Source organism: Paenibacillus crassostreae (assembly GCF_001857945.1).
GTDB lineage: Bacteria > Bacillota > Bacilli > Paenibacillales > Paenibacillaceae > Paenibacillus_AQ > Paenibacillus_AQ crassostreae.
Genome location: NZ_CP017770.1, coordinates 2,422,207 through 2,479,877 on the forward strand (window position 1 = coordinate 2,422,207; position 57,671 = coordinate 2,479,877).

Annotated in this window: 52 protein-coding genes, 11 tRNA genes, 3 rRNA genes, 1 other RNA gene and 3 riboswitches (2 of these 70 only partly in view); of the genes, 14 read left to right on the forward strand and 53 right to left on the reverse strand. The window is 42.0% G+C overall.

The genetic code is table 11. The features are described 5' to 3' along the window. From hisH to rpoE, 39 genes are all read right to left on the reverse strand, one after another. Positions 1-588: the 5' portion of an imidazole glycerol phosphate synthase subunit HisH gene (gene hisH / locus LPB68_RS11230; RefSeq protein WP_068654810.1), read on the reverse strand. The gene continues 45 nt to the left of window position 1, outside the view; the window shows 588 of its 633 coding nt (coding positions 1-588); its start codon is at positions 586-588; its stop codon lies off the left edge, out of view. Positions 589-590: 2 nt separating this feature from the next. Then, positions 591-1,199: an imidazoleglycerol-phosphate dehydratase HisB gene (gene hisB, locus LPB68_RS11235; RefSeq protein WP_068654812.1), complete on the reverse strand. Its 609-nt coding sequence runs from the start codon at positions 1,197-1,199 to the stop codon at positions 591-593. Beyond that, complete coding sequence (gene hisD, locus LPB68_RS11240; protein WP_068654814.1) at positions 1,189-2,496, reverse strand: histidinol dehydrogenase; 1,308 nt, start codon at positions 2,494-2,496, stop codon at positions 1,189-1,191. The genes hisB and hisD overlap by 11 nt, the downstream gene beginning before the upstream one ends. Before the next feature lie 79 nt (positions 2,497-2,575). After that, positions 2,576-3,220 carry an ATP phosphoribosyltransferase gene (gene hisG, locus LPB68_RS11245; protein WP_068654816.1) on the reverse strand — a complete coding sequence of 215 codons (645 nt, stop codon included), beginning with the start codon at positions 3,218-3,220 and terminating at the stop codon, positions 2,576-2,578. Positions 3,221-3,254: 34 nt separating this feature from the next. After that, positions 3,255-4,433, reverse strand: a complete 1,179-nt coding sequence (locus LPB68_RS11250; RefSeq protein WP_068654818.1) for an ATP phosphoribosyltransferase regulatory subunit — start codon at positions 4,431-4,433, stop codon at positions 3,255-3,257. Positions 4,434-4,655: 222 nt separating this feature from the next. Further along, positions 4,656-5,870 carry an acyltransferase gene (locus tag LPB68_RS11255; RefSeq protein ID WP_099458642.1) on the reverse strand — a complete coding sequence of 405 codons (1,215 nt, stop codon included), beginning with the start codon at positions 5,868-5,870 and terminating at the stop codon, positions 4,656-4,658. A 204-nt stretch (positions 5,871-6,074) separates the two neighbouring features. Then, on the reverse strand, positions 6,075-6,572 hold the full coding sequence (locus LPB68_RS11260; RefSeq protein ID WP_068654820.1) for an acyltransferase: 498 nt from the start codon (positions 6,570-6,572) through the stop codon (positions 6,075-6,077). 6 nt (positions 6,573-6,578) lie between these two features. Next, positions 6,579-7,220, reverse strand: coding sequence for a pyrophosphatase PpaX (gene ppaX, locus LPB68_RS11265; RefSeq protein ID WP_068654822.1), 642 nt, complete (start codon positions 7,218-7,220; stop codon positions 6,579-6,581). Positions 7,221-7,227: 7 nt separating this feature from the next. Then, positions 7,228-8,259, reverse strand: coding sequence for a prolipoprotein diacylglyceryl transferase (gene lgt / locus LPB68_RS11270; protein ID WP_068654824.1), 1,032 nt, complete (start codon positions 8,257-8,259; stop codon positions 7,228-7,230). Positions 8,260-8,269: 10 nt separating this feature from the next. Next, positions 8,270-9,208, reverse strand: coding sequence for an HPr(Ser) kinase/phosphatase (gene hprK / locus LPB68_RS11275; protein WP_068654826.1), 939 nt, complete (start codon positions 9,206-9,208; stop codon positions 8,270-8,272). A gap of 319 nt (positions 9,209-9,527) precedes the next feature. Continuing rightward, positions 9,528-10,652 (reverse strand): ABC transporter ATP-binding protein, encoded by a 1,125-nt coding sequence (locus LPB68_RS11280; protein WP_068654828.1) that lies wholly within the window; start codon positions 10,650-10,652, stop codon positions 9,528-9,530. A gap of 101 nt (positions 10,653-10,753) precedes the next feature. Further along, positions 10,754-11,863, reverse strand: coding sequence for a PucR family transcriptional regulator (locus tag LPB68_RS11285; protein ID WP_068654829.1), 1,110 nt, complete (start codon positions 11,861-11,863; stop codon positions 10,754-10,756). A 116-nt stretch (positions 11,864-11,979) separates the two neighbouring features. Then, positions 11,980-12,052 (reverse strand) — tRNA-Lys (locus LPB68_RS11290). Between the two features lie 7 nt (positions 12,053-12,059). Continuing rightward, a tRNA-Tyr gene (locus tag LPB68_RS11295) sits at positions 12,060-12,144 on the reverse strand. A 7-nt stretch (positions 12,145-12,151) separates the two neighbouring features. Continuing rightward, positions 12,152-12,227, reverse strand: a tRNA-Phe gene (locus LPB68_RS11300). Between the two features lie 21 nt (positions 12,228-12,248). After that, positions 12,249-12,326: transfer RNA gene (locus LPB68_RS11305), tRNA-Asp, on the reverse strand. Between the two features lie 16 nt (positions 12,327-12,342). After that, positions 12,343-12,418: transfer RNA gene (locus LPB68_RS11310), tRNA-Thr, on the reverse strand. A 42-nt stretch (positions 12,419-12,460) separates the two neighbouring features. Further along, positions 12,461-12,536: transfer RNA gene (locus tag LPB68_RS11315), tRNA-Val, on the reverse strand. A gap of 10 nt (positions 12,537-12,546) precedes the next feature. After that, positions 12,547-12,623, reverse strand: a tRNA-Met gene (locus tag LPB68_RS11320). Between the two features lie 29 nt (positions 12,624-12,652). Further along, positions 12,653-12,744, reverse strand: a tRNA-Ser gene (locus tag LPB68_RS11325). Between the two features lie 136 nt (positions 12,745-12,880). Then, positions 12,881-15,809: ribosomal RNA gene (locus LPB68_RS11330) — 23S ribosomal RNA — on the reverse strand. Positions 15,810-15,950: 141 nt separating this feature from the next. Next, positions 15,951-16,026: transfer RNA gene (locus tag LPB68_RS11335), tRNA-Ala, on the reverse strand. A 24-nt stretch (positions 16,027-16,050) separates the two neighbouring features. Continuing rightward, positions 16,051-16,127, reverse strand: a tRNA-Ile gene (locus tag LPB68_RS11340). A 44-nt stretch (positions 16,128-16,171) separates the two neighbouring features. Continuing rightward, positions 16,172-16,288: ribosomal RNA gene (gene rrf / locus LPB68_RS11345) — 5S ribosomal RNA — on the reverse strand. 133 nt (positions 16,289-16,421) lie between these two features. Continuing rightward, a 16S ribosomal RNA gene (locus tag LPB68_RS11350) occupies positions 16,422-17,977 on the reverse strand. Together the 16S, 23S and 5S rRNA genes with 10 tRNA genes alongside form the textbook arrangement of a ribosomal RNA operon. Positions 17,978-18,372: 395 nt before the next feature. Beyond that, positions 18,373-18,642 carry a pro-sigmaK processing inhibitor BofA family protein gene (locus tag LPB68_RS11355; protein ID WP_068658972.1) on the reverse strand — a complete coding sequence of 90 codons (270 nt, stop codon included), beginning with the start codon at positions 18,640-18,642 and terminating at the stop codon, positions 18,373-18,375. Between the two features lie 43 nt (positions 18,643-18,685). Then, positions 18,686-18,970, reverse strand: coding sequence for a DUF2508 domain-containing protein (locus LPB68_RS11360; RefSeq protein ID WP_232510241.1), 285 nt, complete (start codon positions 18,968-18,970; stop codon positions 18,686-18,688). 123 nt (positions 18,971-19,093) lie between these two features. Continuing rightward, positions 19,094-19,693: a recombination mediator RecR gene (gene recR / locus LPB68_RS11365; RefSeq protein WP_068658971.1), complete on the reverse strand. Its 600-nt coding sequence runs from the start codon at positions 19,691-19,693 to the stop codon at positions 19,094-19,096. Positions 19,694-19,720: 27 nt separating this feature from the next. Then, a complete protein-coding gene (locus LPB68_RS11370) occupies positions 19,721-20,032 on the reverse strand; it encodes a YbaB/EbfC family nucleoid-associated protein (RefSeq protein ID WP_068646981.1) in 312 nt (103 codons plus the stop codon). Between the two features lie 35 nt (positions 20,033-20,067). Further along, positions 20,068-21,828, reverse strand: coding sequence for a DNA polymerase III subunit gamma/tau (gene dnaX / locus LPB68_RS11375; protein ID WP_068658969.1), 1,761 nt, complete (start codon positions 21,826-21,828; stop codon positions 20,068-20,070). Positions 21,829-22,130: 302 nt separating this feature from the next. Further along, an RNA gene (gene ffs / locus LPB68_RS11380) (signal recognition particle sRNA large type) lies at positions 22,131-22,398 on the reverse strand. A gap of 161 nt (positions 22,399-22,559) precedes the next feature. Next, a complete protein-coding gene (gene rpmE, locus LPB68_RS11385) occupies positions 22,560-22,757 on the reverse strand; it encodes a 50S ribosomal protein L31 (protein WP_068658967.1) in 198 nt (65 codons plus the stop codon). Positions 22,758-22,852: 95 nt separating this feature from the next. Continuing rightward, positions 22,853-24,130 (reverse strand): radical SAM family protein, encoded by a 1,278-nt coding sequence (locus LPB68_RS11390; protein WP_068658965.1) that lies wholly within the window; start codon positions 24,128-24,130, stop codon positions 22,853-22,855. 73 nt (positions 24,131-24,203) lie between these two features. Then, the gene (gene rho / locus LPB68_RS11395) at positions 24,204-25,601 is read right to left on the reverse strand and encodes a transcription termination factor Rho (RefSeq protein ID WP_068658964.1); all 1,398 of its coding nucleotides are present in this window, start codon (positions 25,599-25,601) and stop codon (positions 24,204-24,206) included. A gap of 168 nt (positions 25,602-25,769) precedes the next feature. Continuing rightward, a complete protein-coding gene (locus tag LPB68_RS11400) occupies positions 25,770-27,023 on the reverse strand; it encodes a UDP-N-acetylglucosamine 1-carboxyvinyltransferase (protein WP_068658962.1) in 1,254 nt (417 codons plus the stop codon). Between the two features lie 214 nt (positions 27,024-27,237). After that, entirely contained in the window at positions 27,238-28,092 is an 855-nt protein-coding gene (fba, locus tag LPB68_RS11405; protein WP_068658960.1) for a class II fructose-1,6-bisphosphate aldolase, read from the reverse strand. 260 nt (positions 28,093-28,352) lie between these two features. After that, entirely contained in the window at positions 28,353-28,739 is a 387-nt protein-coding gene (locus tag LPB68_RS11410; RefSeq protein ID WP_068658958.1) for a response regulator, read from the reverse strand. Positions 28,740-29,070: 331 nt separating this feature from the next. Continuing rightward, complete coding sequence (locus LPB68_RS11415; protein ID WP_068658956.1) at positions 29,071-30,672, reverse strand: CTP synthase; 1,602 nt, start codon at positions 30,670-30,672, stop codon at positions 29,071-29,073. Positions 30,673-30,941: 269 nt separating this feature from the next. Next, a complete protein-coding gene (gene rpoE, locus LPB68_RS11420; protein WP_068658954.1) occupies positions 30,942-31,487 on the reverse strand; it encodes a DNA-directed RNA polymerase subunit delta in 546 nt (181 codons plus the stop codon). A gap of 450 nt (positions 31,488-31,937) precedes the next feature. Here rpoE and LPB68_RS11425 point away from each other — a divergent pair, with 450 nt between their 5' ends. Further along, positions 31,938-33,149 (forward strand): S8 family peptidase, encoded by a 1,212-nt coding sequence (locus LPB68_RS11425; RefSeq protein WP_068658952.1) that lies wholly within the window; start codon positions 31,938-31,940, stop codon positions 33,147-33,149. 146 nt (positions 33,150-33,295) lie between these two features. Here LPB68_RS11425 and argS read toward each other — a convergent pair whose 3' ends face one another. Further along, the gene (argS, locus tag LPB68_RS11430; protein WP_068658950.1) at positions 33,296-34,975 is read right to left on the reverse strand and encodes an arginine--tRNA ligase; all 1,680 of its coding nucleotides are present in this window, start codon (positions 34,973-34,975) and stop codon (positions 33,296-33,298) included. Next, entirely contained in the window at positions 34,972-35,397 is a 426-nt protein-coding gene (locus tag LPB68_RS11435) for a YwiB family protein (protein ID WP_068658948.1), read from the reverse strand. Before LPB68_RS11435 ends, argS begins: the two co-directional genes overlap by 4 nt. A gap of 227 nt (positions 35,398-35,624) precedes the next feature. Between LPB68_RS11435 and LPB68_RS11440 the strand changes: the two genes are divergently transcribed. From LPB68_RS11440 to LPB68_RS11450, 3 genes are all read left to right on the forward strand, one after another. Next, on the forward strand, positions 35,625-37,676 hold the full coding sequence (locus LPB68_RS11440; protein ID WP_068658947.1) for a transglycosylase domain-containing protein: 2,052 nt from the start codon (positions 35,625-35,627) through the stop codon (positions 37,674-37,676). 203 nt (positions 37,677-37,879) lie between these two features. Then, complete coding sequence (locus LPB68_RS11445) at positions 37,880-38,281, forward strand: ArsR/SmtB family transcription factor (RefSeq protein WP_068658946.1); 402 nt, start codon at positions 37,880-37,882, stop codon at positions 38,279-38,281. Then, positions 38,265-40,442 (forward strand): heavy metal translocating P-type ATPase, encoded by a 2,178-nt coding sequence (locus LPB68_RS11450; RefSeq protein WP_068658945.1) that lies wholly within the window; start codon positions 38,265-38,267, stop codon positions 40,440-40,442. The genes LPB68_RS11445 and LPB68_RS11450 overlap by 17 nt, the downstream gene beginning before the upstream one ends. Here the strand turns inward: LPB68_RS11450 and thiC are convergent. Both thiC and LPB68_RS11460 read right to left on the reverse strand, forming a co-directional pair. Next, complete coding sequence (gene thiC, locus LPB68_RS11455) at positions 40,437-42,128, reverse strand: phosphomethylpyrimidine synthase ThiC (protein ID WP_068658943.1); 1,692 nt, start codon at positions 42,126-42,128, stop codon at positions 40,437-40,439. The genes LPB68_RS11450 and thiC overlap by 6 nt on opposite strands. Before the next feature lie 191 nt (positions 42,129-42,319). Next, positions 42,320-42,429, reverse strand: a riboswitch (TPP riboswitch). A gap of 53 nt (positions 42,430-42,482) precedes the next feature. Further along, positions 42,483-42,989 (reverse strand): YwhD family protein, encoded by a 507-nt coding sequence (locus LPB68_RS11460; protein ID WP_068658942.1) that lies wholly within the window; start codon positions 42,987-42,989, stop codon positions 42,483-42,485. A gap of 152 nt (positions 42,990-43,141) precedes the next feature. On the opposite strand from LPB68_RS11460, the gene LPB68_RS11465 reads away from it, so the two are divergent. The 6 genes from LPB68_RS11465 to LPB68_RS11490 all read left to right on the forward strand — a co-directional run bounded on the left by LPB68_RS11465 (position 43,142) and on the right by LPB68_RS11490 (position 48,769). Further along, positions 43,142-45,127 carry a M1 family metallopeptidase gene (locus LPB68_RS11465; protein ID WP_068658940.1) on the forward strand — a complete coding sequence of 662 codons (1,986 nt, stop codon included), beginning with the start codon at positions 43,142-43,144 and terminating at the stop codon, positions 45,125-45,127. A gap of 7 nt (positions 45,128-45,134) precedes the next feature. After that, positions 45,135-45,962, forward strand: a complete 828-nt coding sequence (locus LPB68_RS11470; RefSeq protein WP_082865745.1) for a hypothetical protein — start codon at positions 45,135-45,137, stop codon at positions 45,960-45,962. A gap of 209 nt (positions 45,963-46,171) precedes the next feature. After that, a riboswitch (cyclic di-AMP (ydaO/yuaA leader) is annotated at positions 46,172-46,312 on the forward strand. A gap of 3 nt (positions 46,313-46,315) precedes the next feature. Beyond that, entirely contained in the window at positions 46,316-46,783 is a 468-nt protein-coding gene (locus LPB68_RS11475) for a C40 family peptidase (protein ID WP_068658939.1), read from the forward strand. Positions 46,784-47,075: 292 nt separating this feature from the next. Then, positions 47,076-47,213: riboswitch (cyclic di-AMP (ydaO/yuaA leader) on the forward strand. A 4-nt stretch (positions 47,214-47,217) separates the two neighbouring features. Next, positions 47,218-47,688 carry a C40 family peptidase gene (locus LPB68_RS11480; RefSeq protein ID WP_068658938.1) on the forward strand — a complete coding sequence of 157 codons (471 nt, stop codon included), beginning with the start codon at positions 47,218-47,220 and terminating at the stop codon, positions 47,686-47,688. A gap of 90 nt (positions 47,689-47,778) precedes the next feature. Next, positions 47,779-48,285, forward strand: a complete 507-nt coding sequence (locus LPB68_RS11485) for a GNAT family N-acetyltransferase (protein WP_068658937.1) — start codon at positions 47,779-47,781, stop codon at positions 48,283-48,285. Positions 48,286-48,412: 127 nt separating this feature from the next. After that, positions 48,413-48,769, forward strand: a complete 357-nt coding sequence (locus LPB68_RS11490) for a c-type cytochrome (protein ID WP_068658935.1) — start codon at positions 48,413-48,415, stop codon at positions 48,767-48,769. 69 nt (positions 48,770-48,838) lie between these two features. Here the strand turns inward: LPB68_RS11490 and LPB68_RS11495 are convergent, their stop codons facing one another. Further along, a complete protein-coding gene (locus LPB68_RS11495; protein ID WP_068658974.1) occupies positions 48,839-49,174 on the reverse strand; it encodes a 4a-hydroxytetrahydrobiopterin dehydratase in 336 nt (111 codons plus the stop codon). A gap of 106 nt (positions 49,175-49,280) precedes the next feature. Then, a complete protein-coding gene (locus LPB68_RS11500) occupies positions 49,281-49,574 on the reverse strand; it encodes a hypothetical protein (RefSeq protein WP_068658933.1) in 294 nt (97 codons plus the stop codon). Between the two features lie 193 nt (positions 49,575-49,767). Between LPB68_RS11500 and motA the strand changes: the two genes are divergently transcribed. Together motA and LPB68_RS11510 are read left to right on the forward strand one after the other, a co-directional pair. Beyond that, positions 49,768-50,568 carry a flagellar motor stator protein MotA gene (gene motA, locus LPB68_RS11505; RefSeq protein ID WP_068658931.1) on the forward strand — a complete coding sequence of 267 codons (801 nt, stop codon included), beginning with the start codon at positions 49,768-49,770 and terminating at the stop codon, positions 50,566-50,568. Continuing rightward, on the forward strand, positions 50,552-51,358 hold the full coding sequence (locus LPB68_RS11510) for a flagellar motor protein MotB (protein ID WP_068658929.1): 807 nt from the start codon (positions 50,552-50,554) through the stop codon (positions 51,356-51,358). Before motA ends, LPB68_RS11510 begins: the two co-directional genes overlap by 17 nt. A gap of 89 nt (positions 51,359-51,447) precedes the next feature. Here LPB68_RS11510 and rluF read toward each other — a convergent pair whose 3' ends face one another. Then, positions 51,448-52,149, reverse strand: a complete 702-nt coding sequence (gene rluF / locus LPB68_RS11515; protein WP_068658973.1) for a 23S rRNA pseudouridine(2604) synthase RluF — start codon at positions 52,147-52,149, stop codon at positions 51,448-51,450. 370 nt (positions 52,150-52,519) lie between these two features. On the opposite strand from rluF, the gene tadA reads away from it, so the two are divergent. Together tadA and LPB68_RS22290 are read left to right on the forward strand one after the other, a co-directional pair. Further along, positions 52,520-53,020 (forward strand): tRNA adenosine(34) deaminase TadA, encoded by a 501-nt coding sequence (gene tadA, locus LPB68_RS11520; RefSeq protein WP_068658927.1) that lies wholly within the window; start codon positions 52,520-52,522, stop codon positions 53,018-53,020. A gap of 90 nt (positions 53,021-53,110) precedes the next feature. Beyond that, positions 53,111-53,218 (forward strand): hypothetical protein, encoded by a 108-nt coding sequence (locus LPB68_RS22290; RefSeq protein WP_232510242.1) that lies wholly within the window; start codon positions 53,111-53,113, stop codon positions 53,216-53,218. 85 nt (positions 53,219-53,303) lie between these two features. Here LPB68_RS22290 and LPB68_RS11525 read toward each other — a convergent pair whose 3' ends face one another. The 7 genes from LPB68_RS11525 to pdxS all read right to left on the reverse strand — a co-directional run. Further along, positions 53,304-54,383 carry a hypothetical protein gene (locus LPB68_RS11525; protein WP_068658925.1) on the reverse strand — a complete coding sequence of 360 codons (1,080 nt, stop codon included), beginning with the start codon at positions 54,381-54,383 and terminating at the stop codon, positions 53,304-53,306. A 206-nt stretch (positions 54,384-54,589) separates the two neighbouring features. After that, positions 54,590-54,745 carry a small acid-soluble spore protein P gene (locus tag LPB68_RS11530; RefSeq protein ID WP_068658924.1) on the reverse strand — a complete coding sequence of 52 codons (156 nt, stop codon included), beginning with the start codon at positions 54,743-54,745 and terminating at the stop codon, positions 54,590-54,592. A 31-nt stretch (positions 54,746-54,776) separates the two neighbouring features. Next, entirely contained in the window at positions 54,777-55,121 is a 345-nt protein-coding gene (locus LPB68_RS11535) for a hypothetical protein (RefSeq protein ID WP_068658923.1), read from the reverse strand. Between the two features lie 99 nt (positions 55,122-55,220). Further along, positions 55,221-55,309: transfer RNA gene (locus tag LPB68_RS11540), tRNA-Ser, on the reverse strand. Positions 55,310-55,396: 87 nt separating this feature from the next. Beyond that, the gene (gene serS, locus LPB68_RS11545) at positions 55,397-56,680 is read right to left on the reverse strand and encodes a serine--tRNA ligase (protein ID WP_068658918.1); all 1,284 of its coding nucleotides are present in this window, start codon (positions 56,678-56,680) and stop codon (positions 55,397-55,399) included. A 187-nt stretch (positions 56,681-56,867) separates the two neighbouring features. Continuing rightward, positions 56,868-57,443: a pyridoxal 5'-phosphate synthase glutaminase subunit PdxT gene (pdxT, locus tag LPB68_RS11550; RefSeq protein ID WP_068658916.1), complete on the reverse strand. Its 576-nt coding sequence runs from the start codon at positions 57,441-57,443 to the stop codon at positions 56,868-56,870. 18 nt (positions 57,444-57,461) lie between these two features. Next, positions 57,462-57,671, reverse strand: the final stretch of a protein-coding gene (pdxS, locus tag LPB68_RS11555; protein ID WP_068658914.1) for a pyridoxal 5'-phosphate synthase lyase subunit PdxS. Its footprint extends 672 nt past the window's final position; the window shows 210 of its 882 coding nt (coding positions 673-882); the start codon falls outside the window, past its right edge; the stop codon is at positions 57,462-57,464.

The window sequence follows — 57,671 nt, forward strand, 5'->3', positions numbered from 1 at the left end:
TCGTAACAGATTCATTCCAAGTTCCCCACTCTTCTCTGGATGGAACTGCATACCGAAGACTGAATTACGACCTACAATCGCTGTCACTGGCTGTCCATAATCAGTCGTCGCTAATAGATCCGACTTCACTTCTGGAAGAACATGATAGGAATGAACGAAGTATACATATCCTTCCACAAGTCCCGCTAATAGCGGATGCTCGTTATTATTGTACTGTAGCTTATTCCAACCCATATGTGGAACTTTATAATCTCCTCTTTCGAAGCGCACGACCGTTCCTGGAAGAATACCTAGCCCTTCGTGTTCCCCATGTTCTTCACTTCCGCTGAACAACAATTGCATGCCAAGACAGATACCAAGCAGGGGCTGTTTAGCTGCTGCAACCTTACGTACGGTCTCATCTAGTGAGCTATCACGAAGATGTTCCATCGCATCACCAAAAGCACCAACACCAGGCAAAATCACACCGTCTGCGGCAAGAATCTCGCTTTCATCGCCGCTAATGAGCGCCTCATAGCCAAGACGCTCAACAGCCTTGCTCACGCTGTGCAGGTTACCCATACCGTAATCCACAATCGCGATCGCCACAGCTACAGCACTCCCTTCGTAGAAGGTACACCTGTAACACGTGGGTCAATGCTCGTTGCTTCGTCTAAGGCGCGTCCTAGCGCTTTAAATATCGCCTCAATCATATGATGCGTGTTCTGTCCGTAATGAACAATAACATGTAGTGTAATTCGAGCTTCAAGCGCCAACTTCCACAAGAATTCATGTACCAATTCTGTTGAGAAGCTACCTACTTGCGCTGATGGATACTCTGCACGATATTCGAAATGGGGACGATTACTAATATCAATCACCACTTGCGCTAAAGCCTCATCCATCGGTACGAAGACACTAGCATAACGTTTAATCCCACGCTTATCACCCAGCGCTTCGCGGATACACTGACCTAAACAGATTCCAATATCCTCCACCGTATGGTGGTCATCAATCTCGATATCCCCTCTTGCCTTCACAGAAAGATCGAATTGTCCGTGCTTCGTGAATAAATCCAACATATGATTCAGGAAAGGAACATCTGTCTCTAGCTCCGAGACTCCGCTACCGTCTACTGAAAAAGATAATGCGATATCCGTCTCATTTGTTGTACGTTTAACCCCCGCTGTACGCAAACTTTCATTGTTCTTATTGTCCATTATTAACTCCTGCCTTTCCTTCCTTCTCAAGACGCACTTCAATCGCTCTTGCATGACCCTCTAGCCCTTCATGCCGTGCAAGCTCCATAATCATGGCACCATTCTTTAACAAAGCTTCCTTACTATAATAAATCATACTTGATTTCTTAATGAAATCATCTACATCAACAGGAGAAGAGAATCTAGCCGTACCATTGGTAGGAATAATATGATTAGGACCTGCAAAATAGTCACCTACTGGCTCCGAACTGTAGGGTCCAAGGAAGATAGCCCCTGCATTCTCAATGCTACCCACATAAGACATTGGGTCCTCCACAACAATCTCCAAATGCTCCGGTGCTAGCTTATTCACCACAGAAATCCCTTCTGCTATCGATTCAACCACAAGGATGGCTCCGTAGTTATCTACCGATGCACCTGCGATATCACGTCGTGGTAGTAATGCCAATTGACGCTGCACTTCCACCGAAGTGGCTTCCGCGAAGGCTAGGGATGGTGTCACAAGAATGGCTGAGGCCATCTCATCATGTTCTGCCTGCGATAGTAGATCAGCAGCAACATAGACGGGGTCAGCACTCTCATCGGCTAATACGACGATCTCACTCGGTCCAGCGATGCTGTCTATATCAACAACGCCGTATACTTCCCGTTTCGCGAGAGCAACATAGATATTTCCAGGACCACATATTTTATCGACTGGAGGGATGGATTCAGTTCCGTAAGCTAAGGCAGCAATCGCTTGTGCCCCACCTACTCGATAGATCTCATTCACACCCGCTTCTGCGGCAGCAACCAGGATATAAGGATCAATCCCTTCCTTACCATTCGTTCCCGGTGGTGTTACCATCACAATCTCTGGCACTCCTGCTACTTGGGCAGGAATAACATTCATCAGTACAGACGATGGGTAAGCTGCCTTACCACCCGGTACATAGACACCTACACGCTTGAGCGGACGAATAATTTGTCCCAATATGCTTCCATCCGGTTGAAGGTCCATCCATGAGTTTCTTTTCTCTCTCATGTGAAATGCACGGATATTCGCCGCAGCAGTCGCAATGGCTTGCACAAATGATGGCTCTACCTGCTCATATGCTGCCGTAAGTTCTGCTTCCGTCACTCGAAGCTGTTGGGCAGATAGTACTGTTCGATCATGCTTTTCTGTATACCGTAGTAACGCAGCATCTCCTTCAGCCTTAATATCGCCTACGATTTCCTTAACAGAGATATTCTGCTCCGGGGTACCATAATCCACTTCTCGCTGTAAATTGAATTCTTGTATCGGTACAATTCTCATCCTCAGTCGATCCTCCCCACCACATATACCCGATTAATATTTCAACCAAATCTATCTAATCTTTGCTTCATATAACGTATTATTTCATCTTTATTTCTGGTAAAGGAATCACCTTTTGAAGTAAATCACATAGTTCTTGAATTTGCGTATTCTTCATCCGATAACTAACACGGTTGGCGATCAGACGACTCGTAATTTCAAAAATACTCATCATTTCCACCAATCCATTATCCTTCAACGTCTGTCCCGTTTCTACCATATCTACAATTCGGTCAGCCAATCCAATTAAAGGTGCTAATTCAATGGATCCGTTCAACTTAATTACTTCAACCTGCTGTCCCTGCTCACGGAAATATTGAGATGCAACATTAGGATACTTCGTAGCCACCCGCTGCTGTATCCCTGGTTGCCAATTCGGTAGCCCAATTACGGACATCCGACAACGGGCAATACCAAGATCAAGTAGTTCAAATACATCTCTATCCTCTTCAAGCAGAACATCCTTACCTACAATACCAATATCAGCTACTCCATATTCTACATATGTAGGTACATCCACTGGTTTCGCCAGAATAAACTCCATTCCCATCTCCGGAAGTGGAACTACTAATTTACGTGATTCATCCACTTCTAGTGGTATCGCTAAGCCAGCTTGGCGAAAGAGGGCTGCTGCCTTCGTATAGATCCGACCTTTTGGCATAGCGACTTTTAACGTTTCTCCCACGTGCTCATCCCCTCCTTAATCTCTCAATTATGTATCAATGATTCGCGAGGTAAGTCTTCACTTCACGATATTCTGTCACCTTAGGGGTATTAGCAGAAGGACTGTTGGATTGTACCCACTCTGTAATCACCGTATATCCTTCGTTTCGCAACCTAATTGCTTCTTGTAGACCTTCTTGACGTCGAGCTGCATCATACTGAATCAATATCGGTTGTATCTCTTCTTCTTGAATGACATTCACACCATCCAAGATACGATTTGTTTTAAGGGCGAAGCCTGTCGCCGGAATCGGCCGTCCAAATTGTTGTAACAGATTATCATACCTTCCTCCATTACATACCGGAAATCCAAGCTCAGATGCATATCCTTCAAAAGTCATACCCGTATAATATGAGAAGTCACCTATCATGGTTAGATCAATAAGTACATGTTCAGATACACCATAGGCCTCTAGCACTTCCCACACTTTGCACAAATGATCAATCGATGCTCTAGCTTGCGGATGCCCACTTAGTTGTAACGCTTGATCACAGGTGTCTTTCCCACCGCGTAGCCGCACTAGACCACTGAGCACATTTCTTTCCGTTTCCGATAAATCTAACTCCGAAATCGTATTTCGAAATCCAACATAATCACGACGAAGTAATCCATCTTTAAGTAGCTCTTGTGCATCCGCCCGATCGGGGACAACCTCTTCTAATAATCCATGCAGGAATCCAACATGACCCATCGCAATTTTAAAAGAAGATACCCCTGCCGCCTTCAATGATTCAATCGCAAGCGCCACAACCTCAGCATCAGCCTCAGCTGAATCATCACCGAGTAATTCAACCCCGGTCTGGAAAAATTCCGCTTCACGCCCCGCTTCCTCCTCTATTGAACGAAATACATTCGCGTGATAAGACAATCGAATAGGTAATGGTTGCTCTTTCAGTAGAGAAGAAGCAACCCTCGCAATGGGTGCTGTCATATCAGAACGAAGTACCATTGTGGTACCTCGATTATTGAGCAATTTAAATAATTTCTGGTCTGAAGTGGAACTCGCTACACCTACCGTATCGTAATATTCCATCGTGGGTGTCATGATCTGCTGATATCCCCAACGATCCATACATTCCAAGACATTTCGTTCTATTTGACGTAACTTCTTAACCGCATATGGGAGATAATCTCGAACACCCGTCGGTTTTTCAAACCCTTTTGGCTTAAACATACGTTCACCTCAACTTAGACAGGACTTTGAATTATTTATTATACTTTAGTACATTAATGTTCTACCATGCTACCAAGATAAAGAATTTCTGCTATTTTAACATGAATAACTGTTGCTCGTCAATGGGTTATCCCTACTTATGAACTCAATCGTTTACTGTGTTTGACTGCAGGCTGTTTAGTTCTTTTAAAATATAAGAAAGTATAAGTTTTACGCTATACTTTATATCTTATATTTCTCGCTTAAACACTTACCGTCCTTATAAGGACGCCAAAGGTGTTTATGCTTGACTTTAGGCGATAGCGAACGCGGCACAGTTCCCAGGCACACCCAAGACCATGATATTCTTCTAAAACAAAACTGCACGATCGCCCATGTCACCAACAATGTAACCAGTAGGCCACCAATGATGAATGCAAGATACCCTAGAGAATCTGGCTCAATATGATAGCGGAATCGACGATATTGGGCGAGAACCATAGGATGAAGAAGGTATATTGCAAAGGAAAGCTCACCCATTCTAGTCAGAAAAGCCACGATTTTCCGTGAAAATTTCCGATATATTAGAAATGTAGCATGCAGTAAGACCAGTGCAGATAACATCGCATGCACATTCCATATAAGTTCATACCCCTGCGTATGGATCGTATTCCCAGTAGTTCGCGTAACGTACCATACTTGTACATGAAGGAGTGCAACCACAAACCAGCTACTCCATAGGGTAATCGTCCAACGCTTCTGTCTTTGAGTCAGCAATTCCCACCGATTCATCAACCAAGGCTTGATTCTGTCGAAATGAATGGCTAGATATGCACCCGTTATATAATAAGCTAAATAGGTAATTGCCAAACTTCCCTTGTTAGGAAGGTGTAGGCTGTATTTATTGTAGAATACAAACCCCCATTGTAGAGCAAGAGCTAAGGGAATAGCCCATTTCACAATCCACGGCTTCCATTGAAACAATTTCAAGATAAATGGGAACAAGATGTAGAATTGAATACTAATGGCTACAAAATATAAGTGCGTATATGCCGTCCCCGTCAACAATGCATTGCGTAGATCCACCCACAATTCAACATACGGGACACCCATCAATTCACGCATAATGTATTTGCTATACAAAAAGTAACATATCGAAGCAATGACGTATGGAATAATAATGTAGGTCAGCCTACGGCGATAGAATCGCGCAACGAGACTAACGGTTACAGGTCGCTCATAATAGGTATAGAACAGAACAAAGCCACTCAGAAAGATAAATGAAGATGTACCAAATTTGAAGAAGATATTCATAAAATTATATACATAATAAAATGGAGAGGATAAAGCTTGCACACCTGCTGCATAAGAGGAAGCATGAACACTGAGAACTCCTAATATAGCTAAAGCACGAAACACATCGAGTTGAGGTAACCATTCTTTTTTACTTATTTTCAAAGAAAGTTCTCCTTTTTCACTAAAGTATCCGGCTTGTGACTTAAACTTCAATGATCTATGCCTTATTATAACCCTAATATGATAACTGTGAACAAACAGACCTACACACAGCGATTATGAAATTGATCCAAGTGAATCGTATATTTTCTTATTTTTTAAAAAAAAGGGACCCGACGGTAGTTTCACCTTCAGATCCCTTAGATTCTAATCCATATCATCTTGTTTAAACTTCAATTCACGTAGTGGATTACCTCCAACGAAAGAGCCAGCCGCCACATCTCTATGTACAATAGAACCTGCAGCAATAACAGCTCCATCACCGACCGTTACGCCGGGCAGAATCGTAGTATTCGCCCCCACCATCACATGACTACCAATGATAACCTCACCAAGCCGATACTCTTGGATCAGATACTCATGTGCTAATATCGTCGTATTATAGCCGATGATCGTGTTATCACCGACAGTTATTTTTTCTGGAAAAAAGACATCAACCATAACCATCAATCCAAATGCAGTATGTTTACCTACCTTCATACCTAGCAAATGCCGATAAATCCAATTCTTTACTTGTAGTATCGGGCAGTAACGAGCGATTTGGATACAAATGAAATTTTTGACACCTTTCCAGGGACTAACTGTTCTGTAAATCTGCCATAGCGCGTTATGACCATCCACCGGGTATCTCGTAACCTTCCTCACAACGTATTACTCCTGTTCTAACACAAGATATAAATCATTCATCGTATGCAACATATAGTCAGGATTATACTTTTTCAGAACTTCTTCGCCCTTCAGCGACCATGAGACGCCTGCAGACCTTACCCCTGCAGCATGAGCGGCTTGAAGATCAACAGCACTATCTCCAACCATTAGTGTCTTCATAGGGTCCGAACCAAGTTCATTTACTGCCTTCAGAACAGGTTCTGGATGAGGTTTCGGATTCACTACATCTTGAACGGTCACAATCGAACCCATATATTTCATAAGTCCAAACATCTCAAGCACTCTCAGGGTACCCGGTCGATTCTTAGTCGTTACAACTCCCATAGCAATCCCTTTAGCGTGTAGACCTTCTATAACTTCCATAACCTGTGGAAAAGGTTGTACGTTCTCATCATGATAGGTATCATAATAACTTCTATATTCCTTCACAAAGGGAGTAACATCATTAGTGCCTGTGAAATATTCAATTTGTTGCTCTAAAGTTATCCCCATTCTAGGAATAATATGTTCTCTTGTTAAAGGTGTTGGGACATGGTCTTTCAAAGCATGTATGAAAGCATTAATAATATGCTCATTCGTATCAATAATCGTTCCATCAAGATCAAATAAAATGGTGTCAATCATCAAATCGTTACTCCTTTTTAATATCCTTGAAAGACTCTTCCTCATGCAATACGCGATCAGAAGTAATTGTCTTCTTGGATGGCTTATCGTTCAGTGATGCTTCTGGCGTTTTATCAACAGAACCCTTGGTTGACACGATCGGGTCAAGATAACGTTCTATTGTTTGATCTGTTACACGTCGGTAGATAATAATTGCTACTGCAAATATAAAGAACAAGATAGCTAGTAGCTGCGATATTCTTACATTTCCATAATCAACATCCAAATAGCCATACTCAAATCCCAACCATCTCATTGGAGCCCACAATCCATCTACTAAAGATGCAAGCCAGTCTGGACCGTTGAAAGCTAGACTATCCGTACGTAGACCTTCAATAAAGAATCTTCCAATGGCATACCAAATGAAATAAGAAAGGAATAATTCCGCTGCCCGTAAAAACTTCTGCCGACGTAGAACCAATAGAATAACTAAACCTACAATGTTCCAAACGGATTCATATAAAAATGTCGGGTGATGAAATATACCTTGAACATTCATTTGATTGACAATGAAATCTGGTAAATGTAGCGTATCCTTTAAAAAAGATTGTTCCACTGGTCCACCATAGGCCTCTTGGTTAATGAAATTCCCCCAACGGCCAATGATTTGTCCAATGAGAAGCCCAGGCGCACAAATATCAACGATTCTCCAAAATTTGTATCCATGGTGACGGGTATAGAAGAATGCGAATATGATTGCGCCTATTAAGGCACCATAGATCGCTATACCTCCATTCCATATTTTGAACACATCCCATAGATTATCTTTATAATCTTCCCACGTGAAAGCAACATAATAAATACGTGCTCCAACAAGTGCAGAAGGAACGCCTATTAATAGAAGATCCATAAAGAATTCTGAAGAAATACCAAATCTACGACCTTCTCGCATAGCAAGCATAATCCCTGCCAAAGCACCTAATCCTAGAATTAGACCGTACCAATGAACCTGTAATGATCCAATCGAAAATACAACCGGATCTAGTAATAACGTTGCCATTTTATCACTCCTAATCCATATCATCCATATCTTCTGCAATCGTCGCTGTTAACTTATTAGTGAACTGAAGTGCAGCATTCAAACCCATCTTCTTCAATCGATAATTCATAGCTGCTACTTCAATAATTACTGCAAGGTTACGCCCTGGACGAACAGGAATCGTCACTAATGGAACATCCGTATCTATAATTCGCGTAGTTTCTTCATCTAATCCTAGACGATCATATTGTTTATCTTGCTGCCAATTCTCCAATCGAACAACTAATGTAATCCGCTTATTATTCCGGACAGCGCCTGCACCAAATAATGTCATGGCATTAATAATACCAACGCCACGAATCTCAAGTAAATGTCTGATTAACTCAGGTGCAGAACCAAAAAGCTGATTATCGGATGTCTGACGAATTTCTACTGCATCATCTGCTACAAGACGGTGCCCTCTTTTAACTAGTTCCAAGGCTGTCTCACTTTTACCAATACCACTAGTTCCTGTAATTAACATGCCGACACCATATACATCACATAATACACCATGGATCGTTGCTGTAGGAGCTAATTTTCTCTCTAGAAACCCAGTAATTCTACTAGATAGAATGGTTGTAGCCATGTTACTGCGCAAGACTGGTAAACTCTTCGCATTACTTACATCAATTAATTCCTGTGGAACCTCTAATGATCTTGTAACAACGATACATGGAGTTTCATCTGCACAAATTTTCTGCATGCGATCTACCTTTTCTTCATCTGTTAACATTTCGAAGAAAGCTAATTCAGTTTTACCAAGTAGTTGTACACGTTCTTTCGGGTGATATTCAAAATAGCCTGCCATTTCTAGACCAGGCCGATTTAAGTCGTCTACCGTTATCGTACGTTTAAGTCCCTGTTCTCCAGAAATAACTTCCATCTGGAATTGTTGCACTAGTTCTACCACTTTAACATTTTTAGGCATATTCTAACTTCCTCTCATCCATATTATCTATGTACTATGATGTATAGAGCATTTCCAAGGTAAAATATTGATTTTCACTGTACTTATCGTAAATGAAATCACTATCGAATGCAATCGCTGCCTATCTATCCTCCTTAATTATGAAATAGAAATGGGAAAAGGTACCCGATCATTAATCTCTTAATTGAGGGAAACTCCAATTGGGGATAATCCGATCAAGATAGACCAGTTTGTTATGATTTATGTATAAGCTCTAATGGAGTTCAAAAAGACCGCCCTTTCGGGCGGCCTTGGTCTGTACGAATCAACTTATTTCAAATTAATCTACAAGTAAAACATTCAATTGTGATTCTTTATCAAAGATATGAACCTTGTTCATATCAACTGCTAAGCGAACTGTCATACCATCACGAGTTGTTGAACGTCCATCAACACGAGCAATAACAGTATCAGTACCCAAACCACTCAAGTAAAGCAACATTTCATGTCCAAGATTCTCAGTTACATCTACAGTTGATGAGAAAATTGTGTTTGGTGATGCTTCTAGGAATACTGGTTCTTCATGAATATCTTCTGGGCGAACTCCCATAATTACTTCTTTACCGATCATACCTTTGTTCTTCAAGATTTGAGCTTTACCACCAGGAACTTCTACATCTAATCCATCAGATTTAAAGCGAACATTACCGTTAGACTCACTTAATGTACCATTGATGAAGTTCATTGTAGGTGATCCGATAAAGCCAGCTACGAATAGATTAGTTGGGCTATTATACAATTCTTCTGGCGAAGCAGCTTGTTGAATGATACCATCGTACATAACTACGATACGATCACCCATTGTCATAGCTTCTGTTTGGTCATGTGTTACATAGATACAAGTAGTTTCAAGGCGCTTAACCAGTTTAGTGATTTCAGCACGCATTTGACCACGAAGTTTCGCATCCAAGTTGGATAGAGGCTCATCCATCAAGAAGACTTGTGGATCACGAACAATCGCACGACCCAAGGCAACACGTTGACGTTGACCACCAGAAAGTGCCTTTGGTTTACGTTCAAGCAAATGCTCGATATCTAGAATTTTTGCTGCATCACGTACTTTTTTATCAATTTCATCTTTTTTCACTTTACGAAGTTTCAAACCAAATGCCATATTTTGATATACACTCATATGAGGGTACAATGCGTATGATTGGAATACCATCGCGATATCGCGATCCTTAGGAGCTACATCATTCACAACGCGGTCTCCGATATAAAGCTTACCATCCGAAATTTCTTCCAGACCAGCGATCATACGAAGTGTTGTAGATTTACCACAACCAGATGGTCCTACAAGAACCAAGAATTCCTTATCTTTAATATCAAGGTTGATATCTTCTACTGTTGCTTTATCTGCACCTGCGTATTTCTTGAAAATATGTTCTAAGCGTACTCCAGCCATTATATTGTCCCCCTATAAGAAATTATGAAATCGAATACATTTAATATAGTTATCTTACCCAAATTCAGCTAGACTGGCTATCCACAAACTGCACAAAAAACCTATTTTCTTTTCGTCACATTATACAATAGTATTGTAAGCTTAATCAGAACAGCATCACCAAATCTACGAACATCAAGCCCTGTCTCATGTTTGATCTTATCTAATCGATAGAGCAGCGTATTTCGATGAATATACATTCTCTTCGCCGTCTCACTAACATTACAGTCTAATTGAAAAAATGTCTCTAACGTCATTAGTGTCTCTGCATCAGTTAATTGAATGGAGTGATCCGCTACCTCTTCCAAGAACCGAGCACGCTGGCTCTCTGGGATACTAAAAACGAGGCGCTCAAGAACTAGCTCCCAAGGATAGTGAATCTGATCTGTAATATGGAATGTTTTCCCTAAAGTAATAGTTTCTCTTAACATCACAATCGTAGCTGGCAACCCATTCCTTGGATCCAAAGGGAGGGCAACCGATAGTTGAAACACCCCTACCCATTCACTAGCTACTAACTCATGTAGACCTACGCAGAAGGCAGAGAGGATTTCTGCATCTGTTTCCTCTTGGTCATCATCCTTCTCCTCAACTCCACCTAAGATTAACTCTTTGCGTGCTAATATAAGCCATTCATTCTCTTTCAAAGGAATCAATAATATTTCACCATCGAAATAGCTAATAAGTAATTTCTTTAACTGTATGTATGAAATAACGGGTGAATGAATACCTTCACTACTAAGGAGCAAGGGAACCATTCCTGAACTGATTCGTTTTTGTATGGCAAGATCTTCTGGTATTGGAACGTCTAGTTTGCCTAATTGAATTTGTCCTTGAATCCAAGAACTAATACTTTGAATATTTCTTTCTTCTTCCTCAAGAGGTGTTAAAGATGAAGTCGTCTGATCTCGCATATTAGCTAGAATAAGTTCCATGAATTGCACCTCTTCTAAACTCAAAGCATTTAATTCGCCCGCTAAGACTGACATCTTATCATCCTTACTATATAGAGGGAACCACACTTCGCCCTCGTTCACAACAGAATCCATAAGCGTACTATTCTTATAATTAAAAAAAGAGTTGGAGTCCTGTTTCGTTAATTCCTTAATCGTGAGAGGGATTCCTACAATTTCTTGTAACTTCAGCCGTAGTGCCTCCATCTTCATCATCATGTCATATCACCTACCACTTTATCTATTTTTTCATATCTTATCATATTCAGCCTTAAAAGAAGAGAAAACAAAAAGTCATCGACCCGTAAAGGTTGATGACTTTTTGTTTGTTGTGATGAGCCATGAAGGATTCGAACCTTCGACACCCTGATTAAAAGTCAGGTGCTCTACCAACTGAGCTAATGGCTCGTACAAATGGTGGAGGATGATGGATTCGAACCACCGAACTCGTAGAGAGCAGATTTACAGTCTGCCGTGTTTAGCCACTTCACTAATCCTCCAAGAAAATGGTGGCTCGGAACGGAATCGAACCGCCGACACAAGGATTTTCAGTCCTTTGCTCTACCGACTGAGCTACCGAGCCATATCAATATTTAAAAAAAAATGGCGGAACCGACGGGATTCGAACCCGCGATCTCCTGCGTGACAGGCAGGCATGTTAGGCCAACTACACCACGGTTCCACAATTTTCAAAAAAATGGTGCCGGCGAGAGGACTTGAACCCCCAACCTACTGATTACAAGTCAGTTGCTCTACCAGTTGAGCTACACCGGCAAGTGTAATGGATCTTGTACTATTGCTACCCTTAGATAAAGATGGTGGAGGCTGAGGGGATCGAACCCCCGACCCTCTGCTTGTAAGGCAGATGCTCTCCCAGCTGAGCTAAGCCTCCTGGGTATGTATGGTAGCGGCGAAGGGGATCGAACCCCCGACCTCACGGGTATGAACCGTACGCTCTAGCCAGCTGAGCTACACCGCCACAATATTATACATTTCATGAAAGATTAATGGCGGAGAGAGTGGGATTCGAACCCACGCACCGCTTACGCAGTCTAACCCCTTAGCAGAGGGTCCCCTTATAGCCACTTGGGTATCTCTCCAATTAAATCATGAATCAGAGATTGATTCCCTGAAAACTAGATACGAACGAATCTGCATTGAAACACTTGTCTCCGTAGTTCTTCCTTCGATGCAAAGCGTAACGCTTCCGAAGTTAGTTTTCCTACGGAAAACTTTTAGGATAAGCCCTCGACCGATTAGTATTGGTCAGCTCCGTGCATTACTGCACTTCCACCTCCAACCTATCTACCTCGTAGTCTTCAAGGGGTCTTACTAATTGGGAAATCTCATCTTGAGGGGGGCTTCACGCTTAGATGCTTTCAGCGCTTATCCCGTCCGCACGTAGCTACCCAGCTATGCTCCTGGCGGAACAACTGGTACACCAGAGGTGCGTCCATCCCGGTCCTCTCGTACTAAGGACAGCTCCTCTCAAATTTCCTGCGCCCACGACAGATAGGGACCGAACTGTCTCACGACGTTCTGAACCCAGCTCGCGTACCGCTTTAATGGGCGAACAGCCCAACCCTTGGGACCTACTTCAGCCCCAGGATGCGATGAGCCGACATCGAGGTGCCAAACCTCCCCGTCGATGTGGACTCTTGGGGGAGATAAGCCTGTTATCCCCAGGGTAGCTTTTATCCGTTGAGCGATGGCCCTTCCATGCGGTACCACCGGATCACTAAGCCCGACTTTCGTCCCTGCTCGACTTGTAGGTCTCGCAGTCAAGCTCCCTTCTGCCTTTGCACTCTTCGAATGATTTCCAACCATTCTGAGGGAACCTTGGGGCGCCTCCGTTACTCTTTAGGAGGCGACCGCCCCAGTCAAACTGCCCACCTGACACTGTCCCCGAACCGGTTTACGGTCCTAGGTTAGAACCTAGATACGATCAGGGTGGTATCCCAACGGCGCCTCCATAGAAGCTTGCGCTCCTATTTCTCAGGCTCCCACCTATCCTGTACAAATCGTACCCAAATTCAATATCAAGCTGCAGTAAAGCTCCATGGGGTCTTTCCGTCTTGTCGCGGGTAACCTGCATCTTCACAGGTATTAAAATTTCACCGGATCTCTCGTTGAGACAGCGCCCAAATCGTTACGCCATTCGTGCGGGTCAGAATTTACCTGACAAGGAATTTCGCTACCTTAGGACCGTTATAGTTACGGCCGCCGTTTACTGGGGCTTCGGTTCATAGCTTCGGGTTTCCCCTAACCACTCCCCTTAACCTTCCAGCACCGGGCAGGCGTCAGCCCGTATACTTCGCCTTACGGCTTCGCACAGACCTGTGTTTTTGCTAAACAGTCGCTTGGGCCTTTTCACTGCGGCCCCCTCGTGCTATTCACACTACCGGGGCACCCCTTCTCCCGAAGTTACGGGGTCATTTTGCCGAGTTCCTTAACGAGAGTTCTTCCGCGCGCCTTAGAATTCTCTTCTCGCCTACCTGTGTCGGTTTGCGGTACGGGCACCTTCTCCTGGTTAGAGGCTTTTCTTGGCAGTGTGAGATCATGACCTTCGCTACTATAATTTTCGCTCCCCATCACAGCCCAGCCTATTAGTGTGCGGATTTGCCTACACACAAGCCTCACTGCTTAGACGGACTATTCCATCAGTCCGCGTCACTACCCTGCTGCGTCACCCCATTACTCATAACGGATTACGGTGGTACAGGAATTTCAACCTGTTGTCCATCCACTACGCCTTTCGGCCTCGCGTTAGGTCCCGACTTACCCTGAGAGGACGAGCCTTCCTCAGGAAACCTTGGGCTTTCGGCGGATCAGATTCTCACTGATCTTTTCGTTACTTATACCGGCATTCTCACTTGTATAGTGTCCAGCGCTCCTCACGGTACACCTTCAACCTCTATACAACGCTCCCCTACCCCAGATGCAAAGCATCTAGCCATAGCTTCGGTGGTGTGTTTAGCCCCGTTACATTTTCGGCGCAGAGTCACTCGACCAGTGAGCTATTACGCACTCTTTCAATGGTGGCTGCTTCTAAGCCAACATCCTGGTTGTCTGTGCAACTCCACATCCTTTTCCACTCAACACACACTTGGGGACCTTAGCTGATGGTCTGGGCTGTTTCCCTTTCGACAATGGATCTTAGCACTCACTGTCTGACTCCCGGATATAAGTACATGGCATTCGGAGTTTGACTGAGCTTGGTAACCCTTGCGGGCCCCGCACCCAATCAGTGCTCTACCTCCACGACTCTTCATCCGAGGCTAGCCCTAAAGCTATTTCGGGGAGAACCAGCTATCTCCGAGTTCGATTGGAATTTCTCCGCTACCCCCACCTCATCCCCGCATTTTTCAACATGCGTGGGTTCGGGCCTCCAGTGCGTGTTACCGCACCTTCACCCTGGACAGGGGTAGATCACTCGGTTTCGGGTCTACGTCCACGTACTATAATTCGCCCTATTCAGACTCGCTTTCGCTGCGGCTCCGGCTTCTCACCTTAACCTTGCACGGGAACGTAACTCGCCGGTTCATTCTACAAAAGGCACGCCATCACCCATTAATAGGGCTCTGACTTTTTGTAAGCACACGGTTTCAGGTTCTATTTCACTCCCCTTCCGGGGTGCTTTTCACCTTTCCCTCACGGTACTGTTTCACTATCGGTCGCTAGGGAGTATTTAGCCTTAGCAGATGGTCCTGCTGGATTCATACGGGGTTTCACGTGCCCCGCACTACTCGGGATACGTCTCGGAGGGAATACATTTTCAGCTACAGGGCTTTTACCTTCTATGCCGGGCCTTTCCAGACCTCTTCGCTTAATATATTCCTTTGTAACTCCATGTGAGACGTCCCACAACCCCAAGGAGCAAGCTCCTTGGTTTGGGCTAATCCGCGTTCGCTCGCCGCTACTGACGGAATCACTATTGTTTTCTCTTCCTCAGGGTACTTAGATGTTTCAGTTCCCCTGGTCTGTCTCTACCCACCCTATGTATTCAGGTGGGAGTGACTGCGTATTACCACAGCCGGGTTTCCCCATTCGGACACCCCCGGATCAAAGCTTGCTTACAGCTCCCCGAGGCAGTTTCGTTGTTCGCCACGTCCTTCATCGACTCCTAGCGCCTAGGCATCCTCCGTGTGCTCTTAGTAGCTTAACCTCAATTTTTCTCAAAGAGAAAATATTGTAGCTACTTTTACACTTTGTTTTGTTAACAAGTAACAAAACGTAAATATAAAAGAATGTTTCAACTTGCAAATTCGTTCGTTATCTAGTTTTCAAGGATCAAGTTAAATCATATTGGTGGAGCCAAGCGGGATCGAACCGCTGACCTCCTGCTTGCAAGGCAGGCGCTCTCCCAGCTGAGCTATGGCCCCAAATTATAAAGTTATAAACATACATGGTGGGCCCTGGTGGACTCGAACCACCGACCTCACCCTTATCAGAGGTGCGCTCTAACCAACTGAGCTAAGGGCCCGTAAGAATAAAAAACTCTCATGGGATAATACCCATAAGGGTTGCGCTTGGCAGCGTCCTACTCTCCCAGGACCCTGCGGTCCAAGTACCATCGGCGCTGGAAGGCTTAACGGTCGTGTTCGGGATGGGTACGCGTGGAACCCTTCCGCTATCGCTACCAAACGCAATGCTGAAAGAAACTTGCTCTTTCAAAACTGAACACGAGTGAGTGTCGACTTTGCATTGCAAAGTCTATTTACGCCGACTTACATCGGACGCTTTGAATGTTTCCGTTGCAGGAAACGATTCTCCATAGAAAGGAGGTGATCCAGCCGCACCTTCCGATACGGCTACCTTGTTACGACTTCACCCCAATCATCTACCCCACCTTCGGCGGCTGGCTCCCTTGCGGGTTACCCCACCGACTTCGGGTGTTGTAAACTCTCGTGGTGTGACGGGCGGTGTGTACAAGACCCGGGAACGTATTCACCGCGGCATGCTGATCCGCGATTACTAGCAATTCCGACTTCATGTAGGCGGGTTGCAGCCTACAATCCGAACTGAGACCAGCTTTGTTGGGATTGGCTCCACCTCGCGGTTTCGCAGCCCGTTGTACTGGCCATTGTAGTACGTGTGTAGCCCAGGTCATAAGGGGCATGATGATTTGACGTCATCCCCACCTTCCTCCGGTTTGTCACCGGCAGTCTGCTTAGAGTGCCCACCATAATGTGCTGGCAACTAAGCATAAGGGTTGCGCTCGTTGCGGGACTTAACCCAACATCTCACGACACGAGCTGACGACAACCATGCACCACCTGTCTCCTCTGTCCCGAAGGCCGCCACTATCTCTAGTGGATTCAGAGGGATGTCAAGACCTGGTAAGGTTCTTCGCGTTGCTTCGAATTAAACCACATACTCCACTGCTTGTGCGGGTCCCCGTCAATTCCTTTGAGTTTCAGTCTTGCGACCGTACTCCCCAGGCGGAGTGCTTAATGTGTTAACTTCGGCACCAAGGGTATCGAAACCCCTAACACCTAGCACTCATCGTTTACGGCGTGGACTACCAGGGTATCTAATCCTGTTTGCTCCCCACGCTTTCGCGCCTCAGCGTCAGTTACAGCCCAGAGAGTCGCCTTCGCCACTGGTGTTCCTCCACATATCTACGCATTTCACCGCTACACGTGGAATTCCACTCTCCTCTTCTGTACTCAAGTCACCCAGTTTTCAGTGCGACCCAGGGTTGAGCCCTGGAATTAAACACCAAACTTAAATGACCGCCTGCGCGCGCTTTACGCCCAATAATTCCGGACAACGCTTGCCCCCTACGTATTACCGCGGCTGCTGGCACGTAGTTAGCCGGGGCTTTCTTCTCAGGTACCGTCACCTTGAGAGCAGTTACTCTCCCAAGCGTTCTTCCCTGGCAACAGAGCTTTACGATCCGAAAACCTTCATCACTCACGCGGCGTTGCTCCGTCAGACTTTCGTCCATTGCGGAAGATTCCCTACTGCTGCCTCCCGTAGGAGTCTGGGCCGTGTCTCAGTCCCAGTGTGGCCGTTCACCCTCTCAGGTCGGCTACGCATCGTCGCCTTGGTGAGCCGTTACCTCACCAACTAGCTAATGCGCCGCAGGCCCATCTGTAAGTGGCAGATTGCTCCGCCTTTCAGTGTCTCCCCAGGAGAGGAAACAAGTTATCCGGTATTAGCTACCGTTTCCGGTAGTTATCCCAGTCTTACAGGCAGGTTACCTACGTGTTACTCACCCGTCCGCCGCTAAGTGATTTGAAAGCAAGCTTTCAAATCACTCCGCTCGACTTGCATGTATTAGGCACGCCGCCAGCGTTCGTCCTGAGCCAGGATCAAACTCTCCATATAGGATGAATTTCAGATCGACTTTGCAGTGATCTTAATTTCATCAGGAGTTCGTTTCAAATTAGCTTTGCAGCGATTTGGAACGAACTATGAAAAGAGCGATTCGCTCATTTTGAAACAAACTGACGAGAAATTTCTTTCTCTATCAAATGATTTCTCATTTGTTTTGTTCTCACTTTCGTGAAAACCACTCACTCGTTGTTCAGTTTTCAAAGATCAAATCTTCTTTCGTTCATCGTCGATTACTCTCGGCGACAACTTCTATAATATATCATGTTGCCCGGCATTTCGTCAAGCTTTTTTTTCGATTTAATCAATCAATTATTTATGCCTTTCGGCAAGCTTGTCTGCCTTTTCAAAGGGGCGAGTTATAATGTAACATATGAACCTATCTAACGTCAACTACCCAATATAAATATTTTTAAACCATATAAGAGTGCCACACCAGGGAGACCTAATATTGTTACGGTTCCTATAGTAACCGGATTTATCGGAATATATACCTCCGTTATAAGACCCGAGAAATTAATGAGATATATTCCGAGCGCCGCCAATACCAAATGAGTTCCAAATACAGTTAACCAACCCAACCCAAGCTTTCTCTTTATGACAATGTACGCCAGTGCACCTAATGAACCAATAAAAACTCCAAGTACGATCCATTCCATCAACACTCCATCTCCCTTCACGTTGATATTCTGGCAATTGTTTTTAGTTAGACCCGTCTCGCTGCACATCTATTCTTTCATTATTGGCTGACATCGACAAAGCATTCAGTCCTAAATTCTTCGCTTTCTTCAAATGCATTTGATACTTTCGCTCTGCCGCCTCTAACATATAGATAGCATAATCCACTTCATCCTCACTCACCGCTTCATCAAAATACATATGCGCTTCACGCCAACGTGCTTGCGCTTCTATAATATCATTATGAATTCCATGATATAAATTACCTATTTCTCGCTTGTTCTTATTAAACATGCTAAATACCCACATTTAGTAAAACCCCCTTCTCTCGTAATCCACACTTTTATACTTATCGAGAAAAGGACAAACTTAGAACAAAAAAAAGAAGCCCTTTTCAGGACTTCTCGAGTTCTATCTATAATCAAATTAGAATCAGTTCAGTTCACGTCGACCTTCCAAGGCTTTGGATAAAGTAACTTCATCTGCATACTCTAAATCGCCGCCTACAGGTAATCCATGAGCAATACGTGTCACTTTAATATCAAAGGGGCGGATTAACCTAGATACATACATCGCTGTAGCTTCACCCTCAATATTGGCATTCGTAGCTAGAATAAGTTCCATCACTCGCTCATCACTCAGTCGATTAAGCAATTCTTTTAGACGTATATCGTCAGGGCCAATCCCCTCCATAGGAGAGATCGCACCTTGAAGAACGTGGTAATACCCATTAAATTCCTTGGTACGTTCCATTGCTACAATATCTTTATGATCTTGCACAACACAAATTACAGATGGGTCACGTGTCTTATCCTGACATATGCGGCAAGGATCTGTGTCCGTGATATTGCAACAGACAGAGCAGTAATGAAGGTTCCTTTTAACACTAACGAGTGCCTTAGCGAAATCAATAACGTTATCTTCCTGCATCGTAATCACATGAAATGCCAACCGACTCGCCGTCTTCGGACCAATACCCGGTAGCCGAGAAAATGATTCAATCAATCTTGCAATAGGTTCTGGATAATACAAAACTAAAAATCTCCTTCTGTTGTCAAATTAGAACAGGCCAGGGATTTTCATTCCGCCTGTGAATTTACCCATATCATCATTAGCAAGCTCATCCGCTTTAGTCAAGGCATCATTCACCGCTGTCATCACCAGATCCTGCAACATTTCAACATCTTCTGGATCAACCGCTTCTGGTTTAATGGTAATAGACAGCAACTTCTTGTGGCCGTTTACTTCAGCAGTTACTACACCGCCACCGGAACTACCTTCCACTGTTTTCGTAGCAAGTCCTTCTTGAGCCTTCAGCATTTGCTCTTGCATTTTCTTCACTTGTTTCATCATTTGATTCATATTATTCATGTGTACTCTCTCCTTTTTAGATACATAGATTTGCGCTATTCCTTTATAACTACAAGATCTTCTCCAAATAATTGAAGAGCCTCGTCAATCAACGGTTCTGACTTCACTTCTCCATCCTCGTGCTCATGCTCTAACTTTAGTTCTTCTTTAGCTTTTTGAGTAGATCCTTCAAGTGCCTTCATCCAATCACGTTGCATAATTGTAACTAAACGATAAGGTCCCGCAAGCTTGGATTCCATCACATGTTCAATAACTTGTCTATTAGCCGGCTTCTCAACCGTCTCACGGTGAATCGTATTCTTAAATGCTACCAAAATAGCATCATCAAGTACAGATACTGGTTCTCCATCTACAAACCAAGCATGTACAGTAACCTTTTCTTCCTTCACACCTTGAAGAACCATAGCCCATTTTTTATGAATGGTCGTAAATGAATCACTAGTTGTATGAGCGAGATATTGATCAAGATGTTGTGGAAGTTTGGTGGTCGTAGAAACCCGCGGTGTGGGCATCCCATTGCCAGACGATCTCGAACTCCCACTAGAATCACGACCCTGCGCGGAAGATCCACCTGTTTGAATAATTTGTTCAACCTTCTTTTCAAGAGCTACAATCTGTTGCTTCAAAAGGGAAATTTGATCTGCATCAACTACTACTGCTCCGTGTTGATTTGGATTGGTGTCTCCAACTACGACCGACTCCTGAATACCCTGCGGAGCGTTACACAACTTGAGAAGCGCTACTTCAAACAATGTTTGCGGCTGTGTAGCATACTTCATTTCACTTTGATAGTGATTCAAAATGTCAATCATTCGGAACAGCTGTTCACGGGTGAATGCTTCCACCATATCCTTATACTCTTCTGGATTAAGCACCCTGTCCGTTAACTTGTCCGCTTGTGGGACCATCTTGATCATAAGTAGATCTCTGAAATAATACAATAGGTTTTCCATGCATTTATCTGCACTTTTCCCCTCTTGCATGAAATCCTCGACCATTTGCAAGACCAATCCTATATCTCCATTAAGTAAACCTTGTGCCAATTTTCCGAATTGTTCTGAAGCGATACCACCTGTCATATTCAGAACTTGTTGGTAGGATACTCCTTCATTAGAAAAAGAAGATATTTGATCTAGAATACTTAACGCATCCCGCATCCCACCATCCGACAATCGTGATATATATTGGAGCGCTTCATCTTCGGCCTTAATTCCTTCTTCATCGCAAATCTGGCGTAACCGTTCCGTTTGTTCATCTAATGATACTCTGCGGAAATCAAAGCGCTGACAACGCGAAATTATCGTGGCTGGTAGCTTATGCGGCTCTGTTGTTGCCAGAATAAACATTACATGAGGAGGCGGCTCCTCCAATGTCTTCAGCAAAGCATTAAACGCTTCTGTCGTCAGCATATGCACTTCATCAATAATATAAACCTTCTGCCTAACTTCTGTTGGTGCATATTTAACTTTCTCACGCAAATCACGAATTTCTTCTACACCCCGGTTAGATGCAGCATCTATTTCTTGAACATCCATGACTGCTCCAGCCGTGATTCGTCGACAGGACTCGCACTCATTACAAGGTTCTGGACCGGGACCTCGTTCACAATTTACTGCTTTTGCCAAGATCTTTGCAGCACTTGTCTTTCCCGTTCCCCGTGGCCCGTTGAACAGGTAGGCATGAGAAACCCGCTGTTCACGTAATGCGTTCTGCAGTGTTTGAATAATGTGCTGTTGCCCCACCATGTCTTGAAAAGACTGCGGTCGCCATGCACGGTACAGCGCTATATGTTCCACTTTGCGTTACCCTCTTTCAACTTCCACTTTCATGACACTTCTTTGCTACAACATTATACTATATTCGCGTATTCTGCAAAATGCCATTTCACTGTTCTTCTTAAAATTAACACAAGTAGAAACGGCTATATAAGGATAAAAGTATCAAGAATCAATTTCATAATTACGCAAATCGATTTAGATGCATCGGCGATTATGAAATTGATTCAAGTGAAACTTATACTTTCTTATATTTTAAAAAAACAAAAGCATCTTCGCCAATTGGCAAAGATGCGCGTATACATTGATTATAAATTATAAGACCGTGCACCTGTTATTGATAATTGTAATCCAAGCGGCAATCCTGCGCAGCTACTCAAGCTAGGCTTCCCTTCGGCACAAGAGTAACTTACTTATGGCTGCTTCCTTCCGGACCTGACCAGGTTCATAAGCACTCATTGCGAAGGACCCAGCCATCAACATAGCACGCAGGGACCAAGACCTTACATCAACAAAACCTCTAACAGGAATTCAACCTCGCTACAGCGGATTGCGAGTTACAGGGCACCGCTACCTCCCCGTCTAGCACGGTGAAAACAAGTATATCTCATGAGTGCCCAAAAATCAACTTGGTAATTGTTTCTGCAACATAAATATCCATTTCTATTAGAACACAAAAATCCCCTACTCCATATGGAGTAGGGGATTTCATATGTTTGTTTGCTTATGCTGCTAAGCAGAACACGACAGAATTAGATGCCGTATTTCTTCTTAAATTTATCAACACGACCACCAGCATCAAGGAATTTCTGTTTCCCAGTGTAAAATGGATGGCAGTTGGAGCAAATTTCTACGCGAAGGTTTTCTTTAACAGAACCTGCCTCGAACGTATTACCACAAGCACAAGTTGCCGTAGTAATGTGAAATTTCGGTTGGATTGATTCTTGCATGACTTTCACCTCTTTCCGCCCTGAGTCACATGTGGACACAGAGTATATGGACATACAATAGCATTATATCAGGGACACTTATAATGTGCAATATTTTATTTACTTACAATTGCCTTTTTGGGACGGATCATTCCTGCTGGAGGAATATGAGTAAACGAGCCAATTACAACATCAGGTAGCTCGGATCTAAAGATATCAAGCATCTGCTTCATGCCCAATATCTCACTTTTGGCTGGCGGAATAATCTCCAGATAACTTTCAGGGTCAATATTCAAATTACGCATTTGGATTAATTTCAATCCAGTACGGCGGCAGAACTCCACCATTGCTTCGATCTCTTCCTCGCGATCAGTTACACCTGGAAAAATCAAATAGTTAATCGATGTATAGACACCTTGCTCCGTTGCATATTTCAACGACTTCTCTACGTTAGCCAGATTGTACCCACGCGGTTTATAGTAGGCATTATAATGATCATCTAGCGCACTAATCGTGCTTACACGCATAAGATCGAGGCCAGCATCCACGATACCTCTCATATGATCGCTAAGCCCTGCGTTTGTATTAATATTGATGTAACCCATATCCGTTACTGATCTCACCTCGCGGATGGCATCTATAATGACTTTCGCCTGTGTTGAAGGCTCGCCCTCACACCCTTGTCCGAAACTAATGATGGATTCAGGTGTCTTGAGATGTTCTAACATAACTTCTACTAACTCATCTACCCGTGGACGGAAGTCCATACGAGTCTGAGGTGAGACAAAGCCACTATCCTCCGGTTGCTCAGAAATACAACCAAAACATCCCGCGTTACAAGAGTGTGATACGGGCACTGCGCCCTCCCAACGATTAAGGAATGTGTTGGATGATGTCAAACATTCATATCCTAACGCACAATTCGATAAATGGGAATATAACCTATTATCCGGATATTTCTCAGTAAGTCGTTGTACACCAGTGTTAAGGTCTTCTGTATCACAATTCAAAGGATTCCACTTCTCTGGATCATCCGTTAATTCGGCCGCAACAAAGAACTTACCATCTTTCCAAACAACAGCAGAATAACCGAATAGCGGTAACTTATACTCTTTATCTGCCTTCACATATCCAGGAAGACATAATCTTGTATACCCTTGTGGAAGAAGTGCTCCAACGGCTTGCGCCTGATTGGGTAGAGACATCATTTCGCCACTTTCCGGATCCATCCCTACGGCATGGGTACTTGGTAGGCCTACTAATGTAGCACCCTCAGGCAGTGGAATAAGCTCGTCCTCCATCATTTCAACGATCATATCTCCACTACGAGCAAGCCCGTATAGTGTAGGATGATCAAATACATTCCCTTGTTCATCTGCATATACCAGATACATGTTGTTCACCTTTTTCTATAAAAATCCTATATTTTATTTCACAAAATTTCATACAACCATTGATAAAGCGAACTTATGAAGACGGTCTAGTCGATGAAGACGCTGAATTTGAGGTTGAGCGTGGTGTTCTACGTGCGGTACTAGGTCTACTGCCACTACTGTTGCTACTGTTGCTACTGCTACCACTACTACGACTACCTCCGACACTTTGGCCTGTTTTCTCCGCAGGTGTGGCATCAAAAGAAGCAATAAACTCATCATTTGTCTTACAATTACGTAATTTCTTCAAGAATCCATCAACAAACTCAATCGAATCATTCATGTTTTTACGAATCGCCCAGATGGTGTCTAGTTCTTCTTTGTTCAACAGAACTTCCTCACGACGTGTTCCTGAACGGCGAATATCAATCGCTGGGAAAATACGGCGTTCAGCCAGCTTACGATCAAGATGTAGCTCCATGTTCCCAGTACCTTTAAATTCTTCATAAATAATATCATCCATACGTGATCCTGTATCAATCAAAGCTGTTGCAAGAATGGTTAAACTACCACCTTCTTCTACATTTCTTGCTGCTCCAAAGAATCGTTTAGGGCGGTGGAACGCTGCGGGATCAATACCACCACTAAGGGTACGACCTGACGGTGGTACAACTAAGTTATAGGCACGAGCTAATCTAGTGATACTATCCATAAGGATCACAACATCCTTCTTATGCTCTACCAACCGTAACGCACGCTCTAAGACAAGTTCAGCGACCTTAATATGATTCTCTGGTAATTCATCAAAAGTAGAAGCGATAACTTCACCTTTTACAGAACGTTGCATATCTGTCACTTCTTCAGGACGTTCATCGATCAATAGTACAAACAGTGAAATTTCAGGGTTATTTGTTGAAATGCTATTGGCAATTTCTTTCAAGAGGAGCGTTTTCCCAGCCTTTGGAGGTGCTACAATAAGTCCGCGTTGTCCTAAACCTACTGGTGCGAGTAAATCCATAATTCGTGTGGACAAATGGGTTGGGGATGTTTCAAGCACAATTTTCTTTTCAGGATATAGAGGAGTTAATGCTGGAAAATGTAGTCGTTCTGCTGCGGTCTGGGGATTCTCTCCGTTAACAGCGTTAACTTGAAGTAATCCAAAATAGCGTTCATTCTCTTTCGGGGTTCTACATTTACCAGATACTAAATCGCCAGTCCTTAAATCAAATTTGCGGATTTGCGAGGCGGAAATATATATATCTTGAGTACTTGGTAAATAGTTAATCGGTCTAAGAAACCCATATCCTTCCGACAGTATCTCCAGCACGCCTTCCATAAACATTAATCCACTTTGTTCTGCTTGTGCACGCAAGATAGCAAAAATTAACTCTCTCTTCTTCAACTGACCATAATATGCAATCTGGTATTGTTTCGCCAGTTTATACAGATCAGTTAGTTTCATTTCTTCCAAATCGGAAATTTGCAGATCCATTTAATAACCACCTATTCAATTTTATAAGTCCTTTACTCTTGTTCTACATCTAATCTATAAGTCTATGAGAATATCTTAATTAATACATCTTTACCCAAACGATAAGGGGATATGCAAATCTCTGTGAAATCAGCATGAAATCCCCTTAATAAATTCAAAAATTATTCCTTATTCCGTCTCTCGCCATATATCTGCACCTAAACGGCGAAAATTCTCAACTAAAAAGTCATATCCTCGATCGATAAATTCTACACCACTGACTTCAGTAATTCCTTCTTCTACGGTTAATCCAGCAATGACAAGTGCTGCCCCAGCACGTAGATCCGTCGCCTTCACTTTAGCAGCATTCAAACGACTTCCCTCAATGATAGCAGAACGTCCTTCTACCCGAATCTTCGCTCCCATACGAACCAATTCAGGGACATGCTTAAATCGGCTACTGTAGACAAAATCACTTAAGACACTTACTCCATCTGCCTGTGTTAAAAGACTGGTCATAGGCGATTGAAGATCGGTTGGAAACCCTGGATATACCAATGCTTTTACATCTACAGCTTCATAATTTGAGCAACCTATAACACGAATGCTCTCATCCAGTTCTTCAATACGCACTCCCATTTCTAACAATTTTGCAGTCATCGCTTCCATATGTTTAGGAATAACATTATCTATCACAACATCGCCACGTGTAGCGGCAGCAGCAATCATATACGTACCTGCTTGAATTCGATCGGGAATAATGGAATGTCGGCAACCGTGCAGTTCAGAGACACCTTCAATACGGATTGTTTCCGTACCTGCGCCTTTAATTACGGCTCCCATAGAATTGAGGAGTGTTGCAACATCTATAATCTCAGGCTCTTTAGCCGCATTTTCAATAATAGTAGAACCTTTAGCTCGTGATGCAGCCAACATAATATTAATCGTGGCTCCAACGCTAGAAACATCCAAATAAATTTTTGCTCCTCGGAGCTCTTTAGCATACAGGTGAATCGAACCATGTTCATTGGTTACCGTAGCACCCAACGCTTCAAATCCTTTAATGTGTTGGTCAATCGGACGAGGTTCAAAATTACATCCACCTGGTAGTCCAATCGTTGCTTCTTTAAATTTGCCTAGGAGTGCCCCCATCATATAATAGGAAGCTCGCAATTTCTTAACTGATCCATTAGGCATAGGTATAGATTTAATCTGGGTTGGATCTATTCTCATCTGAGAACCTTCCCGTGTAACTTTCGCGCCTAATTCTTCCAAAATATCAGCGAATACTGCAACATCGCTAAGTAGAGGTAAGTTGTCCAGAACAACTTCAGAATCCGCTAAAATAGTAGCAGGAATCAAAGCAATGGCACTATTCTTGGCACCGCTGATGGATACTGTACCTTGTAGTGGACGCCCACCAGTGATCATCAATTTTTCCATAAAATAAAATATCCCCCTACGCGTTTTGCAGTCGGAAACTAAAACATATCTTTACTTATAACTATGACAGATTATCAAGCCCATTCAACAGGTAAATCATTCATTCATGAAAATGGAAAGACACCGGCTTAGCGGTGTACTCTCCATATCAAACAATATTCAGCTAGACAACTCTAAATCAGCTGTCCTAATTCATATAAACAAAACCATATTATTACGCTTGATTACTTGAACCAAACTCACGCATTTTACCGATAACTGTTTGTTTGATCGCATCACGACCTGGTACGATGAACGTACGTGGATCATAAGCTTCTGGTTTCGCAGCAAGCACTTCACGAACTGCTTTCGCAAATACGATTTGGTTCTCTGTGTTTACGTTAATTTTAGAAGTACCTAGTGAAATTGCTTTCTTGATATCATGTTCAGGAATACCTGTACCACCATGAAGTACCATAGGTATATTCGTAGCATCACGAATTTCTTCCATTTCTTTAAACCCAAGGTTAGGTTCACCAAGGTATGGTCCATGAACAGAACCAAGTGCTGGAGCTAGAGTATCGATGCCTGTTTCTTTAACGATACGTACGCACTCGTCCAACTTAGCATACATAATTCCACCGATAACGTCGTCTTCTTGTCCACCAACAGTTCCTACTTCAGCTTCAACAGAAACTCCCTTAGCATGAGCATATTCAACGACTTTCTTCGTCATTTCGATATTCTCATCAATTGGGTGGTGTGAACCATCAATCATAACGGATGTAAATCCAGCATCAATTGCAGCTTTACACTTGTCAAAGCTTGAACCATGGTCAAGGTGAATAGCTACAGGAACTGTAATTTTCATATCTAGCAGAAGGCCTTCTACCATCTTAACAACTGTATTGAATCCGCCCATATGGCGAGCTGCTCCCTCAGATACTCCAAGGATTACTGGTGATTTCTCTTCTTCTGCTGCACCAAGAATCGCTTGCGTCCACTCTAAGTTATTGATGTTGTATTGACCCACTGCATATTTCCCTTTTAGCGCTTTGTTTAGCATGTCTGTCATAGATACTAATGGCATGGTTTCAATCCTCCTAAGAATGTTTGGTTTGTCTATAATGTTAAGCCGACATCTCATACAGGCTATATTATATCACATTGCACACAAAATACTAAATATGCATTTGCGAAATAACGCACATAGTTAACTAGACGTCTTGATGTCGCCTTTAGAATATACGCTTATGTAATTAATTCTGCTGTGCTAGATCACACATGATACGATACACTATCCATTCCACCATCTAAGTTACACCAATGATATTCAGAATCCAGCATCTTCTATTGTGCATCTACTACTACGTTATTTCTCAACTGTGCCTTGACCGCCACTCTCATTTCGTCAATATCAAACGGTTTGGTGAAATGCATTAATGCTCCTAGATCTGTTGCTTCTTTTATCATATCCAGTTCACCATAAGCGGTCATCATAATAACCTTGATGTCTGAATTTATTTCTTTAATGTGCTTTAATATTTCAAGTCCATCCATCCCTGGGATCTTCATATCAAGCAATACCAAGTCTGGTGCTTCATGCTGAACAAGTTCTAATGCAAGTTTGCCATTGGCTGCCTGGAATGTTTCATACCCTTCACTGTTGAACACTTCCATCAAAAGAATACGAATACCATTCTGGTCATCTACGATCAATACTTTCTTCTTGTCCACCTGTTATTAGCCTCCCATTAAATCAATTTTATTTATCCGATTGGATATTCCCTCAATTCTCAATTATATCCATTTTATGCTATTCTCTTTCTTTAATCTAAACTCCTGCTATTAAACATGATTCAAAAAAAGTCTCTTTAGCATATCATTGTAAAGCTACAGTAAAACTTAAGCTTTTACAATGATGATCTAAAGAGGCTCTAGAAGATGATGCTATATTGCTAAAACAGTTAATGTGAATCAATTTCATAATCGCCTATGCAGCTTAAATGAACTATATAGTTACATTTAAATCAGTTTGCGTAATTATGAAATTGATTCGTAATAACAATTATCCCTTATATTGAACTGAAGCTTTAACAAACTCACGGAATAATGGTTGTGGACGATTAGGGCGCGAAGTGAATTCCGGATGGAATTGCACGCTTAAGAACCATGGATGTCCGGGAAGTTCAACAATTTCAACAAGTCGTCCATCTGGTGAAGTCCCTGATATCACTAGCCCTGCTTGCTCGATTGCTTCACGATATTCATTGTTAAATTCATAACGATGACGGTGTCTTTCGTATACTAATTCATCATCATAACAATTCATAGCCAATGAACCCTCTTGCAATTTACAAGGGTATAGACCTAAACGCATTGTACCACCTAAATTTTCGATGTCCTTTTGTTCTGGTAACAAGTCAATAACTGGATACTCCGTAGCTGGATTAATCTCCGAGCTGTTCGCACCCTTAAGACCTAGGATCGAACGAGCATACTCAATCACAGATACTTGCATTCCAAGGCAAATCCCAAAGAAAGGAATATTGTTCTCACGTGCATATCGAATAGCTTCTACCTTACCTTCGATACCGCGGTCACCAAATCCACCTGGAACCAAAATACCACTTATACCATGAAGCACATCTTTTACATTATCTTCTGTAACTTCCTCTGCATTGACCCAACGGATCTTCACTTCAACATCCGAAGCAAATCCTGCATGAGATAATGATTCCACAACGCTCAAATAAGCATCATGCAATGCTACATATTTACCTACAATAGCTATTTCAACAGTCTTGTCTAGCTTCTGAATTTTCTTCACTAGGCTTTCCCACTCTGTCATATCAGCCAAAGGAGTCGTTAATTTCAAATGATTTACAACGATCTCGTCAAGTCCTTCATCACGTAGATTCAAAGGAACTTCATACAATGTAGCAGCATCACGACATTCAACCACTGCTTCTTCGTCAATATCACAGAATAACGCAATCTTCGCCTTCATATCTGCGGAGAGTTCATACTCCGTACGACATACGATTACATTGGGTTGAATACCAATGCTACGCAATTCCTTTACGCTATGTTGAGTTGGCTTCGTCTTCACTTCACCCGCAGCCTTAATATAAGGGATCAGCGTAACATGAATATACATCACATTCTCGCGACCGATTTCACTCTTAATTTGACGGATAGCTTCTAGGAATGGAAGACTTTCGATATCTCCTACAGTTCCACCAATCTCAGTAATAACAACATCGGATCCCGCTTCACGACCTGCACGGAATACGCGTTCTTTGATTTCATTGGTAATATGAGGGATTACTTGAACTGTCCCTCCTAGGTATTCACCACGACGTTCTTTACTAATAACCGATGAATAGATTTTACCCGTAGTAACATTGCTGTTCTTCGATAGATTAATATCAATAAATCTTTCATAGTGCCCAAGGTCTAGATCTGTTTCAGCACCATCGTCTGTCACAAATACTTCACCATGCTGATAAGGACTCATCGTTCCAGGATCCACATTTAGATATGGATCGAATTTCTGGATTGTTACTTTTAACCCTCTGTTCTTTAGTAATCTTCCAAGTGAAGCAGCTGTAATCCCTTTTCCTAAGGAAGACACAACTCCCCCTGTCACAAAAATATACTTTGTCACTGTAAAAAAACCTCCTATTTTAAGTCCAGAAATTCATGTGATATATGATGTTTATCCTATCCTATAAACGTTTCCTTACTCCTAATATTGAAGACCAATATGTCATTCAATATTAGGAGCTCAATGCCGATTCCTACCTACAAAAAAACAAAAAAGTGACACCCGTAGTACGGGGGCACTTTTTATTATTTCAAATATTATTCAAGTTCAATTATAAGCCCATGCAATAGTTTACTCTGTGGCTTAGGCTCTGTCAAGTGAGGATTAAATTATTCTTCCGAGTCATTAAAATCCTCTTCTGTATCATCTTCTGATGTATCATCATCTGCATCTTCTAGATCGTCGTCTTCAATGACTACTTCTTCCGCTTCCTCTTCAGAATCATCATCACTATAAATATCATCGTGATCTTCATCTATTCTGTCGAAGTCTTCTGCTTCATCACCTGCGTATGCTTCTTCTTCATCCACAAAGTCATCGTCATCTAAATCATCATCGTCATCATTAATGATGCGTGGACGTTTAGCATTCGCGATTGGATCCTCGGAACGATCAACAGGGTACCATCTTTTTAGACCCCACAGATTAGTTCCAACACAAGCAAATCTTCCATCAATATTGATTTCTGTATATAGCTGTGCAATGAGATCATTCATTTGTTTCTCATTTAAACCACGTTGCTTCGCGACCTCTGCCATGAGATCAAGATAATAATACGGGGTATTAACAGTTTTCAAAATGACAAATGCCAAATCTACCATAGGCATTTCTTTTATTCTTTCTGGATCAAGTTTCAAATGGAGTGGTGCACTCACTTATGAACACTTCCTCTCACGCAATATGCATATTACACGTAATATTTATCTACATAGCCATTATCACAATCAAGTAAAACCCATTTGGGATAAAAATGCAAGTTTTTATATTGGAACATTTGTAAAACTATCTTCGACAAACTTCTACAATTGTAATTTCGCCATAACATGACAAGCAGAAATAGATATCAAGTGAAACTTATACTTTCTTATAACTTAAAAAAGGTAGGGTTCCCCCTACCTTCTGACTGTATCCATCCCCGAGGAAGAAACTCCTAATGGGAGTGTAGTAAGAGCCATTTGGTCTCTTCTGTTTATATTATGTACACGGCTTCATTTTGACAACAAATCCGTGCCCATTTACATAAACAAGGGCAAGTTCCCACTCGTGTTGAGCGCTCTATTCATAGAATATCTCAGCACGGTTCATCACGAGGGGGACGACTCAGCATGGACTACTCTCGATTTATTCAGATGTTAATTGAAGAAACCGATCGTCGCGCCCCATTTGAGGACAAACGCATTATGACCTTTCTCAATCCTCAAAGTTACTATGCGTGTCAACAAGAATTAAGCCGGCTAAAGGCAACCGGTATCCAGATACCTTTCATTGAATCATCTCATCTAATTAGAGCAATGTTCGCTCCTATTTCAAATCGAAGTAAATTGGTAAGTACGTTTAAAGATGTTCTGCTGTTGGAGCAGGATGTACAACTACAGGTCCATGCGGTTCAGAATAAGACAGAATCTAACCCAGGAATCCCTTATGGCGTGAAACAGATTCAAGCTCCTCAAGCTTGGTCAACCTCCACAGGGTATCGGGTCAGAATTGGAGTCATTGATACAGGTGTGGATTATCAACATCCTGACCTCCGACAGTCATTAGCCCGTGGTGTAAACTTGTTGAATCGAAGTATGTTACCTCATGATGATAATGGGCATGGCACTCATATCGCGGGAACTATTGCAGCAGCAAACAGTACCATGGGTATGATGGGGGTTGCTCCTCGCTCTATCATCTATCCTGTCAAAGCATTCGATCATCTCGGATCAGCTTACGTATCCGATATCATTCTTGGCATCGATTGGTGCGTTCATAACCAAGTTCAACTGATTAACATGAGCTTCGGAATGAAGACAAGAAGTCGTGCATTGCAGGAAATTGTCAATAAAGCGTATCTGGCAGGTATACCTATTGTGGCTTCCTCCGGAAATGACAGCAAACGACGGTCGATTGACTATCCTGCGCGATATTCACAGACTATCTCTGTTGGAGCTACCGATCATAATAGGCGAATTGCATCTTTCAGCAATAGAGGACAATATGTTGATATTTATGCTCCTGGAGATAAAATTATATCTTCTTGGACACATGGGAAATACCACGAAATGAGTGGCACCTCTATGGCCACATCACATGTGAGCGGTGCCATTGCTCTATTACTTTCCCAGAATGATCGTCTCAAGCCTGCTGATATCAAATCATTGATCAAACGCACAGCTTCACCCTTACGAATACGAAAAAGCCAACATCTTGATGCTAGTTATGGTGAGATTAACGCTCTCCGCCTTCTACGAGAGGGAATAAAGGCTACACCCATTCGATCTGATCCTTTAACTTTAACAGCAAATCTAAAGTCAAAGAAAAAACGCCCCATCTAAGCAGATACGGCTACGCCGTCCTTAAAAGGACGGTATCCGTTTCAGCGAGAAAGATAAGGAGCATTTATTGCGCGAAGCATATACATTCTTATCTTTTAAAAAGAAACGGACACCATTCCTTATGCAAGGTTGGTGTCCATATTCTTCTACATTTTTTGTGGAGCCGTTACGCCTATCATTTGAAGTACATTTCCAATAACTGTACGAACAGCTCCAAGTAACGCTAGACGCGCCTGTGTCTGCATAGCGTCTTCTGTGATAACACGCTCAGCTTTGTAATAGCTATGGAGCATTGAAGCAAGTTCATATACATACCGTACCATACGATGTGGTGCATAGTTCTCTGCTGCTGTGGCAATCTCTTCTGGTAACTCACCTATTTTGCGCAACAGATCGAATTCGCGGTCCGTATTTAGTACACTTAGATCTATATCAGCCAGAGGTAGCAACGTAACATTCTGTTCGTCTGCCTGACGGAAGATGCTACAAATACGCGCATATGCATATTGAACATAGAATACAGGATTCTCATTAGATGTGGAAATAGCTAGATCCATATCGAAGTCCAAGTGCGAGTCCATACTCCGCATGGTGAAGAAATAGCGAATAGCATCAACTCCAACCTCGTCCATTAAATCTACCATCGTGACTGCCTTCCCTGTTCTTTTAGACATCTTCACTTTCTCGCCATCCTGGAATAAGCTCACCATTTGAGCGATCAGTACAGTCAGTTTATCTGAATCATTCCCAAATGCATCCATAGATGCTTTTAAGCGCGGAATATATCCATGATGGTCAGCACCTAGAATATTGATCATTCGGTCAAAACCTCTACTATATTTGTTACGGTGGTACGCAATATCCGGTGTTAGGTATGTGTAAGTACCATCACTTTTCACCAATACGCGGTCTTTGTCATCTCCATATTCGGTTGTACGCAACCATGTAGCTTCATCTAACTCGTATGTTTCTCCTCTTACTTTCAATTCAGACAGTGAAGCCTCTACTTGTCCGTTCTCATAAAGTGAGGTTTCGCTAAACCATTCGTCAAAATGCACTCTAAATCTTGAAAGATCTCGTTTTATCTTGGCTAGTTCTTTATCCAATCCAAAGGTCCGTAAGAAAGCTGTACGTTCCTCCGGATTCATTGATAATAACGTTTCACCTTTCTCCGCTACCAATTCTTTGGCGAAGCCCTTAATATCTGCACCGTGATAACCATCCTCAGGCATTTCCACCGGTTGCCCCAATTCTTGAAGATATCTAGCCTCTATCGATTTAATTAGATTAACAATTTGGTTACCCGCATCATTAATATAATATTCCCGAGTTACTTGATATCCGGCATAATCAAGAACGTTACACAATGCATCACCTACTGCTGCCCCACGAGCATGCCCTAAATGTAGGGTTCCCGTTGGGTTAGCACTAACGAATTCAACCTGAATCTTATGTCCCTGGCCTATATTCGTTCGACCATAATCACTACCCTGTACATCAACTTGTTCTAATACTGGATACAGGTAATTCTTCAGCAACGTAAAGTTAATAAATCCAGGTCCAGCAATATCCGTCTTCTCGATATTCGCTTTCTTCAAGTCTAAGTGACTTACAATCTCCTCAGCAATCTGTCGAGGATTCTTCTTAGCTATCTTCGTCAATTGCATCGCAATATTCGTAGCTAGATCTCCGTGTGCTTTATCCCTTGGCACCTCAAGTGTAATGGTTGGTAACTCTTCACGGGTGACTAATCCTGCAGCAACCGCAGCTTCAGCAATCGTCTCCGACACCAATTGATTGATCTGCTCTAGCGGGTTAATGGTCATGACTTCAGTTCCTCCTGTATATGTAAATTTATTTCAAATTGTCCTGATAGATCTTCATAAACGAATAAATCATAAGACCAACTCACATGCCCGTACATCCCCACAATCTTCTTATCCATAACTGTGGTATGTGTCGAAAGATTAAATGTAGTATACGGTGAACGATAAAAGCCGGGCAATGTCTCACCGTGTCGAAATGAATGTTCAGATTGAACTTCACCATGGCGCATAATTTTGATTGTATCCCCTGAAATCTTAATCGTAGTTCTAGTTGATCCACCCTGTGGACCTTTCTCTGGTTCATCGTAACGTACATATAGTGCAGGGCCCTTCATAATTAATTCAGCAGGTAATTCCTGTACTACATCCTCCCCATTATATCGGCTATGAAGCCGTATAAGTGCTTGCGTCTTGTCTGGCATATGTCGAATAATCTCCAATCTATTCATTCCTATTGTACTACTATATCCAGTTCACCGATTCAATTCAAATAAAAATACGCAATATGACACAGATTCCCTTCTTACTACAATTATAACGAATACCCGAATTATAGTTGATATTCATCCACTGTTCGTGAATATCTATGCTCTTCCATCCCCATAATGGGAAGTAGAGAAGAAAAAGGAAGGAAAGGAAGCTACCCGCCATGTCACATTCATCTCGCAAGCCATCTAAGCGTAAAAGAAAAATCATCACCATCGTTAAGTTGCTGTTTGGCATGACCATTCTTGGTCTATTGGTCAGTACTATTTTCCTAGTATATTTATATAATACAAACTTACCCGTGGCAGACACAGATCGAAACTCCCGTATTCTGGACAACCAGGGTCAACTTATGGCAACTTTATCAGCCAGTGGTCGTAGTTATGATCCTGTGACCTTAGAGCAAATCTCGCCCCTTCTAATAGAAGCTACGCTCTCTGTAGAGGATCGGAAATTCTATGACCATGTAGGATTTGATATCAAAGGAATGGGACGTGCCGTACTAGTTAATATAGAACAAATGAATCGTTCGCAGGGCGCGAGCACACTCACACAACAACTAGCCCGTAATTTATATCTATCCCATGCTAAAACATGGTCACGTAAATTAAAGGAAGCCTTTTACACCGTACAATTAGAAATGAAATATAGCAAATCCGAGATTCTACAAATGTACCTAAATGAAATTTATTATGGGCATGGAGCCTACGGAATTGAAGCCGCATCACGTATGTACTTCGGGAAATCCGCCAGCGAACTATCTCTCGCAGAAAGTGCTCTACTAGCCGGGATTCCCAAGGGACCCACCTATTATTCTCCATACAATCATATGGATAATGCACTATCACGCCAAAAAATAGTGCTCTCTACCATGGTCACAACAGGTTATATTACCAAACAAGAAGCGAATACTGCTGCACGTGAGAAGCTTACATTCTTACCACAAGGTGAGCAGAAGACGATCGTTACCGCTCCCTATTTTCGAGATTATATCCGTCAATTCGTCGTCAATGAGCTCGGGATCACAGAGGATCAGTTGGATCATGGTGGATTAAATATATATACCACATTAGATGCTCATGCCCAACAGGCTGCTGAAGAGGCGGTAGCTAAAGAAATGGATCCCGATAGCGACCTTGAAGCAGCCCTTATATCTGTAGATCCGCGAACAGGATATATTAAAGCGATGGTTGGCGGGAAGAAGTATCAGAATAATCAGTATAACCACACCCTTGCAACAACAAGACAGCCTGGGTCAGCCTTCAAGCCAATCATGTATTTAAGTGCACTTTCTTCTCTAAAGATGAATCCACTTAGTACTTTCAAAAGTGAGCCAACGCTTTTTCACTATGATAATAACCGTAAAACCTATCAACCCAGCAATTTCGGTGATAAATATCTAGGCGAAATTGATATGCGTGAAGCGATAGCTGCAAGTGATAATATTTATGCGGTCAATACCATTATGACTATAGGATCAGATAAGGTCGTAGAGACTGCCCAGAAAATGGGCATTGCCAGCCCGCTCCAAGCAGTACCATCACTGGCATTAGGAACTTCACCTATTAGTCCATTGGAAATGGCCTCTGCCTTTGGAGTAATAGGCAATGGTGGTCTCCGTATGACTCCAATTGCTGTCACCAAAATAACCGATGCTACTGATGAGATTATTTATGATGCTGAGCCTAACCAAGGTAAACAAATCGTTGATCCTGCTGCTGCCTATGTATTGACGCATCTTATGGAAAGTGTCTTTGATTCGGGCGGAACAGGGAATCGCGTATCCTCCATGATGAAACGCCCGGTGGCTGGTAAGACGGGTACAACCGATACGGACGCCTGGCTCGTTGGGTTCACTCCTGAGTTAGCTACTGCTGTATGGGTAGGCTATGATAAGGGACGCAATATTGAGTCTACCGATGGACGGCGAGCAGCTCCTATTTTTGCGCAGTATACAGAGAAAGCATTGGAGAATGTCCCCCCAAAAATTTTCCCTATTCCTGATGGTGTCGTTAGCGTCTATATTAATCCAGAATCAGGATTATTAGCTACAGCTGATTGCCCTAATAAAACACTTGAGGTATTCATTCAAGGAACAGAGCCAACAGAATATTGCACACTTCACGGGAGTGAGATCGAAGAACTACCTATTGAAGAAGTTCAAATACAAGACCACTCCTGGTGGTCTAACTTGAAGCAGTGGTGGATGGAGTAACGTTAACTAATAAACTATATAGTTACACAAGGGGAGCTGATACTTGCTCTTCTTTTTTTGTATGCCATCTGTATCATAACATTCAAACATCCATTTGATTATTATATTATTCAGATATATACTATGTTTAACTAACAATCTAATCACCGTTTGAATGTTATTAAATTGCGATTTCAACACACGAAAGAGAGGCGATCATCAGAATGAGTGAATTAAAAGAATCACCCACAAAGATCGAAGAGGTCTGCGAAGTTACCTGTGTTAATCAGGACCTGATCCATCAGCTACAAACTACTATCCAAGATGATGAAATCCTGGGGATGGTTGATATTTTCAAAGCGTTATCCGATCCAACTCGTATGAAAATTGCCTTTATGTTAGATCAAGCTCATGAACTATGTGTATGCGATGTTTCGGCGGTACTTGGTAGCAGTATGGCAACTACCTCCCATCATTTGCGTGCGCTCAAGAATATGCATATCACTACGTCACGTAAAGAAGGTAAGAATGTTATCTATTCTTTAAAAGACGACCATATCCGCACGCTTATTCAGATGACTTTGGAACATCAGAGGGAGAAGAAAGAACATGAACAACAACAATAATCACAACAATTCTGAATCGCCTAATGTTGAATACCCCGTGGAAGGTTTATCATGTGCCAACTGTACACGAGAAATGCAAGAAGCGATTCAAAAATTGGAGTACGGTTCCGACGCTCGGTTAAGTTATGTTAATAGTAAATTAACGATACACCCTAATGCAGATATCAGCCATGTCGATCGTATTTTAAAGGGTGATGGCGCTCGTATTATTCACATAAAGGAGCATTCTCTTGACGATCATCACGAACATCCGGCAGACCCTCATCATGGCCACAGTCATGATGCTGAAGGAAATCAACTAATTAAGTGGTTACTCGGAATAGCAGTTGTTATCTACCTGCTCACATTTGTCCTGAAGAATGTATTACCTGAGCCCTTACTCATCGCCATGTATATGATCGTTATTGCCCTAAGTGGGTATTCAACCTTTTGGCGCGGCCTAAATAATCTTATACATCTCAAGTTTAATATGGATACATTGATGACGGTCGCTTTAACAGGAGCTGTAGTCATTGGTGAGTGGAAAGAAGCAACTCTTGTTGCAATTCTGTTTGGTGTGAACGAACTTCTCGAAGGCTATGGTATGGATCGTGCGCGTAAATCGATTAAGGCATTACTAGCCAATGCTCCTAAAGAAGCTGCATTACTAAGTAATGGAAATGTAGTTCATGTTCCTATTTCAAGCCTTCGTGTAGGTGATCTTGTGCGTGTTAGAGCAGGGGAGAAGATTCCCTCCGACGGCATTATAAATGATGGGAATAGTTCCGTTAATGAAGCAGCGATCACAGGGGAGTCTATACCTGTAACCAAAAAACCAGGGGATTATGTCTACGGAGGTAGCGTAAATACAGATGGTTTACTTGATATTCGCATTGAAAAGGCCTACGAAGAATCTTCATTAGCTAAGATCATGCATTTAGTTCAGGAAGCCCAAGATAGTAAAACACCTACTGAATTGTTTATCGATAAATTCGCCAAATACTATACACCTGCTATTATGATTGTGGCCATCTTGGTCATCCTTATACCCCCATTACTATTAGGACAGCCTTGGATGAAATGGGTATATCAAGGGCTTGCTATTCTAATTGTTGGATGCCCTTGTTCACTCGTGCTCTCTTCTCCTATCGCTTTGGTGAGTGGTATGACTCGCAGTGCACGAAATGGTATTCTCATTAAAGGTGGCGTTCATCTTGAACAATTAGGTAAAATGCAGGTTCTAGCCTTTGATAAAACTGGCACTCTCACCCAAGGTGTACCCTCGGTTATGGAAGAAGCCATTTATGACCCTGAGCGATTCTATGATGTAGCAGGTACTTTAGAACAGTCGTCCCTCCATCCCTTGGCTAAAGCTATTGTTCGCCACATCTACCATCAACATGAATCTCCTATCTCTCCTGAATCGACTCAACTCACGACTTTACCGGGACTTGGTATCCAAGGAGAGATCGGAGGCAGAACTTATTGGATGGGTAGCGAAGATATAATAACACATGTAGCAACAACAGATTCGGAACAGATGAATATGGTGAACCATGATATTCTTCGGTTGAAAGAGCAAGGTCTGACGCTAGTCATTACAGTTGATGAAACTCATGTCCTCGGAATATTTGGACTTGCAGATACCATACGACCCGAGACGAAGGATGTCATTCGTCAACTTCATCAAGCAGGTATCACTCAGACTGTTATGCTTACAGGAGATCATGAACAATCCGCACAAATGATTGCCACAGAGGCAGGTGTGTCTAGTTATTATGCAGGTCTTCTCCCCGAGCAAAAGGTCGACCACATTAAGCGCCTATCCTCTCAATGGAAGGTAGCCATGGTTGGTGACGGGATCAACGATGCCCCTGCTCTAGCCACCGCCCAATTGGGAATAGCTATGGGTAAAGGAACAGATAGTGCTATGGAGACCGCCGATATCGTGCTCATGCAGGATCACCTTGGTAAGCTACCAAGTGCCATCCACATGGCTCGACAGGTAAATCGCATCATCGGCTGGAACATAGGTATTTCCTTATCGTTGAAGGCTATTGCACTACTGCTCACTATCCCAGGCTGGCTCACCCTCTGGATTGCGATATTATCCGATATGGGCGCCACCATTATTGTCACACTACTCGGCATGACCATTCTACTGGGCAAGGACCAATCATAATAGGGGTTGCCTCGTAGAATCACGAATATCGTGGGAAATACGCATGCTACAAAACTTCGGTCCACACATAGAGCAGAAGTGGGCTATCTTGGCTCCTTCGGCGGGTAGCGTCTCATCATGGTATTCCAAAGCTCTTTCTGGATCGAGCGACAAGTGGAATTGATCACGCCAACGGAAATCGAATCGAGCTTTGGAAAGGGCGTTATCCCTATCCTCCGCACCTTTATGGCCTTTCGCTAGGTCGGCAGCATGCGCGGCAATTTTATAAGCGACGACGCCTTCTCTTACATCATTCTTATTGGGTAATCCAAGATGTTCCTTCGGTGTGACATAACAGAGCATAGCAGTTCCAAACCAACCAATCATCGCCGCTCCAATGGCAGAGGTGATATGATCATAACCTGGTGCAATATCTGTCGTTAGGGGTCCCAATGTATAAAAAGGGGCCTCTTTACAGATTTCAAGCTGCTTATCCATATTTTCTTTTATTAAATGCATGGGTACATGACCAGGACCTTCTACCATCACCTGAACATCATGCTTCCAAGCGATACTCGTCAATTCACCCAGTGTTGCCAGTTCCGCGAATTGTGCCTCATCATTTGCATCTGCGATAGATCCTGGACGCAGACCATCTCCTAATGAAAAAGAGACATCGTACATTTTCATAATTTCACAGATATCCTCAAAATGCGTATAGAGAAAGTTCTCTTGATGGTGAGCAAGACACCATGCAGCCATTATTGACCCACCTCGGGATACAATCCCTGTCATCCGATTAGCGGTCAATGGAATATATCGAAGTAACACGCCTGCATGGATTGTGAAATAATCCACACCCTGTTCTGCTTGCTCGATTAAGGTATCTCTATACACTTCCCACGTCAAATCCTCGGCTTTGCCATTTACCTTTTCTAAAGCTTGATATATGGGTACCGTACCAATAGGAACCGGAGAATTGCGAATAATCCATTCTCGAGTTGTATGAATATTCTTGCCTGTGGACAGATCCATAATATTATCTGCACCCCAACGGGTAGCCCACCTCATCTTTTCGACTTCTTCCTCTATGGAAGAAGTCACAGCTGAATTCCCTATGTTTGCGTTAATCTTCACTAGGAAGTTACGCCCAATGATCATGGGCTCGCTTTCGGGGTGATTGATGTTAGCTGGGATGATCGCCCTCCCCCGAGCAACCTCATCTCTGACAAATTCCGGTGTAACGTTCTCCCGGATAGCGACGTACTCCATTTCTGTTGTGATCAGACCCTTACGCGCGTAATGCATTTGAGTCACATTTCTAGCCCTTCTTGCTCTTAAGGGTTGTCGCTGTAGAGCTGGAAACACTTCCGCTAAAGATTCGCCTCGTGTTTGTCCATTATCTTCAGGTTGTACCGTTCTGCCTTCATATGCCTCTACGTCTCCCCGTCCCTCAATCCAAGCTAAACGATTCGGTTGCAACCCTAAGCGTATGTCAGTATGAATCTCCGAGTCAGTATAAGCACCGCTGGTATCATAGACACGTACAGGTGCATTCTGCTCTTCTCCAGATAATCCCCGAGTCGTACTGAGCGTTATCTCACGCATTGGTACTTGAATGTCTGTACGCGAACCCTTTACATAAACTTTTTTACTTCCCGGAAAAGCCGACAGGTTGATTTCACTCTTCTTCATTTCGCTTGACATTTCATATCCTCCTAGTAAGGTGATTTGATCAAGCGGAGCAAATTCTATGTGCCAAGCATAAACGCCTTCGGCGTCCTTATAAGGACGGTAAGTGTTTAAGCGAGAAATATAAGACATAAAGTATAGCGTAAAACTTATACTTTCTTATATTTAAAAAAGACTGCATCTAAGAAAGAGGCAGTCTTTAAGTACACAAATAGAACTCCAATTCCTCCGCTGGCATTACCCAGATCAGGTTTGACGGTCGATAGTTATATTCTATCCTCTCAGCCTGGCACACCAAGCTCCCGTTACTATTTAATTGTTAAATATTGTATATCAACATAGTCGTGAAAATCAAGTAAATTATTTGGATTAAACTTCTAACGCTTTTTTCAATTCCTCAGAAGAAGCTTCCCACCACTCTTCATTACGGGTAATCAGCAGGTTCTTGAGCGCTCTCTTCTCCCCTACATTCAATTCATCCAATATAATCTTACGCTTTAAGGCTGCATCCAGCTTATTAACGTGATCTGCCAGAATTTTATATCCTCTACGCGCTTCTGTATCGATCCACATCTCGCAAGCTGTCGCTCCACCATAGAGTTGACCTTCTGGTGTACGATCTACCGCCACCCAGACTACCCATACTTGACGACCATTAGGAACATCCTCACGGTTCATAGAGAATTTAATCCCTTTCTCCACTTTACTCTTCGCATGAATCGCACCGACATCCACCTTAGCTTCACCTTGGTCAATGATGACAGGTGATACACTGTTTAGGTCAATCGAGCCCGCTCCAAAACCTGTATGTTTACTTTTGCTACTTACAATATTCAGGGCAATCTGTTTCTTGCCACTTGGTTGGTTGTTATCCATTCTATTATTATCCTCCCACCACAAAACAGAGATATTAGCTCAGATTTCTGACACCTGCTAATTATTGATGTATTCATATTATTTTAACTAATAATTTCCCAATTGCAAACATATACATGCTGTAGATGCTTGTCAACGGGAGGTATTCAAGTATGACGCCAGCTCGCGCCAAAAAATTTACCATTGTAATTGTTGCCCTATTTCTCCTCAGTGGAACCTGGTGGATACTGCTCAAAGATTCACCTGAATCCAACACCGTCTTTGCTCCAGATCAGTCCAAGCCTACCAAAACAAGTACTCCTGAATCGCAAAAAGAAAGTGTTCAGCAGCCTACGGCGGAAGTACTTAGCAAAAGGATCGTTGAGTATCATATCGATGTGTCATTAGATCCGAATGCCAACGTACTTAAAGGATCACAGAATATCACTTGGACCCATCCTGGTAAGAACACGGTTACCGAATTATATTTCCATCTTTATCCGAATGCCTTCTCATCCACGGATACCACCTTTATGAAAGAATCTGGCGGTAGACTACGTAACGATACCATGCCTACGGATGGCTTTGGATCAATGATTCTCACAGATCTCCAGACCACAGATGGAATCTCCCTGATGCATCGCATTCAGTATGTACAACCAGACGATGGAAACATCAAAGATACGAGCTTAGTTAAAGTTAGACTTCCCCGACCTGTACAGGGAGGTGAGAGCATCACCCTCAACATGAAATTCGAAGTGAAACTCCCTCAAATATTCGCCCGTATGGGGGTCGCAGATAACTTTGTTATGGCTGGACAATGGTTTCCAAAGATCAGCGTCTATGAACCCACCGGCATAAGAGGAAGAACCTCAGAAGGTTGGAATCTCCATCAATACCATGGTAATTCTGAATTCTACTCTGATTTTGGTATCTACAATGTTCGTATTCATGTTCCACACAATTATATTGTTGCAGCTACAGGTTTTCCAATTAAAACTGCGCAGATTCTTAATGATCAGAAGATTTACCAATTCTATGCCGATGATGTTCATGATTTCGCATGGTCAGCATCTCCTGATTTTATTGTTGCTGAGAAGCCCTTCTCTTCTCCTGATGTTCCTGGTGTGCGAATCAAGCTATATCTAGACCCTGCTCATAAGGACATGAAGGATCGCTATTTCTATGCGGCTGAAGCGGCTTTGAAACATTTCAGCAAGTGGTATGGCCCTTACCCATACTCAACCTTATCAGTCGTTGTTCCACCTGCTGCAGGTAATGGTGCTGGAGGTATGGAGTATCCGACTTTAATTACAGCTTTTGGTGCTAAGAATGATTCACCTGGTTTTGAACTAGAACGAACAGTCATTCATGAAATTGGCCATCAATACTTCTATGGCATGATTGCAAGTAATGAATTTGAAGAGGCATGGTTAGACGAGGGCTTCACTTCTTATGCTGAAGATCAATTAATGGAGCAAGAGTTCGGGATCACTCCGAATCTACCTATCCAGGCTGCGATTATCTCTTCGCCTACAACACTCACACAAGAAGCATGGAAATATGGATCGCAGGATAATTATGCCCAGAATGTTTATTATCGCGGCAAGTTAGTATTAAAGGGGATTGAACGGCAAGTCGGCCAGCAGAAAATGAAAGAAATCATGAACACTTACGCACGGAAATTCCGCTTCGCTCACCCATCAACGCGTGACTTTCAAAAGATTGTTGAACAAGTCACACATAAATCATGGAAACCCTACTTCGAACAATATGTTTATGGAAAACAAATGACAGACTATGCGATCGATACCATTACAGTAGAGAAAATAAGTAAAAGTTCAGAAACACTCTATGAATCCATCGTAACTGTGAACAGACAAGATGGGACCTACCCTAATGTCCCCATTCAATTCACATTCGCAGACGGTCACACTATACAGAAAATGTGGAATGGCGCAGACGACAGCATCCAGTTCAAACTACACTACAAATCACCACTGTCTTGGGCAATCATTGATCCTAAATACACACTTGTATTAGAGAATAAATATATTAACAACTATTTAAAGGCTGGTTTAGAGACTGAAAAAGTCTCCCGCTGGAATATTAGCATCACCAAGCTGCTCGAAATCGGGCTTGGAAGTCTGTCATGGTGAGGTGAAAATGGTGAAGTCGTATATCTCTAATGGCTGGAACAGTCTCAAGAATCAATTCTATGTCGTAATCATTCTATTTCTATACCATCTTCTCTTCAGTTACTTTCTATATCGCTTAGTGAATTCAGCAGTAGTCCCGATACTTCAGCGCTACCCAGATCCACCACCTACTGAATTAAGTCAGATTTTATTCTATGTTGAAGGGCAATTAAGTCTCATGCATAGTCAAACTGTCCACAACTATCTATGGATTCTGCTTGGAATGTTGTTATTTCGTATGATTCTCACACCTTTGATTCATTCAGGTATATTTTATGAACTTCACCAAGAACGAAAAGGTGAAAAAGGCGTGTTCTTTTTCAAAGGCATCCTATTACATTGGAAACCAATCACACTATTCTATTGGTGTGAATCACTACTAGTTCTGCTTCCCGCATATTGGTTGATCCCTAAGCTCTATAGTATTGCCATTAATAGCTTTATCACGCCATCTATATTGGTTCAAGCCATTCCCTTCCTACTGGGATGGGGAATATATCGATATGTCATACATCAGATTATCCTGTATATGCAATTCGGAAAAATCGCTAACACTGATATGATTCCTTCCGCTTTAATTCTCTTTCGACATGCCTTATCCGTTATTGGAATCACGCTAACTTTGGCTTTTTTCAGTTTGTTATCCTTCAGTTTATTTACCGGCATTTCCCTTGTCTGGTCAGGTATCTTTGCTCTTATTCTCCAACAAAGCTACCCTCTAATATCTTGTTCATTTAAGATGTGGCGTATTACCTCTCAATATGATCTGTGGTTTACCAAAATTTACAAAACATAGATCAATCTTCGTCATAACATTTCATAACTCCTTGATATAAGAAGCCCCTGCCCTTTTTACAAAAAAAAGGCAGGGGCTTCTTATCTTTATTATGCGAATGACGTTTGCCAAATTAAAAATCCTCTGTTACAATACTAATTAGTAACAACTTTGTAATCTTTATATCTAATTCTTATCACTAGTTATTAATTATTGTCACTTTTTTATGGTGCATGAAACAGCCGAACTCCTGGGCACCAGGAAGCGGGGGATCCAATATCATGGGTGAATTGATCTCGAATCAGAGTGATCATAGGGGACCTTCAAACCGAATCCTTAAGCTAACCTCGTAGGCATTGGAAGGGGAACAGTCATTGAATAAGAAATTAACCGCAACAGCATTAAGTATGGCTCTTGCTTTAACCATCGGAACAGGTAGCGTTTTTGCCGACTCGTCTTTAGAAAAAGTTGTTGACAGTACCATTGGAGTAAATTACAAGAGTGGGGGAACGACTACAAATGGATTTGATTGTTCCGGCTACACTCGTTATGTCTTCTTGAAGTTAGGTATCACATTACCACATCAATCAGCTTCGCAATACCACATGGGTCAGGAAGTATCCCGTGCTGAGCTAAGAGCTGGAGATCTAGTCTTTTTCAACACTTCAGGAAAAGGTGTATCTCACGTAGGAGTATATGTAGGTAATGGGAAATTCTCGCATTCATCTTCTTCTAAGGGTGTCATCATCACCTCTCTCGGTCAAAGTTACTGGGCCGAACGCTACGTAGGTGCCAAACGAATCATGAGTACTGCGAAATATGAAGCAGCGACTTACAATTAACAATAGACTCATTAGTCATTTAATTTAAACAGTTGAAATTTAAGCAACCCTATATATTGCTTAGAAATACCCGTAAGAGGTATCAGCCTCTTACGGGTATTTTTTTTTCATATAAGAATCAATTTCATCGGAGCGATTCATTCTGTCTGTTAGCGTAATTATGAAATTGATTCAAATAAAGAAAATAACAACAAATTCGAATGAAACAATTGCCAAATTCTCATTCCTCTGATACAATAGTTCCAGTGATTACATAGTAACAACTTTGTAATAAGTATTGTAACTTTTATGTAAATTATATCTGCCGAATTCCCGATACAAAGGGAAGTGGGGGAACCGTCTTGGGTGAATTGATCTTGCATTAGAGGGATCATAGGGAACCTTCAACCGAATCCTTAAGCTAACCTCGCAGGCACCGGAAGGAGTTACTTTTTTTGAAAAAGACATGTTCAGCAGTAGCTTTAGGAATAGCGATTTTATTTACTATTGGGACTGGAAGCGCTTTCGCAGATTCGCAGATGGATAAGGTCATCGCACCAACGATAGGTATTGCCTATCAAGGTGGTGGAGTAACCACTAGTGGCTTCGACTGTTCTGGGTTCACAATGTATATCTATGGAAAGTTAGGTATCGACTTGCCACATCAATCTGGTTCTCAATTTAATATGGGAACAGCCGTTCAGCGTAGTGATCTTAGAGAAGGCGACTTAGTTTTCTTTAATACTTCTGGCAAAGGCATATCGCATGTTGGAATATATGTGGGCAATGGTAAGTTTGCACACTCTTCCTCATCAAAAGGCATCACAATCACTCCTCTCACTGAAAATTACTGGGATGACCGTTACGTTGGAGCTAAGAGAATCATGAGTAATACTACATATGAATCTGTCGCAATCGACAAATAAATGATACCTACAACCAACCTGTGGAAGGGATTTTAAATAATCTCCTCCACAGGTTTTTTCATTTCATCTATCTATCTAACAGAAAGGAGTATGACAATGCCCCTCTCAGAATTTATGATTTCCGTAATGACAGCTGAGCATGCTCGATCGATATCGGCTTGGAACTATCCTGTTCCTTACGACATTTACGGATGGATGCCTTGGGATCAAATGGAGGCGCTAGGTATTGAATTTGGTGACCCTTTGATTCGCGAAGAACAATATGTCTCTGTATTAAATGCTCAAGGAGAACTATGCGGTTTTGCACAATTTTTTCCATTGGTAGGTGTGACTCGCCTCGGGATTAGCCTCTGCCCTGATTTGTGCGGAAATGGGTTGGGTGTCAGTTTTGTACAATCTATCGTCCGAGAAGCTATTCGGCGGAAACCTGAGGATGAAATTGACTTAGAAGTTTTAACTTGGAACAAGCGTGCCATTCGGGTATATCACAAGGCGGGGTTTGAGATTACAGATGATTATGAACGACTAACCCCAGATGGATTACAGCCATTTCACTGTATGGTTTATCAATTATCTGTTGATCGCTATGATAAATAGCACTTTATTGTGCCGTTTATACAATATATAGTGGATTTTTCTTCATTTTTTTGTCACAATGGCTATGATGTATGTATCTATTCCGTTATAATAAAGTCATTAGCTTACATAAGAAAGGAAGAAAAGTATGCAAAAATATATCATGAGTGGTTTCTTCTTCGCCGCATGTGCCTTAGCTATCATACTTATGTTCACACTGCCTGGTAAAAGCGAAGTCGCTAAGGAAGCTAAACCGAGTATGCCCGAAGTTGTATTAGATGCTACTGCTGCTGAAGCGTCAGTAAAGGCCAATTGCATATCTTGCCATGGCGATCAATTGCAAGGCGGAGTTGGCCCTGGCCTACAAAATGCAGGTAGCCATCTCACTCCAGAACAAATTTATAATTTAGTAAGCAAAGGTAAAGGAATCATGCCTGCTTTCAAAGATACACTAGCCGAAGAAGAAGTTGCTAATGTGGCTCAATGGTTAGCTCAAAAGAAATAACATCATTAAGAACGGGTATCTTCTCTATTTAGAAGATACCCGTTCTGCGCTACTTCGCTCAACCCTTATTCACGATTTACTTTTCAAGACTCCACCATTGTTCAGACTCTCACTTATACACATCTTCTCAAATACTTCGTTATACTGTTTGGCTTCCTTGATATCTATTTCCGTTAGATATCCTGCATCCCAAGAAGTGAGCCGAAGAATAACAGTCTTATAATCAATGGTAATCAGAGGATGATGATTAAAGGCCTCAGAGATCGTTGCTACTTTATCAACAAATGAAATCCCCCTCATAAAACTTGAGAAGGTGAATCTCCGTTCTATAAAGCGTTCATTCACTAGGCTCCAACCTGTAAGCTGACTCAAATGCACGTCCACTTCTTCCCTTGTATACGTCACTCTTATGAATCCACCTTTCCATTCCACATGATCAACCAATGTCTCCTATGACCTTTACCCTTTTATTATTATATTCTTTCAGTTAACCTTTCATGCTCAATCTATATTAGATTAATGGCACAAAGGCTAGTTCTGTATCACCTATCAATATATTGATTCGATGATTCTCTCGATCATGAATCACAACCCCACTTCCAACAATGATAGATGGTTCTGTACCGAGTCCAAAAAATAAATCTTCCGCAAGTGCCTCCATTACCTCCAGCTTATCTTCTTTTTGTAACAAAGCCCACTCCTCTTCTTCCATCTCAAAAAATAAATAACTATCTGCAATCCGTTCTACAGCTTCCGTTAATTCCTTAAGAATTTGCCCATAATCACGACCATGTTTTACGCCCATTTTATGATCCTCCATTTCATATGTAACAGAACTTTAATAATTCATTTTATTATACAGGAAATTAGCCCTTAAATAAAAAGCCCTTTCTGACGATAAATACTATAATGCGTCTCTTGTGCGACAGTCCATCTTCACAATTTATATTTGGCGGCATGAAAGGATTCAATTCTATTTCTCATGGATGAGGTGTATAATGCAAATTTCAACAGTTATTGGTTTAGTTTTAGGTCTTATTTCAGTAGTCGTAGGGATGATTCTTAAGGGCGCTCCGATTAGTTCTCTAATGGTGCCTGCTGCATATTTAATTATTATAGGTGGTACCGCCGCAGCAGTCTTCATGGCCTTTCCTATGGAAGAGCTTAAGAGGTTCCCGAAATTAGTGAAAATTGTCTTCTTCAAGCAACAACTAATGGATCGTAAAGAGATGATTACTCTCTTTATGGATTGGGCCTCCATCACAAGACGCGAAGGATTGCTTGCCTTGGAGTCAAAGGTCGAAGAAATCAACGATGATTTCTTGCGTAGCGGTATGCGCATGATCATTGATGGTAATGACCAAGATTTCGTCCGTGATGTATTAATGGAAGATATCAATGCAACCGAGGATCGCCACAAGATTGGTTCACTTATCTTCTCTCAAGCTGGTATGTACGCACCTACACTCGGGGTATTAGGGGCTGTTATAGGTCTTATTGCTGCATTGGGTGATATGTCAGATATGGCTGTACTTGCCCATGCGATTGGTGCGGCTTTTATTGCAACTTTGTTAGGTATATTCACTGGTTATGTTATCTTTCACCCGATTGCTACTAAGCTTAAACGTATCTCTAAAAATGAGATTGAGCTTAGACTAATGATGCTAGAAGGCTTATTATCTATTCAATCTGGCGTGTCTACTATTGCGATCAGCCAGAAACTATCCGTATTCTTAACCCCTTCCGAACGTAAAGTAATGAAGGAAAGGGAGGGTGGTTCAGGTGAGCAAAAAGACTAGACGTCATGAGGAAGAAGAACATGCGGACGAGTCATGGCTTCTCCCATACTCTGACCTAATGACTCTACTTCTAGCTCTCTTTATCGTCCTGTATTCAATGAGCGCTGCAGATGCGGAGAAGTTCGAGGCAATGAGTGACGCATTTAGGGCTGAATTCACTTCAGGTACTGGTATTCTTGATCATACATCAGTTATTCCTAAAGATAACGCTAGCTCAGATCAATCAGCTGAAGAGATAACATCTAAGAAGATGACGAAAGATCAACAAGCATCGCTCATCAAACAAGAACAGATTGACTTAGAGAATTTAAAAGAACAAATAGATCAATATATTCAAAAAAATGGACTCACTGATCAGCTTGATACGAAGCTTAATCAGTCCCAGTTGATGATTACAATTAGCGACACTGCACTTTTCGCTTCAGGTAAGGCTAACGTGAAACCTGAATCTAAACAGTTAGCTACGGCGATATCAGGGATGCTTCAGCAGTTCCCTGACTATGAAATTGTTGTCTCAGGACATACAGACAATATTCCTATCTCCAACAGCGAATATGAGTCTAACTGGGATTTAAGTTCTGATCGAGCATTACAATTCATGAAGATACTATTGACTAACACTAAATTAGATCCTCAGAAATTCACACCTGTTGGATATGGTGAATACCATCCGCTCGTGGATAATAGCACTAATATCAATCGAGCTAAGAACCGTCGTGTAGAAGTATCCCTTATTCGTAAATATCAGGAGAACAATCAGGTCCTTGATGTTACAGCTGCTAAAGAATAAGCGATATTAGAAATCAATATACAAAAAAACGGCAAGCCCAAGGGAATCACCTCGGCTTGCCGTTTTTGTATAAATGATAGAGGAGCTTCTTACTCTAATTTATAGTTAAGCAGGGATCCAAGCTCTTGCCTCTCATCAGGCGTCAGATCCCACCATGTTCCAACCTTATGATTACCTAATTGAACATTCATGATTCGAACACGTTGTAGATCTTTAACCTCGTACCCAAAAGTTTGGCACATCCGCCGGATCTGCCGATTCTTTCCTTCTGTAAGAATAATGCGAAATTTCCGCTCTGATAACTGCGTCACTTCGCAAGGACGTGTCATCTCTCCTAAAATTTTTACACCAGTGGACATCCCTCTTACAAAAGATTCAGTAATAGGTCGATCTACACTAACTAAGTATTCCTTCTCATGTTTACCTTCTGCACGTAATATTTTATTAACAATATCCCCATCATTCGTCATTAGGATTAATCCTTCTGAATCCTTATCTAATCTACCAATAGGGAAGATTCGCTCCGAATGGCCTACAAAATCAACAATATTGCCCTGAATATGTAGCTCAGTTGTACAAGTTATACCTATAGGCTTATTAAGGGCGATATAAACATGTCTCTTCTTAGAATCCAACGGTTGCCCATTTATACGTACATCATCACCATCCTCAGCCTGACTACCGAGTACAGCTAATACACCATTAATCGTTACTTCTCCATTCTCAACCTTTTTATCTGCTTCTCTACGAGAACAGAAGCCTGTCTCGCTGATGAATTTATTTATTCGCACGTTACCTTTCACCTCTACGTTTAAGTTATTCAAACCATTATTCATTAAGGATACCACATCTTCTATTGTCTTGGGTGGAATGCCAAGCCTGTCCCCTTTACCCTAACGACCCCTACTAGTATGGTTTTTTGTAAAGACATTGATATTATTCCTTTCATTCTCTACAATCAAGAAGTACTTGGTATCAAGATCAGAGGTAAATAGCTAGACTACGCACAAATTATACACATATACACAGATGAATGTCTAATAATGTGTACAACTTTGTTAATATTTTTATACTTATGCACATACTTATACACAACATGTTAACAACCGAATATTCGTTCGTTGAATAAACCGCTATTTATACAAGGAGGCCGTTTAAAATATGAGTTATCCACAAAATAATTCCCAAATTACTAATATAGATTCCATTGACCATGAGTATTGGATGCAGCAAGCCATCCTTCAAGCCAAGGAAGCCGAGAAGCTCGGTGAAGTGCCTATTGGTGCCATTATCGTTCGGGGCGATGACGTTGTTGCGAAAGGATTTAATTTAAGAGAACAGACGATGGATCCTACCGCTCATGCTGAAATGATCGCTATACGTGACGCTAGCCAACAGCTTGATGCCTGGCGACTACTAGAATGCAGATTATATGTAACCCTCGAGCCCTGTCCCATGTGTGCAGGAGCAATAGTCCAGGCTCGTGTCCCTCAAGTTATTTATGGTACAACGGATCCTAAGGCAGGTTGTGCTGGTACTTTAATGAATCTTCTACAAGAGCCACGTTTTAACCATCGAACGGAAGTCATCCCTAATGTATTACAAGAGGAATGCTCTCTTTTGCTAACAACGTTCTTCCGTAAATTACGCAATAAATTATAAGTTCTTAAATTTGTAGACCAAGTTAGGGGAGTAGGTCAATTCGCTGATGTGGGGTACTTCATTGATCCTGAAGAACATAATAAAGGATACATGACATCCGCATTACATCTAGTCCTTAAGTTTGGCTTTCTTTCACTCGGTCTACACCGCATTCAGGCAGCTATTCTACCCACAATCAACCTTCACGTCGCGTATTAGAGAAAAATGGGCGTCCAAGGTAAATTCCTTGAACGCCCATTTCATACTCTATCATCTAGATTACTCTTGAGGAAGCCTCAGCAGCTTAATATAGACCACCGAACTCTTTCTCTAATTGTTCCATTGTAAGAATATCAGCAGCAGCAGGAATACCAATCACGAAAGTCTGAGCTTCATTAATATTAAGGAACTGTGAATAGCCCTTTAGAGCAAGTTTCATTTCTTGATTTGTTTCAGGATCGTTTACTGCAAAATCCAACGCCATATCCTGGTATGTCGTAAAGTCTTTTTTATCAATCGCTGTGTTCATATTGAAATTGTTAATTGTCAACATGCTCTTCATTTCTTCGAGCCCTTGATTAAATTCAGCTTTGTCTAATGCAGACAACTCATCACGTATCACTTGGATGTCTTCTGCCTTTACTCCCAATAATTCACGATATTCATCCGTATCAATAATATTAATCATACTTGGTAATGCTTTTTCAACCAGAATCGTAATCGCTTCTGCAATGTTATCATTAGTGAGATAGAATTGTACCACTTGTTTAGCTTCTACGCCTTCAGGTAGATTAGCATCTTTAACGGCGATATCCTTGAAGTATGAAGCTTCATCATACTCGTTGAACAGAACTTCAGAAATTTCACTCGATAATTTTTGTGTCTTTTCAGTATCAAGTGTATTTAAGTTAAATTCTGCTCCTTCTTGTTCCGCGAGTTCCTTAAGATCTAATTCTAAATATTTCCCAATAACAGTCTCAGGCAAAGGCATCATTGGAATACTCGGTATTTTTACATACATTTTTTCTGGTGTCATGATAATTGGGATATTAAAACTCATTGCCATATCCCCTTTAAGGTTCAACCCTAAAGTAAGCTCTGTTTGCATTGGATCTGCTTGATAAAAACCATCTACAGTCAATTCAGCATTTTTAAGCATGCTCATGACCATACCTACACTGGCATCATCAACAAGATCTGGAGCCGTAACTTGAAGTTCTTCTATAACAAGTTTACTTTTCAATTCATACGAAGTCATTGTTGCTGCATTCGCAGTAGCAGCCTTTAGTGCCTCTTTCGGTTCCTGTTTACTACTACATCCAGCTAATACTACAGTCATTGTTAAGAGCAATGTTAGTACCATGATTGCAAATTTATTTTTCATTTAGCTCTCTCCCCCTTTTTTGTGAACAAATAGTCACTTTTTCAATCATAACCTAAATTGGATATTTGCGAAACCCTTTTTGGGTAATTATTCTATTTTATATAACCAATTCCCTATTTTTCCCATAAAAATGGACTGTCCGATTCGTAGAATATCTACTGTCGGTACAGTCCTATCTATAATACATGAATTATCAGATTAACAGCCTAGCCTTGTTTATTTAGGTGACTTACATGATTGTGATTCTTCACCTTCTTGGATCCAGAGAGTGGTTCTTGTACACCGTCAGAGTCATTTTGATGCGAATGATTCCTCCGGTCGACTTGAGCTTCAGGAACTGGAATGGCCTTAGGTTTGCTCATCAATATCACCTCTTCTATATTATTGGGAACTCTAGGATGGATCTGTTACATCATGTAGCGATTGAGCACATTCGTGGATATGGCGTATATAATCCCCAGCTAATTCCTGAATAACATTACTATGCTCATCGACTGATCGACCATCCAGTTCTACATCAACTAATGCAACATCAACTTCACGTGTATCCTTATACGTACACTGAAAGTCAAAAGAATACGCTTGTCTACCTGCGGTATCTATTTGGATTCGAACACTTTTGGAATCCCCTTCATCCGCAACAACCTTGGCGTGATCCGTTGTGTTAAGAATAACAGGTAATGCGGATTGCCAAGCATCCACAAGTTCACCTTGATTTAGTTCAAAATCTTCATTCAAAAAGAACACCTCCTCTTCACTTTAAGGTGTGAATGTAGAGTGTTTTTTATACAAAAAACCATCCTCAGAAACTGAGAATGGTTAGTAATTTTAAAATAATGGCGGAGAGGGTGGGATTCGAACCCACGTGAGCTTGCACTCTAACGGTTTTCAAGACCGCCCCGTTATGACCGCTTCGGTACCTCTCCAAATGATATTCAGTTGTTTCATGCGTTAAGTAATTATTCCTTAACAACAGAATTTATCTTATCACAACTGAACATCAAAAAGCAAGCTTATTTTTTAGAATTTATTATTTTTATATTTCCCATATAAGGTTGAAGCACCTCAGGAATGATAACACTGCCATCTTCTTGCTGATAATTCTCTAGAATTGCTGCAAAAGTACGTCCAACTGCTAGTGCAGAACCATTCAATGTATGGACAAATTCTGGTTTAGCTTTAGCTTCAGGACGGAATCGAATATTCGCACGACGTGCTTGAAAATTCTCTGTATTCGAACATGAGGAGATCTCACGATACATATCGCTTTCCGGAAGCCACACTTCAATATCATACGTCTTAGCGGCTGAGAAGCCCATATCTCCAGTGCTAAGTGCAAGCACTCGATACGGCAAGTTCAGAAGCTGTAGAACGCGCTCTGCGTCTGCTGTCATTTTCTCTAATTCTTCATATGAAGAGTCTGGATGTACTACCTTCACAAGTTCAACTTTATTGAACTGATGTTGACGAATAAGTCCCCGCGTATCTCGACCCGCAGATCCAGCTTCAGAACGGAAACATGAACTATACGCTACGAAATATTTTGGTAAATCTTCAGCTGTTAGAATATCGTCGCGGTAATAGTTCGTCACTGGCACCTCAGCTGTTGGAATTAAATAATAATCCGTATCGCGAAGTTTAAAGAGATCTTCTTCGAACTTCGGAAGCTGTCCTGTACCACGTAGACTATCACCATTCACAATATACGGTGGAAGGACTTCTTCATAACTATGATCATTACTATGTAAATCCATCATAAAGTTAATAAGCGCTCGTTCTAACCGTGCTCCTAACCCTTTATAGAAGGTAAACCGAGATCCTGTTACTTTAGCAGCCGCCTCAAAATCAAGTATTCCTAGATTCTGTGCAATATCCCAATGCGCCTTAGGTGTGAAACTAAACGCCTTAGGTTCGGACCAGCGACGTACTTCCACATTATCAGCTTCAGATTTACCTAAAGGAACAGAATCGTGAGGAATATTCGGAATAGCCATCGTTAAGTCTGCAATGCTTACTTCAAGTTCACGAACTTCTTCATCTAAAGATTTAATCTGATCGGAAACTTCTCGCATTTCTTCAATCAAGGATTGAGCATCTTCACCGTTCTTCTTCAGCTTAGCTACTTCTCCTGATACATTGTTTCTACGACTTTTTAGATTTTCACTTTCTTGTAGCAATTCTCTACGACGACTATCAAGTTTAGGAAAGTCTACGATCAGATCGAGTGATTTACCTCGGTTCTTCAGTGCTTCTTCTACTCTTGTATAATCACCACGCAATATTTTCACATCTAACACAGAAATACCCTCCTTATAAAAAACAACCTCAACCCTTCAGAGAAACATCTCCTTAGCATCCACTTCGTAAACGGATTTCTTTTCAGGAGAAGATCTGTCTGATCATATTCAGCCATAATCCCTCTAAGGGAATACAACTGATACAAAAGGTCGAGGTGTTTTGATTACACTTTGTATGTTAACTTCATTATAATTGACTTACTTGTACCATTTCCACAAAGTATTGATGAAGACGGTAATCATCTGTTAACTCTGGATGAAATGATGCAACCAATAAATGTCCTTGTCTAGCTGTGACAATCTCGTCATGATAAGTAGATAGAACCTTCACTTCATGACCTACTGTACGAATCAACGGCGCACGAATGAATACAGCCCTAACTCGTTCTTCAATACCAGTAATCCCTAAGTCTGTCTCAAAACTCTCACGCTGACGGCCAAATGCATTGCGAGCAACAGTGATGTCCATTAACTCCAAATGAGCTTCTTCCTGACCTTCAATTGTTGCAGCGAGTAAGATTAGACCTGCACATGTTCCAAATATAGGCTTTCCTAATGCTGAGAAATCTCGAATAGCCTCAATAAACCCGTATTTACGCATAAGTTTACCGATCGTTGTACTTTCACCACCAGGAATAATAAGTCCCTGAATATCATCCAGTTCTTCTACTCGTTTCACTGCAACACCTGTAGCACCCGCAAGTTCAATACTACGGATATGTTCTGTAACAGCACCTTGTAATGCTAGAACCCCTATTCTCATATGTCTTAACCTTCTCTCTTACCAGCCACGATCCTGCATCCGCTCAGAAGCAGATAAAGTTGAAATTTCAATACCCTTCATAGCAGCACCTAAATTTTTGGAAACATCCGCAATTAATTTATAATCATTAAAATGCGTTGTTGCCTCTACGATAGCACGTGCGAATTTTTCTGGATTCTCCGATTTAAAAATACCCGATCCAACAAATACACCATCTGCTCCTAAATG

Bases quoted from the DNA above. Each gene is read 5' to 3' on its own strand.
- hisB (WP_068654812.1), bottom strand. From the start codon at position 1,199: ATGGACAATAAGAACAATGAAAGTTTGCGTACAGCGGGGGTTAAACGT.
- hisD (WP_068654814.1), bottom strand. From the start codon at position 2,496: ATGAGAATTGTACCGATACAAGAATTCAATTTACAGCGAGAAGTGGAT.
- LPB68_RS11250 (WP_068654818.1), bottom strand. From the start codon at position 4,433: ATGTTTAAGCCAAAAGGGTTTGAAAAACCGACGGGTGTTCGAGATTAT.
- ppaX (WP_068654822.1), bottom strand. From the start codon at position 7,220: ATGATTGACACCATTTTATTTGATCTTGATGGAACGATTATTGATACG.
- lgt (WP_068654824.1), bottom strand. From the start codon at position 8,259: ATGGCAACGTTATTACTAGATCCGGTTGTATTTTCGATTGGATCATTA.
- hprK (WP_068654826.1), bottom strand. From the start codon at position 9,208: ATGCCTAAAAATGTTAAAGTGGTAGAACTAGTGCAACAATTCCAGATG.
- LPB68_RS11280 (WP_068654828.1), bottom strand. From the start codon at position 10,652: ATGGCTGGAGTACGCTTAGAACATATTTTCAAGAAATACGCAGGTGCA.
- LPB68_RS11285 (WP_068654829.1), bottom strand. From the start codon at position 11,863: ATGATGATGAAGATGGAGGCACTACGGCTGAAGTTACAAGAAATTGTA.
- LPB68_RS11355 (WP_068658972.1), bottom strand. From the start codon at position 18,642: ATGGAATGGATCGTACTTGGAGTTTTTATTGGTTCATTAGGTGCACTG.
- LPB68_RS11360 (WP_232510241.1), bottom strand. From the start codon at position 18,970: ATGTGGGTATTTAGCATGTTTAATAAGAACAAGCGAGAAATAGGTAAT.
- LPB68_RS11370 (WP_068646981.1), bottom strand. From the start codon at position 20,032: ATGAATAATATGAATCAAATGATGAAACAAGTGAAGAAAATGCAAGAG.
- rpmE (WP_068658967.1), bottom strand. From the start codon at position 22,757: ATGCAAGAATCAATCCAACCGAAATTTCACATTACTACGGCAACTTGT.
- LPB68_RS11390 (WP_068658965.1), bottom strand. From the start codon at position 24,130: ATGTATCTGGTATATGCAGATGAACAAGGGAATGTATTTGATCATCCT.
- rho (WP_068658964.1), bottom strand. From the start codon at position 25,601: ATGGATCTGCAAATTTCCGATTTGGAAGAAATGAAACTAACTGATCTG.
- LPB68_RS11400 (WP_068658962.1), bottom strand. From the start codon at position 27,023: ATGGAAAAATTGATGATCACTGGTGGGCGTCCACTACAAGGTACAGTA.
- fba (WP_068658960.1), bottom strand. From the start codon at position 28,092: ATGCCATTAGTATCTATGACAGACATGCTAAACAAAGCGCTAAAAGGG.
- LPB68_RS11425 (WP_068658952.1), top strand. From the start codon at position 31,938: ATGGACTACTCTCGATTTATTCAGATGTTAATTGAAGAAACCGATCGT.
- argS (WP_068658950.1), bottom strand. From the start codon at position 34,975: ATGACCATTAACCCGCTAGAGCAGATCAATCAATTGGTGTCGGAGACG.
- LPB68_RS11435 (WP_068658948.1), bottom strand. From the start codon at position 35,397: ATGCCAGACAAGACGCAAGCACTTATACGGCTTCATAGCCGATATAAT.
- LPB68_RS11440 (WP_068658947.1), top strand. From the start codon at position 35,625: ATGTCACATTCATCTCGCAAGCCATCTAAGCGTAAAAGAAAAATCATC.
- LPB68_RS11445 (WP_068658946.1), top strand. From the start codon at position 37,880: ATGAGTGAATTAAAAGAATCACCCACAAAGATCGAAGAGGTCTGCGAA.
- LPB68_RS11450 (WP_068658945.1), top strand. From the start codon at position 38,265: ATGAACAACAACAATAATCACAACAATTCTGAATCGCCTAATGTTGAA.
- thiC (WP_068658943.1), bottom strand. From the start codon at position 42,128: ATGTCAAGCGAAATGAAGAAGAGTGAAATCAACCTGTCGGCTTTTCCG.
- LPB68_RS11460 (WP_068658942.1), bottom strand. From the start codon at position 42,989: ATGGATAACAACCAACCAAGTGGCAAGAAACAGATTGCCCTGAATATT.
- LPB68_RS11465 (WP_068658940.1), top strand. From the start codon at position 43,142: ATGACGCCAGCTCGCGCCAAAAAATTTACCATTGTAATTGTTGCCCTA.
- LPB68_RS11470 (WP_082865745.1), top strand. From the start codon at position 45,135: ATGGTGAAGTCGTATATCTCTAATGGCTGGAACAGTCTCAAGAATCAA.
- LPB68_RS11485 (WP_068658937.1), top strand. From the start codon at position 47,779: ATGACAATGCCCCTCTCAGAATTTATGATTTCCGTAATGACAGCTGAG.
- LPB68_RS11490 (WP_068658935.1), top strand. From the start codon at position 48,413: ATGCAAAAATATATCATGAGTGGTTTCTTCTTCGCCGCATGTGCCTTA.
- LPB68_RS11500 (WP_068658933.1), bottom strand. From the start codon at position 49,574: ATGGGCGTAAAACATGGTCGTGATTATGGGCAAATTCTTAAGGAATTA.
- motA (WP_068658931.1), top strand. From the start codon at position 49,768: ATGCAAATTTCAACAGTTATTGGTTTAGTTTTAGGTCTTATTTCAGTA.
- tadA (WP_068658927.1), top strand. From the start codon at position 52,520: ATGAGTTATCCACAAAATAATTCCCAAATTACTAATATAGATTCCATT.
- LPB68_RS22290 (WP_232510242.1), top strand. From the start codon at position 53,111: ATGACATCCGCATTACATCTAGTCCTTAAGTTTGGCTTTCTTTCACTC.
- LPB68_RS11525 (WP_068658925.1), bottom strand. From the start codon at position 54,383: ATGAAAAATAAATTTGCAATCATGGTACTAACATTGCTCTTAACAATG.
- LPB68_RS11530 (WP_068658924.1), bottom strand. From the start codon at position 54,745: ATGAGCAAACCTAAGGCCATTCCAGTTCCTGAAGCTCAAGTCGACCGG.
- pdxT (WP_068658916.1), bottom strand. From the start codon at position 57,443: ATGAGAATAGGGGTTCTAGCATTACAAGGTGCTGTTACAGAACATATC.